Genomic DNA, 54,138 nt, shown 5'->3' with positions numbered 1-54,138 from the left:
ATCCGGCCACCGCGGGTGGGTCCGACAGGGCGGACGGTCTCGCCCGGTGCAGGCCCTTGGACTCTGCGCGCACGCCGGTGCGGCGGCCGAACCTGGAACTCCCAGGACGAGGAGGTTCCATGAGCACCGCCAAGAAGTGGACGGTCGAGATCCGCATCGACGAGCACGAGTCGCGCACGAGGGCGGAGGCACGCCTGCACACCGACGACAGGACCCACCTGGTCGGTGTCGGCCTGGCCCGGCTCAACCCCGCCGACCGCGACGTCCCGGAGATCGGTGACGAGCTCGCCGCGTCCCGCGCGCCGTCCGACCTCGCGCACCTGCTGCTGGACGCCGCCGCCAACGACATCGAGGGCGTCACCCACGTCCCCGCCCAGCTGACCGAGTGAGGAGAACACCGTGATGTACCCGTACTACGGCGGCGGTCCCATGGGCTGGGGCGGCTTCCTCGTCATGATCCTGAGCATGATCGTGTTCTGGGGAGGTCTGCTCACGATCGTCGTCGTGCTGCTGCGCAGGCACGACGGCACCGCGGTGCGCATCCTCGAGGAGCGGCTGGCCAAGGGTGAGATCGACACCGACGAGTTCGATCGCGTGCGAAAGACCTTGCGATCCAGATGATCAGAGTCTTTGGTCCCTGTGTGCGACCATCCGGGTGAGGGATCGTTCAACTCGATGTCGGTGAACGAGAGGTGGTAGCCGTGGCCGCGCGAGTCTTCCTGGTGGACGACCACGAGGTGGTCCGCGTCGGGATCAGAGAGCTGCTCAGCGCCCAGGAGGACCTGGAGGTCGTCGGCGAGGCGTCCTCGGTCACCGAGGCGCTGACCAGGGTGCCCGCGGTGAACCCGGATGTCGCCGTCCTCGACGTGCGGCTGCCCGACGGCAACGGCATCGAGCTGTGCCGCGAGCTGATGTCGCGGCTGCCCGACCTCAAGTGCCTGATGCTGACGTCGTTCACCGACGACGAGGCGTTGTTCGACGCCATCATGGCGGGCGCCTCCGGCTTCGTGCTGAAGCGGATCGTCGGCAGCGACCTCACCAACGCCGTGAAGACCGTCGCCGCGGGTGGCTCACTGCTGGACGCGCGCTCGACGGCCGCGCTGCTCAACCGGATCCGGCGGGAACGCGAGCAGGGCGACCCGGTGCGCATGCTCACCGAGCAGGAGCGCACGGTGCTCGACCTGATCGGCCAGGGCCTCACCAACCGGCAGATCGCGGACCAGATGTTCCTCGCCGAGAAGACGGTGAAGAACTACGTCTCGCACCTGCTCGCCAAGCTCGGGCTGGAGCGCCGCACCCAGGCCGCGGTGCTCGCGTCGAAGCTCTCGAACAAGCCCGCACCGCGCGAGGACGGTTAGGTCCTGTCTCGAAGTGGCCACCGTTCACCCACAAGCACCTCACCCGCACCATTTCGTGACACGCGGGGCGTGCCAACCGTCAGCAGGGTTGTGCCGGCTTCGGCACAGGCGCTAGTCGAGGGGCACCTGCCAGGTCACGCGGGTACCGCCGCGGGGTTCGTCCGCCACGGTGCAGGTGCCGCCGTAGCCGGCCGCCCGCTGCTCCACGTTGCGCAGGCCGCTGCGCGCGACGTGCGGCGGCATGCCGACGCCGTTGTCCACCATGCTGATGACCAGGGCGTCGCCCGCCTCCACGGTGAGCGTCATCTCGGTGGCACGGGCGTGCCGCACCGCGTTGCTGACGAGTTCCCTGACCACGGCCTCCGCGTGCTCGCCGATGTGGTCGGGCACCAGGTTGTCGATGGTGCCGCTCATCCTGACCGCGGGCGACACCGGCGCGTCGTCGGTCAGCTCGGCGACGATGTCGAGCAGCCTGCGGCGCAGGCCGGTGTCGTCGTCGGCGGCCTGCAGGTCGAAGATCGACGTGCGGATCTCCAGCACCGTCTCGTCGAGGCTGTTGACGGCCTTCTGCACCCGCCGCTTGGCCTCGGGGTGGTTCACCCAGGTCAGCGCGCCCTGCAGGCTCATGCCGGTGGCGAACAGCCGCTGGATCACGTGGTCGTGCAGGTCGCGGGCGATGCGGTCGCGGTCCTCCAGCACGTCGACCATGCGCCGCGCGTTCTGGTTCTCGGCGAACTCCAGCGCCACGACCGCCTGGTCCGCCAGCGAGGCGAGCAACGGCATGAGATCCGGCCCGAAGTGCGCGGCGCCCTTCTCCCGCACCGTCACCAGCAGGCCGCTGACGGTCGCGCCCGCACGCATCGGCACGATCACGCAGGCGCCGAGCTCCGGTCCGTCGACGCCGAACAGGGTGTCCACGTCCTCGACCAGGACCGGCGCGCCGGAGTCGAGCACCTCGCCGAGCACGGTGCCCTTCGGGTCCAGCGTGCCCTCGATCAGCCCGACGCCTGCCTGCGCCACCGGGCGCAGCAGCCGCTCCGCGCCGTCGGCGAGCAGCACCACCGAGCTCGACGCGCCGGCCAGCTCGACGGAGCGCTGGGCGATGAGCTGGAGAGCGTCGTCGGCCGACGCCCCGCCCAGCAGCTGCGAGTTGATCTCCGCGGTCGCCTCCAGCCAGCGTTCGCGCAGCCGCGACCGTTCGAACAGGCGGGCGTTCTCGATGGCCACACCCGCGGCGGCCGCGAGCGCCTCCAGCACCACCTCGTCGTCGGGCGTGAAGTCGACGTCGCCCCTCTTCTCGGTCATGTACAGGTTGCCGAACACCTCGTCGCGCACGCGCACGGGCACGCCGAGGAAGCTGTGCATCGGCGGGTGGTTGGGCGGGAAGCCCACGGACGCCGAGTGCTCGGCGAGGTCGTGCAGGCGGATCGCCCTCGGGTCCTTGATCAGCAGTCCGAGCAGGCCCTTGCCCTCCGGCAGGTGGCCCATCTTCGCGCGCGTCTCCGCGTCGATGCCGACGTAGACGAACTGCGAGAGGTTGTCGCGCTGGCCGAGAACACCCAAAGCGCCGTAGCGGGCCCCCACCAGCTCGGTGGCGGCCTGGACGATGCGCTGGAGGGTGGAGTCCAGCTCGAGGCCGGCGCCGACCGCCAGCACGGCGTCGAGCAGGCCCTGCATCTTGTCCCGCGTCGACCCGATCTCGGCCAGTCGCTCGCGCATCTCGTCGAGCAGGTCGTCCAATCTCAACCCGCCCAGCAGACTGCGCGACTGGCTCTCAGCTGAACCCGTCATGGATCAACCCTGTCATGAGGTGCTTGCGACGCCAAGCAGTCCCTGCCAGGTCGGGACCTTCGGCGCTGGGGACCGCCCCGCGAACGGGTGACAGTGGCGGCAACGACACGAACGCACGAGGACAACGGGGTGACGGGGATGGCCGAACTGACCGCAGCACTGGGGCTGACCGCGGACCAGGTGGAGGCCGCCCTCCACGCCGCGTCCCTCGCGCCGTCCGTCCACAACACCCAGCCGTGGCGGTTCCGGGTCCTGGACGACCGCATCGAGCTGCACGCCGACAACGAGCGCACGCTGCCAGCCACCGACCCGGAGGACCGGGAGCTGCGGCTGTCCTGCGGTGCCGCGTTGTTCAACCTCCGGGTGGCACTGCAGGGGTTCGGGATCCGGCCGCTCGTCACCCTCCTGCCCGGCAAGGACGCTCCTGGCGCGCTGGCCACCGTGCGGCGGGGCGGAACGGTCCGGCCCGACGACGAGATGCGCGACCTGCTCAGAGCCGTGCCCGCGCGCCGCACCAACCGGCGCCCGTTCTTCGAGTCCGGTGTGGACGGTCGGCACCGGCACGCGCTGGTCCGCGCGGCCGAGCTGGAACGCTCCTGGCTGCACGTCGTCGACACGCGGCAGGAGGTCGCCAGGATGAAGGAGTTCGTGCTGCGCGCCCACCGGATCCAGCAGCAGGATCCCGGCGTGCTGGCCGAACTGCGGTCCTTCACCGGGCACCGGCCGGACGCGACCGACGGCGTGCCGCCCGCCTCCGCCGGATTCCGGCCGGAGGCCCAGGACGAGTGGATGTTCCGCGACTTCTCCGCCGATGCGCGTCCCGAGGGCAAGGACTACGAGTCCAACCCGCTGGTCGTGGTCGTCTGCTCGTTCTACGACGGACCGCTCGGCGAGCTGCAGGCGGGGCAGGCGATGCAACGCGTCCTGCTGACCGCCACCACCATCGGCCTGTCGGCGTCGTTCATGTCGCAGCCGGTCGAGGTGCGCACCGTGCGCGAGGAGCTGCGCCGGGCGCTGGGCGGGATGCTGGTGCCGCAGGCGGTGCTGCGCGTCGGGTACAGCACACCGGTCCCCGCCACACCGCGGCGACCGGTCACCGAACTGCTGATGGAACCCACGAACTCGGCGAACTGACTCAGACCAGGACCCGTTCGCCGTCCCTGGGCACGACGGCCGTCCAGCCGTGCTCGGTCTCCAGCCGCTCGGCCAGCGTCGCCGCGCTCTCCGGCTCGCCGTGCACGGCGTAGGTCGTGGCCGGGGCGGGTCCGCTGGTGGCCCACTCCAGCAGCTCGTCCGCGTCAGCGTGAGCGCTGAACGCGTCCAGCACCCGCACCTCGGCCCGCACCGGCACGTACCGGCCGTGGATCTTGATCTCCCGTGCGCCGTCGACGAGGTTGCGCGCCCGTGTGCCGACGGCCGCGTACCCGACGATCAGGATCGTGTGCCGGTTGTTCGGCAGCATGGCCTTCAGGTGGTGCAGCACGCGGCCGCCGGTGGCCATGCCGGACGCCGAGATGATGATCGACGGCTGCCTGGGGTCGTTGACCTGCATGGACTGCGCCGCCGAGTGGAGTTCGGCGAGCCGGCCGGGATCGAACGCGTCCTCACCGTGCATGAGCTCGGGACGGATCTCGGGCCAGCTCTTCGCGATCGCCTGGCGGTAGACCCGCAGCGACGCGAGCGCCATGGGGCTGTCGACGAAGACCGGCAGGTCCGGGATCTCCCCCGCGCGCGCCAGCCTGGTCAGCTCGACCAGGATCACCTCGGTCCGGTCGACGGCGAACGCGGGGATCAGCACGCTGCCGCCCCGAGCCGCGGTGCGCCGGATGGTCTCCGCGAACAACGCCGTCGCCGCGGCGTCGTCGTGCGCCCGGTCGCCGTAGGTCGACTCGAGCAACAACGCGTCGCAGGCGGGTCGCGGCTGCGGTGGCAGCAGCACGCGGTGGGCGCGTCTGCCCATGTCACCGCTCACGACGACGCTGCGGTCGCCCATCGTCAGGTGCGCCCACGCGGAGCCGAGGATGTGACCGGCCCTGCCGAACTCGAGCGTCACGCCGTCCGCGATGGACCGCGCGGCCTCGAAGTCGATCGGGCGGAACAGCCGCACGGCCCGGTCGGCGTCGTCGGCGTCGTACAGCGGCAGTGCCGGCTTGTGCTTGGTCCAGCCCGCCTCGTTGGCCTGGCGGGCCTCCTCCATCATCAGGTGCGCGCTGTCGGCCAGCACGATGCCCGCCAGGTCGGCGGTGCCCTCGGTGGTGAACACCGGTCCCCGCCAGCCGTGCCGCACCAGGACCGGCAGGTAGCCGCAGTGGTCCAGATGAGCGTGCGTGAGCACGACCGCGTCGAGCCGGTCCAGGTCGAGCGGCGGCTGACGCCAGTTCCTGCGGCGCAGCGGTGCGAGGCCCTGGAACAGGCCGCAGTCCACCAGCACCTGGGACTTGCCGGTGTCGAACAGGAACTTGCTGCCGGTGACCGTTCCGGTACCACCGAGAAACGTCAGCGTGCTCATCGTCGATCTCCTCGTGCTCGGGAGCTCACGGTCCTTCCCCGCACGCCCGTCCCGCACCGGCACGAGGCCCCGTGGCATCAGGACTTTCGTCCCGGGCGAGTGGCTGCGTTGCGCTCTGGGTGCTGCCGTTTCCGCAGGCCACCGTTGACCCATGGAACCTGTCGTGGTGATCGTGGACGGCTCGCCGTCGACCGAGGAGGCCGCGCGCTGGGCCGCTGCCCACGCCAAGCTCGTCGACGCCGAGGTGGAGGCGCACAGCCTGCACGACGACTTCCGCGCTCAGCTGGTGGTGGTCGGCTACCAGGGTCCGTCCAGCTCGCCGCTCGGGCTCGGCAGCCACGTGCTGCCCGTCGTGTGCTCGCTCGGCTGCGACGCGGTGGTCGTGCGCGGCACCGCTGCCGCGCGGGACGGGCTGCACGGCCGGGTCACCGCGCTGGTCAGCGGCGGCCACGACGACGCGGCGGTGCTGGCGCGCGCCGCCGGCCTCGCCCGGCGCCGCGGTGCGGCCTTGCGCGTGCTGCACGCCGCGCCGCCGCCCGTGCTGCGCCAGGACCTCGACTTCGACCACAGCTGGGTCCTGGAGCGCTCAGCGGAACTCCTCCGCGGCTATCTGCACACGGCCGTGCTCGTGCGCCGGCAGCCGCACGAGGCCATCAGCCGCTGCCTGGACAGCGACCTCATCATCGTCGGCGCCGGAGAGACCCGCGAGTGCGGCGCGGTGACCAGGGCCGCGCTGCACCACGCCCCCTGCCCCGTGCTCGTCGTGCACCGACCCGTCCAGGAGGAACGCCATGGCGCCCCTTCCATCCCCGCTCCTCGCCGACCAGTTCGCACCGCGGTGTGAGTTCGGCCGCACCGACCACGTCGTCGTGGACGCCGACCCGGTGTCCACGTATCAGGCGGTGCACGACCTCGACCTGTCCGACCTGCACGGCTTCCTCGTCAACGCCGCCGTGGGCCTGCGGGAACTGCCGGAGCGGTGGCGTTCGCGGGGCACCCGGCGGCAGCGGACCCGGCTGACGATCAACGACCTCGCCGCGGGGTCGGACTGGGTCGTGCTGGGCGAGCAGCCGGGCCAGGAGCTGGTGTTCGGCGCCATCGGCAAGGTGTGGCAGCCGATCGTCAAGTGGGTGCCGATCGAGGCCCGCGACTTCTCCGACTTCTCCGAACCCGGCTACGCCAAGGTCGTCTGCTCGATCTCGGCCCTGCCCTACGGACAGCGCAGGACGATCGTCACCGCCGAGATGCGCGTCGTGCTCACCGATCCGCACGCGTGGCTGAGCTTCCGCCGCTACTGGCGGATCAGCACGCCGTTCGTCGGCATCATCGGCCGCGCGATCCTGCGCACCGTCAAGAACTCGGCGGAGAAGGGCGGTGTGCGATGAACGTCATCAGCACCCGTCAGCTCACCAAGCGGTACGGCAGGACAGTCGCCCTGCGGAACCTGAACCTCGAAGTGCACGCCGGTGAGGTCTACGGGCTGCTCGGCCCCAACGGCGCGGGGAAGACGACGACGTTGCGGTTGCTGATCGACGTCATCAGGCCGACAAGCGGCAGCATCACGTTGTTCGGCGAGCCGATGTCACCGCGGTTGCGCGGCCGGATCGGGTACCTGCCCGGCGATCTCGTGCTCTACGACCGCCTGACCGGCGCCGACTACCTGCGCTTCTGCGGGGCCATGCGCTCGCACACCGACCTCGGCGAGGCGGTGCGGCTCGCCAAGCGGCTCGACCTGGACCTCGACCGCGAGGCCGGTGAGCTCTCGAAGGGCAACCGGCAGAAGCTCGGGATCGTGCAGGCGTTCGGTCATCGTCCGGACCTCGTCGTCCTCGACGAACCGGCGAGCGGCCTCGACCCGTTGGCACAGCGGGAGTTCCACGCGTATCTGCGCGAGTACGTCGACGGCGGCGGCACCGTGCTGTTCTCGTCGCACGTGCTGTCCGAGGTCGAGCAGGTGGCCGACCGGGTCGGGATCCTGCTGGCGGGCAGCCTGGTCGTGCAGGACACGGTGGCGTCGTTGAAGGCCAACGCGGTGCGGGAGCTCACCTTCACCTTCGCCGAGGACGTCTCGGCCGCGTCGTTCAGCGGAATCCCCGGTGTGCGGGACGCGGTGCAGGCGAGCGGCACGGAGGTGCGGTGCCGGGTCTCGGGCGCGGTGGGCGAGCTGGTGCGCGCCGCGGCCCGGTTCCCGCTGGTCAACGTGACGAGTCACGAGCCGGACCTCGAGGACATCTTCGTGCACTACACCGAGGAGCGCGGCGATGACGACTGAGCTGGTGACGAAGTCGGTGCGGGACAACAGGGGCAGCACCCTCGGCTGGGGCATCGCCCTGGTGGCGAGCGTGGCGCTGCAGCTCGCCGTGTTCCCGGCGGTGCGCGACGCGGCCGGCGAGTTCGAGAAGCTCCTCGAGTCCTATCCCGAGTCCTTCAAGGCGTTGTTCAACGTCCGCCAGTCCCTCGCGAGCGGCGTCGGGTACCTGCAGGGCGAGGTGTTCGGGTTCCTCGCGCCGTTGGTGCTGCTCGGCATCGCCATCGGTCAGGCGTCCAGGGCGACCGCGGGCGAGGAGAAGGCGCACACGCTGGACCTGTTGCTGGCCAACCCGGTCTCCCGCACCCGCGTGCTGCTCGACAAGGCGCTCGCGGTGCTCGCGTCGGTCGCGGTCGTCACCGTCGTGTTCGCCCTGGTGTTGTTGGTGGGCAACGGTGTCGTGGGGCTCGGGGTGCCGTGGCCGGACATGGTCATGGCGGTCGTCGCGAGTGCCGTGGTGGCCTTGCCGTTCGGCGCGCTGGCGCTGCTGACCGGCGCGCTGACCGGCAGGCCGGGGCTGGCCGTCGCCGTCCCGGTCGGGCTGGGGCTGCTGACCTATCTGCTGGACGCCCTGTCCTCGCTGTCCGACGGGTTGCGGCCGTGGCGGGTGCTTTCGCCGTTCCACCACGCCGCGGTGAACGACGCGCTGACCGGCTCGCCGAACTGGCTGGGGCTGGTCGGCTTGGTCGTGCTCACCGCGGCTGGCGTGGCGGGCGCGGCGGTGGCGTTCGAGCGGCGGGAGGTCAGGGCCTGACCCGAGTGCCGTCGTTCGCCTTCCCCGCCAGTGACCAACGTCCCTATCCCCCGCAGGCCGGCCGGCACACGATCGGGCCATGCGCTTCGCCGATCGAGCCGAGGCAGGGCGGCTGCTCGCCGAACGGTTGACGCACCTGCGTGGCCAGGACGTGGTGGTGCTGGGCCTGGCCCGCGGCGGTGTTCCCGTCGCTCACGAGGTGGCGAGATCGCTCGGCGCTCCGCTCGACGTCGTGGTGGTGCACGAGCTGGGCGTGCCGCACCGGCCGGAACTGGTGATGGGGGCCATCGGCGAGGGCGGTGTGTACGTCGTCGATCTGCCGGTGCTGATGACCTGCCGGGTCACGTTGATGGACCTGGAACGCGCGGAGGCACGGGAGCGGGCCGCGCTCGGCAGGCGTGCGCGCCGCTACCGGGAGGCGCGCACCGCGCTCCCGCTCGCCGGCCGGACCGCCGTCGTGGTGGACGGCGGCACCGTGACGGGAGCCGTCGCGCGCACCGCGTGCCGCGTGGCCCGCGCACGGGGAGCCGGCCGAGTGGTCTTCGCGGCGCCGGTCGTCGCGGCCGGCCTCCTCGGCGTGCTTCACGAGGAGGCCGATGACGTGGTGTGCCTGGAGAGTTCGTGACCCGTCAGTCCAGGCTGCCACTCAGCTGATCGGACTGCTCAGCCGAGTGGCTTGCCTGCTCGGGAACCTGCTCCGCGGCCTCGAGTTCCGCGGCGAGCGCATCGAAGATCGGTGTACTCGTCATGCCAGCCACTCTGTGGCATTGGCCGTCACGGCGTAAGGGGCCGATCCCGCCGCCGCAGTCCGCGCATCAGGACCGCTTTCGCCGCGGCGTCCGCCAGCACCACGACCGGGACCGCGGCGAGAGCCAGCACCCAGCCGAGCGCGGACGGCGCGTGCCCGCCGAGCAGGTCCGGCAATGGTGGGACGAACAGGAAAACGCCGAGCACCGCCAGTTCGAACACCACGGCCCACAGCAGCAACCTGTTGCCGCGCAGGCCGATCCGCGGCACCGGGCGGGTCGCGCTGCGGCACGCGTACGCGTTGGCCAGCTGGCCGAGCACGATCGCCGTGAACGCGGTGCCGGACGCGACCGCGAGCAACCCGGCGTCCGGCGCCTGGCCGAGCCGCCAGCCACCCACGTGGAGCACCACCAGGAACGCCAGCATCGACATCACGGCCTCCGCCGGTCCGAGCACGAGGAAGACCCGGCGCAGCACGCCGCCGTCGATCAGCGATCCGGTGCGCAGACGTCCGCGCATCGTGCGCTTGTTCGGCGGCTCCGCGCCCAGGGCGAGCGCGGGCAGCAGGTCGGTGCCGATGTCCAGGGCCAGCACCTGCAGCACGGTGATGGCCAGCGGGATCGAGCCTCCCGACAAGGCCCACACGACGAACGGGGTGAGCTCGGCGACGTTGTCGGTGAGGTGGTAGGTGAGGAAGCGGCGGATGTTCGCGAACGTCGCCCGGCCCAGCTCGACGGCCGCGACGATGGTGCCGAAGTGGTCGTCCAGCAGCACGAGGTCGGCGGCCTCCCGGGCCACGTCGGTGCCGGACGCGCCCATCGCGACGCCGATGTCGGCCGCGCGCAACGCCGGGCCGTCGTTCACGCCGTCGCCCGTCATCGCGACCACGTGTCCTCTGCGCTGCAAGGCCTTCGCGATGCGCAGCTTGTCCTCCGGCGTGACGCGGGCGACCACGACACCGTCGCGGTCGAGCAGCTCGCCGAGCTCGTCGGGGTCGGCGGGCAGGGCCGATCCCTCGACGACGAGGCGGTCGTGGCCGAGCAGGCCCACCTGTTCGGCGATGGCCTGCGCGGTGGCCGGGTGGTCGCCGGTGATCATGGCGATGCGGATGCCCGCGGACCGGCACGAGGCGATGGCCTCCGCCACGTCGTCGCGCGGCGGGTCCTGCAGGCCGACCAGTCCCAGCAGCTCCAGGTCGCGTTCGGCGCGCTGCCAGGTGTCGTCGTCCGGCCGGGCCGGCCTGCGGGCCACCGCGAGCACCCGCAGTCCTCGCCTGGCCAGCGCGGCGATCGCGTCCTGAGCACCGCGGGTGTCCACGCAGAGCGGCAACACCGAGTCAGGAGCGCCGGTCACGTGCACGCCGTCGGAGTCCACAACGGACGATCGGCGCCGCCTCGGGTCGAACGGGAACCGCACGGCGTCCGCCGACGGCCCGTCCACCCCCACGCGTGCGGCGAGGACGTGCAGGGCGACCTCCATCGGATCACCGACCGGCAGCCACCTGTCGTCGTGATGCCGGGCGTGGGCGCCGGGCGAGCACCGCTTGGCGGTGGACGCGAGGTCGCGCACCTGCTTGACCGCCGCGAGAGAGCCCTCCACCGAACCGGTCGGCTCATAACCGTTGCCGCGCACGGAGACATCGCCGAGCGGCGTCCACACGTGCACGACGGACATCTCGTTGCGGGTCAGCGTGCCGGTCTTGTCGGTGCAGATGAACGTCGTCGCACCGAGCGTCTCGACCGAGTCGAGCCTGCGCACCAACGCGTTCTTCGCCGCCATGCTCTGCGCCGCTCTGGCCAGCGAGAGGGTGACGGTCGGCAGCAACCCTTCCGGCACGAGCGCCACCGTGACACCGATGGCGAACAGGAAGCCCTCGGCGAGCGGCAGCCCCAGCAGCACGGCGACTCCGAAGAACACCGCACCGATCGCGATCGCCATCACCGCGACCACGACGACGACCTTGTGCAGCTGAGCCGCGAGCGGGCTGCGCGGCGGCTTCGCCTCCAGCGTCAGCGCCGCGATGCCGGCGAGCCGCGTGTGCCCGCCGGTCCCGGTGACCGAGACCGATGCCTCGCCTTCCGCGACGTACGTGCCCGCGTAGACCTGCTGCCCCACAACAGGCCTCGTCGGCACGCTCTCCCCGGTGAGCATCGACTCGTCGACGGCGAGCCCCGCCGCGGTCAGCACCTCGCCGTCGGCGCAGACCCGTGCGCCCGCCTCCAGCACCAGCTCGTCCCCGACGACCAGCTCGGAGGCGTCGACCTGACGGAGATGCCCGTCCCTGCGCACCGTGGCCCGCACCGGCATCAGGTCGCGCAGCCGCTGGGCCGCGCGATCGGCCCGGTACTCCTGGGCGAACGCGAACACCCCGTTCAGCACCACCACGACGACGATGGCCACCGCCAGCGCGGGCATCCCGGCGACCGCCGCCAGCACCGCCGCACCCCACAGCATGAGCGCGAAGAAGTGCACCAGCTGTTCCACCAGCAGCAGCAACGGATGCCGCCGCCGCGCCTGGGGCAGCGCGTTCGGCCCGTCGTCCCGCAGTCGTCTCGCCGCCTCGGCCGAGGAAAGTCCCGTTGTCGCGACAGTCATGACTGCATCACAACGAGATCGGCGGGTGACTCCCAGGGCGTGACGTCCCAGCGATCAGGGACCTCTGGCCCCCGTCAGCGCGCCGCGAACGGGTCGGCCGGCTGCCACGCCACCGGCAGCACCACCTCGACGTCGTCGCGCCTCGCCAGCGCGGACAGGCGCCGCACGGTGAGGTCCAGGTCGTCGGCCAGGTAGGGCAAGGGGCGCAACGGCTTGTCCAGCGCGACGAAGAAGTCGTCCCAGTGCACCAGCACCACCCGGTGCGCGCCGGTCGCCCGCACCACCTCGTCCCAGTACGCCTCGACGTACCCGAGCGGCTGCCTGCCGAGCGTGCCGACGCCGAGGTACACGACGTCCGCCCGCCGGCCGTGCAACGCCCCAGGCCGGAAACCCGCGCTCGCATGCAGCAGAACCGTTCCCCGTGCGTGCGAGACGAACACCGAGTAGACGGCACCGGTCCGCCACTCCCGGCTCCGGCGCGGCGGGATCAGCGGTGCGTCCACCGTGCCGGGGTAGTGATCGCCGGGGCTGTGCACGGACTCCACGAACGTCAGCCCGAACCCGCCGTACGAGAGCGTGTCACCGTCGCCGACGACCCGCAGGCTCCGCTCCGGCACGCCGAGGCCGCGGCCGACGTTCGCGGTGGACTCCGAGCCGACCAGCTCCGCCCCGGTCAGCGACGCCCACACGGGAGCATCCAACGCGTGGTCGTAATGCGAATGCACGCACACGACGGCGGCGATCGGCGGTGTGCCCAGCCGCCGCCGCGCCTGCTCGACGACACGCCGGTCGGGCGCGATCCGGCCGAGCGCGACCCGCGCGAGCCCTGGCCGGGTGACGAAGCCGTCGCTCAGCACGGCGGTGTGCCCGTCGCTCAGCAACACCGAGCTGGTGCCCAGAAAACGGGCCGTGACCTCGGCTTCAGCCGTGCTCGCCTGGAAAGCCGCAGGCAGGCGGCGCACGTCAGGACGGCTCAACCAGAACTTCACCGGCGCATCATCCCGCCCGTGGGCGAAAGGCCCGTGGCAGGGGCGACCCAGGTCCCTGGCCCGATGCCCGCGCCGCCTCGACGCTCAATGCATGGACACCGACAGCTACATCGCCTTTCTGGTCGTCAGCACGCTCCTGGTGATCGTCGACGCCGTGATCATCACGATCAGCGGCCGCAAGTACCTCAACGACGACGCCCACCCCGGCATCAGCCTCGCCGCCAGCTGGCTCACGACGACCTTGTTCTCGCTCATCGTGCTCGGCCTGGTCGCGCTGATCTCGACGATCGACCTCCCGATCGAGGGTCAGCTGCAGAAGATCGTGACCAAGCTCGGCATCGTGCTGCTCCTGCTGGCCGTCGCCCACGCGATCACCATGACGGTGCTGGCCAGGTACCGGGGAGAGGAACGCCAGGAACACCTCGCAGAGGAACTGGCGCAACGCCGCGAACAGGCCAGGAAGCCGGAGGTCACGCGGTCGATCGAACGCGACGAGCCGTACTCGACGGTGTAGGGGGTTGTGATGACGCGATTATCCGGACTGACGGCCGGGTTCCTGACGGTCGTGCTGTGCCTCGGGATGTCCGCCGGACCGGTGCTGGCGGATCCCGAGACCTCAGTGGCGCAGGGGCCCGCGGAGACGTCCCCGGTGCCGGTTGTCACCGAACCCGCCGCGCCGGAACCGACCGCGCCGGAACCGACTGCGACCGAACCCGCCACACCTGAAGCCACCAAGCCTCAGCCCACCTCGACCGAGCCCACCTCGACCGAGCCCGCCACGTCGGCCCCGTCGGCCGAAGCGGCCGCACAGGAGCTGGCGGACCTGCGCCTGCGGGTCTGGTTCGACAAGCCCTCGTACCGCTCCGACGAGGTGATCCTCGTCCACGCCGCCGTCACCAACGCGGGCACCGCGACCGCCAACCAGGTCGTGCTGAGCTGGACCGGAAACCTGGACAACCACTGGTGGCCGCCGTTCGACATCTACGGTGTACCGATCGAGCCGGGACAAACCGTCGAAGGAACCACCTCCGGCCGGATCTCCACGGACGAGGAGACACTGCACCTCGTCGTGACCGCGCGGCAGTTCGGCGGTGAACAGGACGCCAACCCGGAAGACAACGCGGTGACCGCGTCGGTGCCTGTCGAAATCCCGCGCGGCAGCTTCCGCGCCACCGTCTACGGCGACCGCGAGGGCGACCACGTGATGGATCCTGGTGAGGCACTGGCCGGTGTCCCGGTGCACATCTCCGGCGGATTCCCCCACACCGAGCGCAGCGCGACGACCGCGGCCGACGGCGTGATCGAGTTCCGGGATCTGCCCGCCGGGGCCTACAACGTCTTCCCGACCTGGTACCGCTCCGGCTGGTGGGTGCCCGGCTGGAGCGGAACGGTGGACGGCGTGGACGATCCCGATCTCCTCCTCCGGGCGACACCGGAGGTCACGGACAGGCTCACGGCGTCCCTGGCTTTCACCCGGGTCGAGTACCGGGCAGGTGACGTGCCCCGCGCGACTCTCACGTTGCACAACACGGGCACTGTGCTGCTCACCGATCTGAGCGCCCACTGCGGCAGCGCGGACGTGGGAGAGCTGGATCCGGGTGGCCCCGGTGCCGTCCTGCACCCCGGCGAGACCCGCGTGTTCCCCGTGACGATGTCGCCGATCACCGACGACCGGGCGCGGTGGGGCTACCTGTCCGCGATGTGCCAGGTCGGCGCACCGGTCCTGCACAACGACATCCCGTACGTCACGGCACTGGCCCGCGTCCTCGGTCCCGTGGCGCCACGGGTGACCGGCCGGCTCGGCGTCCAGACGTACAAGCCGATGCAGGGGCCGCCCACCGGCTACGCGTTGCCAGGCGTCAAGATCTACCTGCGGGACCGGATCGACAACGCGGTCGTCGCCCGTGACACCTCGAACGCCAACGGCGAGTTCACGTTCTACAACGTGAGGCCGGGCCTGTACCAGGTGGGTGTGGTCGGTCCGTGGCGTGTCGTCTACGGCTCGGAGATGGTCGTGGAGGCCGGCGAGAACGGCTCTTCGCGTCACCTGGTGTTCGTCCTGCCCGGTCCGGACCAGCCCGATCCGGATCCGGCACCGCCTGCCGGCGGATCGGCTCCCCCGCCGCCGGTCGTCCAGGAGCCGCAGCTCGCGGCGACCGGTGCCAACGTGGCGTGGCTCGCCCTCAGCGGCCTGCTGAGCCTGCTCACGGGCGCCGCCCTGGTGCTGCGCACACGTCCTGGCCGCCGGTAGACGTGGAACTGCCCCGGATCCGCGGATCCGGGGCAGTTGCCGCGGTCAGTCCTGCTGGACGTCGATCTGCACCTTGCGCTCCTCTGGCGGCGTGGCGATCGGCACGCGAACTCGGACCTGTGTTGCTACCTCGATGTGCGAGGGATGCCTCGTCGGGCAGGAGGCTGCCGGCCGGACGACGACCGAGCGACAGCATTTCGTCTCCTTCCTGTTGCCGGGCAACGAATCCAGCCCACGACCGCGACCAGGGACCGAAGCGCCGCGCGGGCAGGGCCCTTCGTCACTGGGAGCGCAATCCGCGGGTGGCCACGATGGGAGGACGACCAGCGAGGAGGACGGCATGACGAACCGGGTGCTCGACCTCGGCGGCCTCGACGCGCTCATCGGAGTGCTCCGCGAGGACGGCCGCGTCGTCGTCGGTCCCGTCCTGCGCGACAACGCGATCACGCTGGCCGAGCTGGAGTCCGCGGCGGACCTGCCGGGCGGGTGGGGCGTCGAGACCGGTCCCGGCCACTACCGGGTGCGCCGGCGCGCCGACACGGCGGTCTTCGGCCATTCGGCGGGCCCGCAGTCGTGGAAGAGGTTCCTGCACCCGCCGCGGCGCACGCTGGTCACCAGTGACGGCAACGGGTTCCGTGCAGCACCGGACCCCGCGCCGGACTACGCGTTCCTCGGCGTGCGGCCCTGCGATCTCGCCGCGATCGCCAAGCTGCGCCAGGTCATCGGCGGGCGCAAGCCGTTCGTGGTCGCCGCTCAGTGCACCGAACCCGGCGAGGTGTGCTTCTGCGCGTCGATGGGGTGCGGGCCGGCCGCCGGTCCCGGGTACGACATCGCGCTCACCGAACGGATCGACGAGCAGGGGCAACGGTTCCTCGCCACCGGCGGCACCGACGAAGGGGCCGCGGTGCTCGACCGCGTACCGGCACGCCGGGCAACCCCCGAGGACACAGCGCTCGCCGAGCAGGACGTCCAGGCGGCCGCACGGACCATGGGACGGGCGATGCCCGAGCTCGACCTGCGCGACCTCCTCGCCGCGAACCGGGACTCCGCGCACTGGGAAGCCGTCGCGGAACGATGTCTCACCTGCGGCAACTGCACGATGGTCTGCCCGACCTGCTTCTGCGTGTCCGTCGAGGACCACACCGACCTCGACGGCACCGCGGAACGCGCGCAGCGGTGGGCCTCCTGCTTCGAGATCGACTTCTCGTACCTCCACGGCGGTGCGGTGCGCACGTCCCCAGCGGCGCGCTACCGGCAGTGGATGACGCACAAGCTCGGCACGTGGCACGACCAGTTCGGCACGTCCGGCTGTGTCGGTTGTGGACGGTGCATCGCCTGGTGCCCCGCCGGGATCGACATCACCGAGGAAGCTGCAGCACTCACGAGGGAACACGGCGGTGAGCAACGATGACCATCCCGATGACCGACCTCGACGCCCTCCCGTTGCTCATGAACCTGTCGCACACCCAGCGTGCGGCGCTCGCGGGAGTGAGCCGGATCGAGACCTACGAGCCGGGCACCCGGTTGTTCGACGAGGGCGGGCTCGCCGACCAGTGCTGGGTGGTGCTGTCCGGCTGCGTCATGATCGACGCGGCCGTGCCGCCGCGGGGCCGGGTGACGCTGCAGAGCATCGGGCCGGGCGAGCTGCTCGGCTGGTCGTGGCTCGTGCCGCCGTACCGGTGGCACTTCGGTGCGACGGTCGTGTCGCCGACGCGGGCGGCGGTGGTGGACACCGGGGCGTTGCGGCAGCTCGCCGACGACGACCCGGCGCTCGGCTACCAGCTGTCGCTGATCCTGATCGACGCGTTGCTGAACCGGTTGCAGGCGACCAGGATCCGGTTGCTCGACCTCTACCGGAACCCCTCATGACGTGGACACCCACGCCCTACCGCGTGGCGACGCGCACCGTCGAGACGCACGACACGGTGACCCTGGCGTTGCGGCCGGTCGCCGAGTCGTTGCCCGCCTTCCTGCCCGGCCAGTTCGCGATGATCTACGCGCACGGTGTCGGCGAGATCCCCATCTCCATCAGCGCCATCCCCGGTGACGGCACGCTCGTGCACACGATCCGTGCGGTCGGCGCGGTGAGCAAGGCGCTGCACGACGCCGAACCGGGCACCGTGCTCGGCGTGCGCGGACCGTTCGGCACGGCGTGGCGGCTCGACGGCGTCGAGGACCTGCTCGTGGTCGCCGGAGGGATCGGGCTCGCCCCGTTGCGGCCCGTGCTCGGCCACCCGAGCAAGCACACGCTGCTGATCGCGGGTGCCAGAACGCCGCAGGACCTGTTGTACCAGGCCGAACTCACACAACTGTCCGATGTGGACACCGTGTTGACGGTCGACCACGGCGACGACGACTGGCAGGGCCGCGTCGGCTTCGTCACCGAACCCCTCGCGTCGGTCCCGCTCGATCCGGAGCGCACCACGGCGCTGTTGTGCGGCCCGGAGCCGATGATGCGGTTCTGCGCCAGGACGTTGCTCGGCCGGGGCGTGCCCGCCGAACGGATCCAGGTGTCGCTGGAACGCAACATGCAGTGCGGCGCCGGGCTCTGCGGCCACTGCCAGCTCGGCCCGTTGCTGCTGTGCCGCGAGGGCCCGGTCACCGGCTATCCGGTGGCGGAACCGCTGCTGCTGGCGAAGGAGCTGTGATGCCGAGCATCGCCGTGTGGAAGTTCACCTCGTGCGACGGCTGCCAGCTCACGTTGCTGGACTGCGAGGACGAGCTGCTGCCGTTGACCGAGCACGTGCGGATCGCGCACTTCCTCGAAGTGACGAGCGTCAGCGAGCCGGGTCCGTACGACATCTCGATCGTCGAGGGATCGGTGAGCACACCGGAGGAAGCCGAACGGATCCGCTGGATCAGGGAGCAGTCCGCGGTGCTGGTCGTCGTCGGCGCGTGCGCGACGTCGGGCGGCATCCAGGCGTTGCGGAACTTCGCCGACGTCGACGAGTTCCGCTCCATCGTCTACGCCCGACCCGAACACATCGCGACCCTTGGTACCTCGACGCCGATCTCCGCGCATGTCCGCGTGGATCTCGAACTGCGCGGATGTCCCATCGACAAAGGACAGTTGCTGGAGGTGCTGACGGCGTTGCTCGCGGGACGCAAGCCCGACCTGCCGGACACCAGCGTGTGCACCGACTGCAAGCGCCGAGGTCTCACGTGTGTACTCGTCGCGCACGGGACTGCGTGCCTCGGCCCGGTGACGCACGCGGGATGCGGCGCGTTGTGCCCGGCGGTCGATCGCGGCTGCTACGGCTGCTTCGGACCGATGAACCAGCCGAACGTGCCCGCGCTCGTGCCGCTGCTCAAGCGCACGGGCATGGGTGACGACGAGCTGCAACTGGTGTTCCGCACCTTCAACGCGAACGCGGAGTGGTCATGACGCATCGTTCGAACCGCACGTTGCGGGTGGCGGGCCTCGCGCGGGTCGAGGGCGAGGGCGCGCTGCACGTGCGCACGGTCGACGGCGAGGTGGACCGCGTCGAGCTGAACATCTACGAACCGCCGCGGTTCTTCGAAGCGTTCCTGCGCGGCCGCGACTTCCGCGAACCGCCGGACATCACCGCCCGGATCTGCGGCATCTGCCCGGTGGCGTACCAGATGAGCGCGTGCCTCGCGATCGAGGACGCGTGCGGGATCACCGTGGACGGGCCGCTGCGGGACCTGCGCCGGTTGCTCTACTGCGGCGAGTGGATCTCCAGCCACGCACTGCACATCTACCTGCTGCACGCGCCGGACTTCCTCGGGTTCCCCGACGGCATCGCGATGGCGCGCGACCACCGCGCCCTGGTCGAGCGGGGGCTCGCGCTCAAGAAGGCCGGCAACCAGATCATGGACCTGATCGGCGGACGGGCCATCCACCCGGTGAACGTGCGCGTCGGCGGCTTCTACCGCGTGCCGACGGCCGACGAGTTGCGGCCCCTCGCGGAAACCCTGCGACGGGCGCTGGACGAGGCCCTCGCCACCGTCGAGTGGACGGCCGGGTTCGGCTTCCCGGACGTCGAGATACCGCACGACCTGATGTCGTTGCGCGACACCGAAGGCTACCCGATCGATGGCGGCACACCGCACGTCAGCACCGGGCTTTCCTTCGACGTCACCGAGTTCGGCAGCCACGTCGTCGAACACCAGGTGCCGCACTCGACGGCACTGCACGCGCGGCTGGACGACCGGACCTACCTGGTCGGTCCACTCGCCAGATACAGCCTCAACCGCGACCGCCTCTCCCCCACCGCACGGCAGGCCGCAGACGCCGCAGGGCTGGGTGCGGTGTGCCGCAACCCGTTCCGCAGTGTCGTGGTGCGGGCGGTCGAGGTGGTGTACGCGGTCGAGGAGGCGTTGCGGATCATCGGCTCGTACCGGCGCCCGGACCGTCCGAGCGTGGAGGTGACACCCCGCGCCGGCAGCGGACACGGCGCCACCGAAGCACCACGCGGCCTGCTCTACCACCGCTACGAGCTCGACGCGTCCGGACGGATCCTCGGTGCGGACATCGTGCCGCCCACTTCGCAGAACCAGACGGCGATCGAGGCGGACGTGACGCAGGTCGTGCGGTCGCACCAGCACCTGGACGACCACGCGCTGCAGTCGTTGTGCGAGCAGACGATCCGCAACTACGACCCGTGCATCTCCTGCTCCGCGCACTTCCTCGACTTCACCAGGGAACGCGCGTGACCACCGTCGTCATCGGGGTGGGCAACGAGTTCCGCCGCGACGACGGCGTCGGGCCCGCCGTGGCGCGCGCGGTGGCCGCGGCCGGGGTCCGGGCGGAGATCAGCGACGGTGACCCGGTCCGGCTGATGGAGGCGTGGGACGGCGCCGACGTCGTGGTGATCGTGGACGCGGTGCGCTGCACGCCCTCGGTGCCGGGGCGTTGGCACCGCACGACGTTGCCGCACACGATTCCGGTGGCGAGTTCGCACGGGTTCGGTGTGCCGGAGGCGGTGGAGCTGGCCGAGGCGCTCGACCGCCGGCCGGAGAACCTGGTGATCTACGCCGTCGAGGTGGCGGACTCCGGTTTCGGCACCGGGCTGAGCCCTGCCGTGGCGGCCGCGGTTCCCCGGCTGGCCGCCGCGGTGCTCACCGGGTTTCCGGACCTCACGAATCAGGCCGCAGTACCGTGACGCACCTATCAAAAGCATTGACAGCCGACGTCGAAACAAATCGGGACAGATGTGTCCAGCAACCAGCGAAATCGGACATATGCGCTGGTCAGCGGCCAGGACAGCGGGTCACAAATGGGAGTTTTGCAGTCGTTGCCAGAACGTTAGTATCGCCATCTCGCTTTCGCTTCAATTCGCCTCTGACCGATCTGGGAGAGTGATCCCGCTGAGACAGTCAGCGCAACCGCACTTCCTGCACCAGGGCTGCATCTACGGCAGTGACGCGGAGTTCCTGGCAATGGCCGTGCCCTTCGTGCTGGACGGTCTGCACCGAGAGGAACCCGTTCTCGTCGCCACGACTCCGGCGAACCTGGAGCTCCTGCGCGACGAGATCGGCCCGGACGCCGCAGGAGCCGAGTACGCCGAACCGGAGCGGCTCGGGCTTCGCCCACCACAGCGAGCCACGGCCATCCACCGCTACTGGACCCGGCACCAGCCCGACGAGCCCGCCCGCGCCGTGCGCATCCTCGCCGAACCGGAGTGGACCGGCAGGTCCGGCCGCGAGGTGTCGGCGTGGCAGCGCATGGAGGCGGCCCTCAACGTCGTGCTGGCCGACACCAGGATCTGGATGATCTGCCCGTACGACACCAGAACCGTGAGTCCCGGCATCGTCGAGGACGCCCGGCGGACGCATCCCGAGTGCGTCGTGGGCCCCCGTGTCGAGCGGTCCGCGCAGTTCGTGCGGCCGGAGGACTTCCCGCGGTCGCAGGCGGAACCGTTGCCCGGTCCCGCCGAGGAGCTGTTCCGGTTCGAGGGCGACATGACGACCGTGCGGCGCTACGTGCTGAGGTCGGCGGCCAAGCTGCTGAAGTCCGATGAGGACGCCCAGGGCATGTTCGGCATCGCCGTGGGCGAGGCGATCGCCTACCTGATGGCGCAAGGCATCGAGCACGCGGCGGTGTGGGTGCGGCCCGCCGCGGGACGGCTGGTGTGCACGCTGCACAGCGACCAGCCGCTCGGGCACGTGCCCGCCTTCGTCGGCTATCGGCAGCCAGGTCAGGAGCAGGAGCCCGGTGACGGCCTGTGGCTCACCAACCAGATCTGCGAATGGCTCGACGTCGGCTCCGACGCGTCGGGGTGCACTATCGAACTGGCCGTGCCCGCCGGCGCCTGAACGCCTGGCCAGAACTCCTGTCCGAAACCTCGGACCTCGCAGCCCGGCTCGCGTGCTCGCTCGTCGTGGATGAACGGAAACCGGGCAAGAGCAGGAGTGGTCCTGCCCGGCGAGTTGCGGACACGACTTCCGACAACCCGCTCAGGCATCAGCTGGTCCAGTCACGCAGCTGCGCGGTCCACTCGCCGGTGCCGGCACCGGCGGTGGCCGACAGCGGGAGGAGCCGCGCGCGGTCGTTCACCCGGTGCAGGTGCCGCACGAAGGCGCCGACCTCGAAGTCCAGGTGCGGCAACAGGTCGATCTTGTTCAGCACCACGACGTCCGCGCTCGCGAACATGTGCGGGTACTTCAGCGGTTTGTCCTCGCCCTCGGTGACCGAGGTGACGACGACCCGGTGCCGCTCGCCGAGGTCGAAGAGCGCGGGGCACACCAGGTTGCCGACGTTCTCCACGAACACCACCGAGCGCGCCGGCGGATCCAGCTCCCGCAACGCCTTCGCCACCATCGCCGCGTCGAGGTGGCACCCGGAGCCGGTGTTGACCTGCACCACGCGGCACCCGGTCGCGCGGATCCGCTCGGCGTCGCGCGCGGTCTCCTGATCGCCCTCGACCACCGACACGACCGGGCTGCCGCCGAGGTCGTGGATCGTGCGCTCCAGCAGCGTCGTCTTGCCGGATCCCGGTGAGCTCATCAGGTTCACCGCCAGGACGTCCCGTGCGGCGAGCCAGTCGCGGTTGTGCCGCGCGAGCTCGTCGTTGCGGGCCAGGACGCGGTGCTCGAGCGGGATCGTCACCGTGTCCGCAGAGCATCCGCAGGTGCCGCACACTCGCGACTCACCTCCACCGATGTGATGCGCAGTTCGTTGCCGGACAACACTTCCGCGGCCGCGCTGCCGCACTCCGGGCACAGCACGACCAGCCACTCGGCCTCGTACTCGTGCACGCACGCACGACATCGGGCCCGGCCGGCGGGTTCCTCGATCACCAGCGCCGCGCCCTCGACCGCGGTGCCCTCGGTGACCAGGTCGAAGCAGAACCGCACCGAGTCGGCCACCACGCCGGAGAGCTTGCCGATCTCCAGTCGCACCACGGTGATCCTGGTGTCCGGCAGGCGTGCGGTGATCGCCGCCACGACCTCCTGGGTGATCGACAGCTCGTGCATTCAGCAGATCCTCGGCAACGGGTCGCCGACCAGCACGTCGCAGATCCTGGTGCCGCCGAAGCCCGTCTTCAGCAGCACGAGACCGGCCGGGTCCGCGGCGACCCGGCCGATCACCGCCGCGTGGGCGCCGAGCGGGTGGTCGCGCAGCACGTCGATCGCGCGGTCCGCCTCGGCCGCGTCGACGACCGCGACGAACCGGCCCTCGCAGGCCACGTACAGCGGGTCGATGCCGAGCAGCTCGGCGGCGCCGCGGACCTCCTGCCGCACCGGAACGGCGTCCTCGTCGACGACGACGGCCACGTTGGCCGCCCTGGCGATCTCGTTGAGCACGGTCGCCACACCGCCGCGGGTGGCGTCGCGCATGATCCGCACGCCCGGTGTCGCCAGCAGCAACGCGTCCACGACGTCGTGCAGCGGTGCGGTGTCGGAGACGAGGTTCTCCGCCTCGATGCCGAGGTCGCCGCGCGCCAGCATGATCGTCACGCCGTGGTCGCCGATCGGGCCGGACACGATGACCGCGTCACCTGGCCGCACGCCGTCCATCCCGAGCCGCCAGGCGTGCTCCACCACCCCGATCCCGGCGGTGTTGACGTAGCAGCCGTCGCCCTTGCCGCGCTGCACGACCTTCGTGTCGCCCGTGACGATCGTGATCCCGGCGGCGTCGGCGGCCGCCCTCATCGACTCGGTGATCCGCACGAGGTCGGCGACCGGCAGACCCTCTTCCAGGATGAACCCGGCGGTCAGGTAGAGCGGCCGGGCACCGGACACGGCGAGGTCGTTCACCGTGCCGTTGACGGCGAGGTGGCCGATGTCGCCGCCGGGGAAGAACAACGGCGTCACCACGAACGAGTCGGTGGTCAGCGCGAGGCGGGAGCAGCCGATCTCCAGCTCGGCCGCGTCGCCGAGCGGTTCGAGCCGCGGGTTGCGGAACGCCTCCAGGAACAGCGCGTCGACCAGCGTCCTCGTGGCCTTGCCGCCAGCGCCGTGGGCGAGGGTGATCCGTTCCTCCTTGACCTCGGCCCGGCGCCGCCGGGCGCGCTCGATGCGGTCGAGCACCTGCTGTTCCCGATCGGACGGAGTCATCGAGCGCTCGCCTCCCGCACGCGTTCCCGCGTGAACCGGCCGAAGTTGTAGTAGGCCGCGCAGGCGCCCTCCGGCGACACCATGCACGTGCCGATCGGCGTCTCCGGGGTGCAGGCGGTGCCGAACACCTTGCACTCCCACGGTTTCAGCACGCCCTTGAGCACCTCACCGCACTGGCAGGCCTTCGGGTCGGCCACCCGCACGCCCGGCAGGTCGAAGATCCGCTCGGCGTCGAAGCGGGCGAACGCCTCCTTCACGCGCAGCGCCGAGTGCGAGATGAACCCGAGCCCGCGCCACTCGAAGTGCTGCCGCGGCTCCATCACCTCGGTGATCACCCTGAGCGCGGTCGGATTCCCCTGCCACGCGACGACCCTGGCGTACTGGTTCTCCACCTCCGCCCTGCCCTCGCGGACCTGCAGCATCAGCCGGTAGATCGACTGCAGGACGTCGAGCGGCTCGAATCCCGCCACCACGAGCGGTTTCCCGTAGTCCCGCGCGATGAACCGGTACGGCTCGCAGCCGATCACCGTGGAGACGTGGCCGGGGCCGAGGAACCCGTCGATCCGCTGGTCCGGCGAGTCCAGGATCGCCTTGATCGCCGGGAGGATCGTGACGTGGTTGCAGAACACGGAGAAGTTGGTGATCCCTTCCTCCGCCGCTCGCAGCACGGTCATCGCGGTGGACGGCGCCGTCGTCTCGAACCCGATGGCCATGAAGACCACGTGCCGGTCGGTCTGCCTGGCGAGCTTCAGCGCGTCGAGCGGCGAGTAGACCATCCGGATGTTCGTGCCCTCGGCGTTGGAGTCGAAGAAGTTCCCGCCGCTGCCGGGCACGCGCATCATGTCGCCGAACGACGTCATCAGCACGCCCGGTGTGCGCGCGATGTGGATCGCGTCGTCGACCCGTCCCATCGGGATCACGCACACCGGGCAGCCGGGACCGTGCACCAGCGTGATGTTCTCAGGCAGGTAGTCCTCGATGCCGTGCTTGTAGATGGTGTGCGTGTGCCCGCCGCAGACCTCCATGAACCTGTACTCGCGGCCGGGCTCGCACAGCGCGGCGATCTCCGCCGCCAACGCCCTGGCCTTGGCCGCGTCGCGGAACTCGTCGACGAACCTCATCAGCCGCATCCCCTAGTCGATTTCGCTGTCCAGCAACGCGTCCATCTCGTCCTGGTAGGCCTTGCCGAGCGTCTCGAGGAACTCGAGCGTCGCCCTGGCCTCCTCCTCGTCGATCTTCGACAGCGCGAACCCGACGTGGATGAGCACCCAGTCGCCGCGGCGGACCCCTTCGTCGGCCAGCAGCCCGACGTTGATCGTCCGCCGGACGCCGCTCACGTCCACTTTCACGAGATCCGGGTGCTCGTCGAGGATCTCGACGACCTCTCCCGGTATGGCCAGACACATGCGCGTTCACCTGCCGTGGTTCTCGACGAGGGCGACGACCGCACCGGTCGCGGTGGCGACCGCGCGCTCCACCACCGGGCTCAGGCCCATCCGGTGGTCGAGCACCTCCGGTTCGCAGCCGACCAGCACGACCCTGGACGGGGTGGCTTCGAGCCACGCGAGCAGGTTCAGCACGACGTCGGGCTGCATGCCGTGCGCGTCGAGGCACGGCGGGGTGGTCAGGGCCGTGTCGAGCTCGACGACGTGGACGGTTCCCGCCTCGTCGCCGCGTCTGGTGGCGTCGACGAGGATCGTGAGCTCGTAGTCCGCTCCGGCCAGGTCGTAGGCGAGGTGCAGGCCGCGGATGCCGTAGTCCGCGACCTTCACCCAGTCCGGCAGCGGGACGTGCGCGAGCCTGCGGACGACCTCGACGCCGAAGCCGTCGTCCGCGAGGAAGACGTTGCCGACGCCCGCCACCAGGACCCGCGCGGTCACAGGGGTTCGACCTCCTCGGGGCCGAAGTAGCGGTACAGGCCGCACTCGGCGAGGAGGTCCGCGGCGGGGTCGTCCTCCAGGGTGACGGCGAGGTGCCAGACACCGTCCACATCGGACATGACGGCACGGACCCGTGCGGTGCGTCCGGTGAGGAACATGTCCTGGGCGTCGGCGGCCCGGCGGGGGCGCAGGCGGACCCGCGAGCCCTTGGACACCTGGACCCCGGCGATCACGACCGTGCCGGTGGGGTCCGGGCCCTGCCGATCGGTGCGGCGCATGGTCCCGTGCAGTGCTTCGATCGACTCGCCCGGCAACGCCTCCACCCGGTCCAGCAGCTCCGCCGCCCTCGCGTCCGTCGCCCGCACCTGCCGCTTCTCCTCCTGCGTCAACGTCAGCGTGCGCAACGTCAGCAGCTCGTCGATCTCCGTCCCGTCGAACAGGTCGCCGTGGCTCTCCTCCGCGACCGCGGGGTGGTCGTAGAGGATGATCGGCGCGCACAGCACGGTGTCCGCCCGTCCTGGCTCGCCCATCAGCACCGGCCACGTCCGCTCGTTGCGGCACCCGGCCGTCGCGGACGCCGCCCACTCCGGCGGATCCACCAGCGACAGGAACTGCCCTTCCGACACCGAGAGCAACGTGTGCGCGGCGATCAGCGCGTGCCGCAGCGCCGCAGGCCGGTCGGCGCCGGTGTCCTCCCACGAGGAGGCGTTCCGCACACCGACGTGCAGCCGCAGCAGCCCGGGCGGCACCGGATCGGCCCGCACGGTCACCACACCGCTCAGCTCCTGCCGCCGCCGCACCAGCCGCACGTCGTCCGCGACCTCCTCGACGTCCTCGCCACCGTCCACTGTGAACGGAACGCACGTGTCCATGCCGATCAGGTCGGACACCAGCAGCACGACGTCGACCTCGCGGTCCACCGCCTCGTCCCACGTCGTGCACTCGCGGCCGCCCGCCGTCACCGACCGCACGGCGCGGCCACCCACCTCGGCCACTCGTTGCTGCAGCTGCAGGAACCGCAACCGCACGGTCAGCGTCGACAGCGGGCTCGGGACCAGGAGAAGTTCGGCCGTCGAGTTCGGGTGCTCGCCGCCGAGCGTGAACGACGGCGGCATCAGCACGCCCCACTGCCAGCGCAGCTGGTTCTTCGTCGCGGACGCGCGGTACGGGTAGAGCAGGTAGCCCTCGTACAGCACGGCGTCGGCGATCGCCCGTGCCAGCTCCATCGGGTCGGTCATCGGCTCTCCAGCGCGGCCGCGGTGAGCTCCCACAGCACGTGGTAGAGCGTTGTCTGGGTCTCCTGGATCCGGTGCACGGACGAGGAGGGCACCACGAAGAGGTGGTCGATGTCGGGGGAGGAGGCCATCGCGCCGCCGTCGCCGCCCGCGAGGCCGACCGTGAGCAGGCCGCGCCGGCGGGCCTGCGCGAAGGCCGGGAGCAGGTTGGTGGAGCTGCCGCTGGTCGACAGGCCGACGGCGATGTCCCCCGCCCGGCCGAAGGTCGCTATCTGGCGGGAGAACACCACGTCGAAGCCGACGTCGTTGGACAACGCCGTGATCACCGCGATGTCGTTGGTGAGACCGAACGCGGGCAGCTGCGACGAGCTGACGAAGAGGCTCGCCAGGTCCTGCGCGTCGGTGGAGCTGCCGCCGTTGCCGAACGCCAGCAGCCGGCCACCGGCGGCGAACCGGGAGGCCATGGCCTCCGCGCACGCCTCCAGCAGCTCCGCGTCGAAGTCGAACACCTGCTGGCGCAACGCGATCGCGTCGGCGATCTTCGCCCTGGTGGAGGCCGCCACCTCGGCGAGGTCCACAGCGGACTGGCCGGTGCACAGGAACGGGTAGAGCGACTCGGTCATCCGGCGTCACCGGGCAGCAGGGCGATCGCCTCGCCCGCGTGCAGCAGCACCACGTCGCCGACCGCGGCGGTCACGAGCGCGATGCTCACCTCCTGGGTGTGGCCGTCGTCGCCGCGCACGACAGCCATGTCGTCGGGGAGCAGGTACACGACCTTGCCGGGCACCGCGAGGTCGGCGCACGTCACGCAGATGTCCTCCCGGCACACCTCCTTGTCGTCGTTCACGCCGCACCCTCCAGGAACACGTGCGTCAGCTCCCACAGCAGGTGGTAGGCGGTGACGTGGATTTCCTTGACCACCAACGGATCCGCGGAACGCGCGACGAGCACGTGGTCCGCGACGATCGGCCCGCCGTCGCCGCCGGTCAGCGCGACGGTGAGCATGCCGAGCTCGGCTGCCGCGGCCAGGCCGCGCGCGACGTTCTCGCACGAACCGTCCGCGGACAGCCCCAGCGCGATGTCGGACGGTTCGCCGAGGCAGCGGATCTGGTGCGCGAACGTCTCGGCGAACCCGGCGCGTGCCGCGACGCCGGTCAGCGTGGCGACGTCCGAGGTGAGGGAGACGGCGGGCAGGGCGCGCTTGCCGACGATCACCGGGTGGACGAACTCCACCGCGACGTGCTGGGCGTCGGTGCTCGGGCCGCCGTTGCCGAAGACGACGAGCTTGCCTCCCGCACGGAACCGTTCGGCCATTCGGTGACAGATGCGCGCGATGTCGTCGGCGTGGCCGGCGAGATCGGTCAAAGGGATGGCGCGCCGTTGTGACAATTCGTTGAATCGGTCGGCACGATCAGTAGTCGGAGCTTTTGACACGAGCCCTTCTTCACGTCGGAAGACATTTCGGTGAGCCAGGGGTGGTTGTTTACTTCACGGTCGGCACGACACGCAAGACCACTCCATTCCTCCTCACCGAGAAAGCTGATGGCTTCAATTCGACCCTCAGCGAAACGGCATGTGCCCGAACCTGTCCTGCACCCGGCGCAGCTCGCGCAGGCGCGGTTCGGTCTCCCCTCCCGCCCACCGGCTGACCGTCTTGACCGACACCCCGAGCTGCCTCGCCGCGGCCTCGCGGGTGATCCCCTCCCTGCGCAGCACCGCCGTGATCCACTCGGCGAAGGTCGCCGGCTCCTCGTCGCCGATCACCGGATCAGAAGCCTCTGAACTGGGCGAAGACAACTCGTTCGGGTGCCGACCACTTGGGTGAAGGAACTCGGTCACCGAGGGCAGCACGTCGAACTCGACCCGGTCGGGATAGGTGCGGCACGACACCTGGACCCGCCCGCCGGGGCCGGCCGCCGCCAGCAGCACCTCCATGATCGTCTTGTTCAGCTCCCTGTTGTCGGACTCCGACCACGCCACCCCGCCGGAGCAGCGGCGGATGAAGTCACGCATTTCCGGCACCGAGGACGGCCTCGCGGCGAACACTCTGGTCAGCACAACGACGGGAAAGATCTCGATCGACTCGGGCACGCACACCTTCCCTTCCCGTGACCGCGGATCCTAACCCTTCCGGCCGTTTTTCCGATCCGGACACCATTGTCCAGGCCAATGACAGATCAGTCTTGCGAGAGCGACGAGAAAAGGTCTAGCGTTGCGCCTCCCGGACATCCGGGGAATTCTTCACCGGAGGTGTTCCAGCGATGACCAAGGGCGAGCCGCCCGCGGTGCACGTCCTCTGGATGAACGGCGGTCTCGGCTGCGACGGCGATTCGGTGGCGCTCACCGCGGCGACCCAGCCGAGCATCGAGGAGATCGTGCTCGGCGGCCTGCCGGGCCTGCCGAAGATCGCCATGCACTGGCCGTTGCTCGACTTCGAGTGCGGCCCCGCCGGCGGCGTGGACAGCTTCATCGACTGGTGGTACCGGGCCGACCGCGGCGAGCTCGATCCCTTCGTGCTCGTGGTCGAGGGTTCCGTGCCGGACGAGAGCACCAACTCCGCCGGCTGCTGGGCGGGTTTCGGCACGGACCCCGCCACCGGCCAGCCCATCTCCACCACCGAGTGGCTGGACCGGCTGGCGCCCAAGGCCACGGCGGTGCTCGCCGCCGGCACCTGCGCCGGGTACGGCGGCATCCACGCCATGGCCGGCAACCCGACCGGTGCCATGGGCGTGCCCGATCACCTCGGCTGGGACTGGAAGTCCAAGGACGGGATTCCCGTCGTGGTCGTGCCGGGGTGCCCGGTGCAGCCCGACAACCTGTCCGAGACCATCCTGCACCTGCTGTACCAGGTGGCGGGCAACGCGCCGATGATCGACCTGGACGAGGCGCTGCGGCCGAGGTGGTTGTTCGAGACCACCGTGCACGAGGGCTGCGACCGCGCCGGCTACTACGAACAGGACGACTTCGCCCGGCAGTTCGGCTCGCCCAAGTGCCTGGTGAAGCTCGGCTGCTGGGGCCAGGTCGTCCGGTGCAACGTCCCCAAGCGGGGCTGGATCAACGGCATCGGAGGCTGCCCGAACGTCGGGGGCATCTGCATCGCCTGCACCATGCCCGGCTTCCCCGACAAGTTCATGCCGTTCATGGAACACCCGCTCGGCGGCACCACGCCCGCACCGGCGAAGACCCTGAACGGCACCGCCATCCGCGTCCTGCGGGACGTCAGATCGAAAGCCGCGGATCCGATAATCCAATGACTGCCAAGGACACCGGACTCGTCGAGATGACCTGGGATCCGATCACCCGGATCGTGGGCAGCCTCGGCATCCACACCAGGATCGACTGGGCAGCGCGGCGGGTGGTCGAGTGCTACAGCACCTCCTCGATCTTCCGCGGCTACAGCGTCTTCATGAAGGGCAAGGACCCGCGCGACGCCCACTTCATCACCAGCCGGATCTGCGGCATCTGCGGCGACAACCACGCCACGTGCTCGGTCTACGCGCAGAACATGGCCTACGGGGCCCGGCCTCCGCAGCTCGCCGAGTGGATCATCAACCTCGGCGAGAGCGCCGAGTACCTCTTCGATCACAACATCTTCCAGGAGAACCTGGTCGGCGTGGACTACTGCGAGAAGATGGTCCGCGAGACGAACCCCGGCGTGCTCGACCTCGCCAACCGCACCGAGGCGCCGAACGCGGCCGCGCACGGCTGCCGCACCATCGGCGACATCATGCGCTCGCTCAACCCGCTCGAGGGCGAGTTCTACCGCGAGGCGCTGCAGGTCTCCCGGCACGCCAGGGAGATGTTCTGCCTGATGGAGGGCAGGCACGTGCATCCATCCACTTTGTACCCCGGCGGGGTGGGCACGGTGGCGACGCTGCAGCTGTTCACCGACTACCTCACGCGCCTGATGCGGTACGTGGAGTTCATGAAGAAGGTCGTGCCGATGCACGACGACCTGTTCGACTTCGTCTACGCCGCGCTGCCCGGCTACGAGGAGGTCGGCAGGCGCCGGATCCTGCTGGGCTGCTGGGGCGGCCTCAACGACCCCGAGCACTGCGACTTCCGCTATCGCACCATGTCGTCGTGGGGCCGCAAGATGTTCATCACGCCGGGCATCGTCGTCGACGGCAAGCTCGTGACGACCGATCTGGTGGACATCAACCTGGGAATGCGGATCCTGCTCGGTTCGTCGTTCTACGACGACTGGGAGGGCATGGACAAGTTCGTGACGCACGACGAGCTGGGCAACCCGGTCGACGCGCGCCATCCGTGGAACCAGCACACCCTCCCCCGGCCCGGCAAGCGCGACTTCGGCGACAAGTACTCCTGGACCATGTCTCCCCGCTGGTTCGACGGCGAGCACCACCTGCCGCTGGACACCGGCGGCGGACCACTCGCCCGGCTGTGGACGACCGCGCTCGCCGGCCTGGTGCGCACCGACCACGTGGAGGCGACCGGCCACAGCGTGCGGATCACGTTGCCGCGCACCATGACCAAGCCCGAGGTCACGTTCGAGTGGCGGATCCCCCGGTGGAGCAACGCCGTCGAACGCAACCGCGCCCGCACGTACTTCCAGGCCTACATCGCCGCGCTGGCGCTGCACTTCTGCGACAGGGCGCTCGCGGAGGTCCGCGGCGGGCGCACCGACACGTGGTCGGAGTTCACCGTGCCGGACGACGCGTTCAGCTGCGGGTTCACCGAGGCGGTGCGCGGCGGCCTGTCGCACCACATGGTCATCCGCGACGGCCGCATCGCCAACTACCAGCCGTATCCACCGACACCGTGGAACGCGAGCGTGCGGGACACCTTCGGCACACCCGGCCCGTTCGAGGACGCCGTGCAGAACACGCCGATCTTCGAGGAGAACACCAAGGAGAACTTCAAGGGAATCGACATCATGCGCGCGATACGCAGCTTCGACCCGTGCATGCCCTGTGGTGTTCACATGTCCATCGGCGCGGGCAAGACGCTCACCAAGATCCACACGCCGCACGCGTTCACCGGTGCGCCGTGACGAACGACGTGGAGAACACCAGCGACAGGGTCGAGGAGCTCCTCGCCACCCTGCGGTCGGGGCAGGACCGCGCGGCCGCGGAGGACCTCGTGCGGGTGCTGATGGACCTGTACGGCAACGGTCTCGCGCGCATCGTCGCGATGCTGGCCGAGCACGACGCGGCGTTGCTCGGCGCGATCGCCGCCGACGACCTCGTGGCGAGCCTGCTCCTGCTGCACGACCTGCACCCGGACGACACGGCCACCCGGATCCGCCGCGCGCTGGCAGGGCTCGGCGGCCGGTTCGGTGACGTCGACCACCTGGGCACCGACGAGGACGGCGTGGTGCGGTTGCGGCTCACCACCAGCGGCGGGTGTGGCGGTGGAGCGGCGGCGAAGGTCGTGGAACGAACCGTGCTCGACGCCGCTCCCGAGGTCACGGCCGTGGACATCACGACGGCCGCGGCGCTGTTCCAGATCACGGTCGGGCCGCCGCCGGGCCGGAGCGTGGTGTCATGAGCCCCCACCGCCTTCGCCGTTATGCCGGGACACCGCGTTACCTGCGCGAGCAACGGGCGGCGCGGATGGAACAGGTCGAGCGGTGCGAGATGTGCGGAACGCCGGTCGCGGCGCGGCACGGCCACGTGGTCGACGTCCAGCGGCGGGCGCTGATGTGCTCCTGCCGCGCGTGTTTTCTGCTGTTCACCAGGCACAGGGCGCACCGGAGCAGGTACCGGGCCGTGCCGGACCGCTACCTGTGGGATCCGGAACGCCCCGTCAGCGCGGCGGAGTGGGACGCGCTCGGCCTTCCCGTGGACGCGGCCTTCCTGCTGCGCTCCGGCACCGGCATCACCGTGTTCCACCCGAGCCCCGCCGGCGCCACCGAACGCCCGCTCGACGGCGACGTGTGGAACGGGCTGGCCGCCGAGCACCCGCTGCTGACCGTCGCCGAACGCGACGTCGAGGCGATCCTCTTCCGCCGCACCGGCAACGGTGTCGACTGCTTCCTCGTCCCGATCGACGTCTGCTACCGGCTGGTCGGCACGGTCCGGCTGCACTGGACCGGCGTCGACGGCGGCAGCCACCTGCACGAGCACATCGACGAGCTGTTCGCCGAGATCACGGACAAGGCACTGGCACTATGACCCCGCTGCACTTCGAATGCGTTGGCGCACAGGCCAACCCCTGCGCCGCCGTCCCGTCCATCACGCTGCACCTGCGGCTCACCCAGGACCACGGCGACCCGGTCGACGCGGTGGCGCTGCGCTGCCAGATCCGCATCGAGCCGCACCGCAGGCGGTACTCGGCGGACGAGGCCCGGCGGCTGGTCGACCTCTTCGGCGACACCGGCCGGTGGACGCGGACGCTCAAGCCGGTGTCGTTCGCGACGGTGTCGACGATGGTGCCCGGCTTCACCGGCAGCACCGTCGTCGACCTCGACGTGCCGTGCACGTACGACCTCGAAGTCGCGTCCACCAAGTACTTCAACGCACTCGACCGGGGCACGATCCCGTTGCTGTTGCTGTTCAGCGGCACGGTGTTCGGCAGCCACGACGGCAGGTTGCGGGTCCAGCAGGTGCCGTGGAGCAACGAGGAGGCGTTCTCGCTGCCGGTCAGCGTGTGGCGTCAGGCGGTCGACCTGCACTTCCCCGGCAGCGCGTGGCTGCGGGTGCGGCAGGACACGATGGATTCCTTGCAGCGCTTCAGATCCGAGCACGCCTTCGCCACCTGGGACGACACCGTGGCCGCGCTGCTCGCCACCCGCCCGTGACCCGGCTGGTCGGGCGGGACCTCCGCGTCGCCGGGGTCGTGCAGGGCGTCGGCTTCCGCCCGTACGTGCACCGGCTCGCGTCCCGGCTGCGGTTGTCCGGCCTGGTGGGCAACGACGTCGGCGGGGTGTTCATCGAGATAGAGGGCGAACCGGAGCTGGTCGCGGAGTTCCTGAGCGCGCTGCCCCGCGACGCTCCCGCGCGGGCGCGGATCGACCGCGTCCAGGTGACCGAACGACCCCCGCGCGGCCTGCTCGGCTTCCGGATCACGACCAGCAGGACCGGTGGGCCGCGGGCCACGCTGGTCCCCGCGGACATCGGCACGTGCGCGGACTGCCTGCGGGAGCTGTTCCACCCCGCCGACCGGCGCTACCGGTACCCGTTCGTCAACTGCGCCCACTGCGGGCCGAGGTACACCATCGTGCGCGGTGTGCCGTACGACCGGGCCCGCACGACCATGGCGAGGTTCCCGATGTGCGCGGCGTGCGCGGCCGAGTACTCCGATCCCGCGAACCGGCGTTTCCACGCCGAACCCACCTGTTGTGCCGACTGCGGGCCGCGTCTTCTCCTCGGAGCCGCCGTCAACCCCCTCCGCGAGGCCGTGGCGCGCTTGCACGACGGCCAGGTGGTGGCGATCAAGGGGCTCGGCGGGTTCCACCTCGCGGTGCTCGCGGCGCATCCCTCGGCGGCCGCGACCCTGCGGAACCGCAAACACCGGCCCGACAAGCCGTTCGCCGTGATGGCCGCCGACCTGCGCCAGGCGTCGACGCTGTGCTCGGTGGACGAACTGGGGGCGCGCAGCCTCACCGATGCCCGGCGTCCGATCGTGCTGCTGCCTCGGCTTGCGGACGCACCGGTCGCGGACGCCGTGGCGCCCAACACCAACGAACTCGGCGTGATGCTGCCGTACACCCCGTTGCACCACCTGTTGTTGCACGAGGTCGGCGAGCCGATCGTGCTCACCAGCGGCAACCTGTCCGACGAGCCGATCGCCCACCGGCACGCGCGCTCGCTGGCGGGCGTGGCCGACGCCGTGCTCACCCACGACCGGCCGATCCGCGCCCCCGTCGACGACTCGGTCGTACGCGCGGGCCAGGTGCTGCGCCGGGCCAGGGGGTACGCGCCGGAACCGCTCGTGCTGCCCGTGCGCAGCGCGCGGCCGGTACTGGCGTGCGGTGCGGAACTGAAGAACACGTTCTGCCTGGTGCGGGACGAGCACGCGTTCCTCTCGCCGCACATCGGCGATCTCACCGACCACGAGACGTACACGTCGTTCACCAAGTGCGTCGAACGCTTCCGCCGCCTGTTCGGCATCACCCCTCGGGTCGTTGCCCACGACCTGCACCCGGACTACCGCTCCACCCGGTACGCGGCCGAGCTTCCCGGTGTCGAGCTGGTCGGCGTGCAGCACCACCATGCGCACGTGGCGTCCTGTCTGGCCGAGAACGGCGAGACGGGGCCGGTCATCGGGGTCGTGTTCGACGGCACCGGGTACGGGCCGGACGGCACGATCTGGGGTGGTGAGTTCCTGGTCGCCGACCTCACGGGCTACCGGCGGATCGGGCACCTGCGGCAGGTGCCGCTGCCCGGCGGCGCGGCGGCGATCCGGCAGCCGTGGCGCATGGCGGCGGCGTACCTTCCCGACGTCGACCTCCCGGTGGTGCACCGCAACGCGTGGAATCCGGTCGTCGCGTTGGCGCGCAACGGCGTCAACGCGCCGCTGACGTCCAGTGCGGGCAGGCTCTTCGACGCCGCGGCCGCGCTGCTGGACGTGCGAGACGTGATCACCTACGAGGGGCAGGCCGCGATCGAGCTGGAACAGCGTGCGGATCCGTCCACTTCGGACTCCTACTCCGCCGGGACCGACGGTCTGGTGCTGCACGGGGAGGACCTGCTGCGGGCCCTGGTGGCCGACCGGCAGGCCGGGGTCGACGTCGCCGTGATCGCCGCGCGGTTCCACAACGGGCTCGCCGCCGCGGTCGTGGCCTGCTGTGCGGCCGCGCGGGAGGAGACCGGGCTGGCCGCGGTCGCGTTGTCCGGTGGCGTGTTCCAGAACGCGTTGTTGCTGCGCCGCACGGCGGAGGGACTGCGGCGCGGCGGGTTCCGGGTGCTCACCCACCGCCTGGTGCCCCCGAACGACGGCGGCATCAGCCTCGGCCAAGCCGCCGTCGCCGCCTCGCGCAACCGATGAACGGCGCCGTCAGTTGTGCAGCTTGAGCAAGCGGCTGTGCAGCTGGTCGTGCACCGCGTCCACGGCCTCTTCGAACGTGGCTGCTTCCGCCTTCGCCACGACCGACGTGCCGTCGACGTCGAGGTTCGCGTGCACGGCGATCGTGCGCGGCCCGGTCGTGGTGAGCCGCACGTGAGCGAACCGGGTGGGTTTCGGCGCGTAGCGGGCCAGCGGGGTGATCTTGTCGCGGGCGTACTGCTTCGCCCGGTGAGCGATCGGGCCGTCGAGCTCGACCACGACGTTGCCGATCTCCGTCGCGCCTGCGTGCTTCATCTGAACCTCCGTACGAAGTGAACAACCGCACTGTCGCTCGCGCCGATCCGCCGGGACAGGTCCGAAAGAGCCGGCCACACCGGGACCTGAGTCCCTGGTCCTGGATCCGTTCAGTCAGCACCGTGGAAGGCACATCGAGCAGAGGAGTGCGTCATGTCCCACGCCGACCTGTCGCTGGTCGACGCGTACTGGCGAGCCGCCAACTACCTGTCGGCTGGCCAGATCTACCTGATGGACAACCCGCTGCTGACCGAGCCGCTCGCGCCCGAGCACATCAAGCCCCGGTTGCTCGGGCACTGGGGAACGACGCCGGGCTTGAACTTCGTCTACGCCCACCTCAACCGGGTCATCCGCGAACGCGATCTGGAGGTGCTGTTCGTGACCGGACTGGGCCACGGCGGTCCCGCGCTGCTCGCGAACACGTGGCTGGAGGGCACCTACAGCGAGACCTACCCGGACGTGCCGCGCGACGGCGAGGGCATGCGCAGGCTGTTCCGGCAGTTCTCCTTCCCCGGCGGCGTGCCGAGCCACGTGGCGCCCGAGGTGCCCGGCTCCATCCACGAGGGCGGTGAGCTGGGCTACTCGCTGGCCCACGCGTTCGGTGCGGCGTTCGACAACCCGAACCTGATCGTGGCGTGCGTGGTCGGTGACGGTGAGGCCGAGACCGGGCCGCTCGCGACCAGCTGGCACGCCACCAAGTTCCTGAACCCGGTGCGCGACGGCGCGGTGCTGCCGATCCTGCACCTCAACGGCTACAAGATCGCGAACCCGAGCCTGCTCGCCCGCATCCCCCGCGACGAGCTCGACTCGTTGCTGCGCGGGTACGGCTACACGCCCTACTACGTCGAGGGCGACGAGCCGGACGCCATGCACGCCCGCATGGCCGAGGTGCTCGACCAGGTCGTGGACGAGATCGCGCGGATCAAGGTGCGCACCGACCGGCCGCGCTGGCCGATGATCGTGCTGCGCAGCCCCAAGGGCTGGACCGGTCCGTCCGAAGTGGACGGTGTGCCGGTCGAGAACACCTGGCGCTCCCACCAGGTCCCGCTCGCCGGGGTGCGGGACAACCCCGACCACCTGAGGCAGCTGGAGGCGTGGCTGCGCAGCTACCTGCCGGAGGAGCTGTTCGACGCGAACGGAGCACCGCGTCCGGAGCTCTCCGAACTGGTGCCGGACGGCACGCGCCGGATGGGTGCCACCCCGCACGCCAACGGTGGTCTGCTGGTGCGCGAGCTGAAGATGCCGCCGATCCGGGAGCACGCGGTCGACGTCGTCAAGCACGGCACCACGCTGTCTGAGCCGACCAGGGTGCTCGGCCGGATGCTGCGCGACGTCATCACGCTCAACGCCGGCGCCGCCGACTTCCGCGTGTTCGGCCCGGACGAGACGGCCTCCAACCGGCTCGGTGCGGTGTTCGAGGTGACCGGCAAGCAGTGGCAGGCCGAGACGCTGCCCGTGGACGAGAACCTGGCGCACGAGGGCCGGGTCGTCGAGGTGCTGTCCGAGCACCTGTGCCAGGGCATGCTGGAGGGTTATCTGCTGACCGGCAGGCACGGGCTGTTCAACTGCTACGAGGCGTTCATCCACATCGTCGACTCGATGTTCAACCAGCACGCCAAGTGGCTCAAGACGCACCAGAAGCTGAACTGGCGGCGGCCGATCGCGTCGCTCAACTACCTGCTCAGCTCGCACGTGTGGCGGCAGGACCACAACGGCTTCTCCCACCAGGACCCCGGCTTCATCGACCACGTGATGAACAAGAAGGCCGAGGTCGTCCGCGTCTACCTGCCGCCGGACACCAACACGTTGCTCCAGGTCGCCGACCACTGCCTGCGCAGCCGCGACTACGTCAACGTGATCGTGGCGGGCAAGAACGACACCCCGGACTGGCTCTCCGCCGACGAAGCCGCGCTGCACTGCGCGCGTGGCGCCGGCATTTGGGAGTGGGCGAGCAACGACGAGGACGAGCCGGACGTGGTGCTGGCGTGCGCGGGCGACGCGCCCACCGTCGAGGTGCTGGCCGCGACATCGTTGCTGCGTCAGCACTTGCCGTCGTTGCGCGTCCGCGTGGTCAACGTGGTGGACCTGATGCGCCTGCAACCCGACACCGAGCACCCGCACGGCATGCCGGACCGCGAGTTCGACGCGCTGTTCACGACGGACCGTCCGGTGATCTTCGCCTACCACGGCTATCCGTGGCTGATCCACCGGCTGACCTATCGGCGCACCAACCACCGCAACCTCCACGTGCGCGGCTACAAGGAGGAGGGCACGACCACCACGCCGTTCGACATGCTGGTGCTCAACGACATGGACCGCTACCGGCTCGTCATCGACGTCGTCGACCGCGTGCCGGGACTCGGACCGAAGGCGGCCCGGCTGCGGCAGCTCATGCAGGACCAGCGCACCCGCCACCACGCCTGGATCCGCGAGCACGGCGAGGACCTGCCCGAGGTGCGCGACTGGACCTGGCAGTGACACCCTCCGGGAACGTCCTCGTGGTGAACGCGGGCTCGTCGAGCCTGAAGCTGAGCGTGCTCGCCGAGGACGACACCGTTCTCGCGTCGCGGCACGTCGAACGCTGGGACGCGGACACCGGGCCGCTGCGGGACTTCCTCGCCGCGGCCGGTGTGATCGACGCCGTCGGGCACCGCGTGGTGCACGGCGGCGCCGCCACGTCGGCTCACCTGATCGACGACCGGCTGCGGACCGGCCTCGAACGGCTCACCGCGCTCGCCCCGCTGCACCAGCCCCGTGCGCTGGCGGGCATCGACGCGGTGCGCGAGCTGCTGCCTCGCGTTCCACAGGTGGCGTGCTTCGACACGGCGTTCCACGCCACGATGCCGTCGCACGCCACCACCTACGCGCTGCCTGCGCAGTGGCGGCAGAAGTGGGACCTGCGCCGGTACGGGTTCCACGGTCTCTCCCACGCCTACGCGTCGCGCAGGGCGGTCGAGCTGGCCGGGGCGCCGGACGCTCGCGTGGTCAGCTGTCACCTGGGCGCCGGGGCGTCGCTCGCGGCCGTCCACAGAGGACGGTCCGTCGACACGACGATGGGCTTCACTCCCCTGGCCGGCCTGGTGATGGCGACCCGCGGCGGTGACGTCGATCCCGGCCTGCTGGTGTGGTTGCTGCGTGCCGGGCTCTCGCTCGACGAGCTGGAGGACGGCCTGGAACACCACTCGGGGCTCGCCGGTCTGAGCGGGACCGGTGACATGCGGGACGTGCGCCGTGCCGCGGACGCCGGTGACGAGCGCGCGGTGCTGGCGTTGCGCGTGTACGTGCATCGGCTGTGTCAGGCGATCGCCGCCATGACCGCGTCTCTCGGTGGTATCGATGTCCTGGTGTTCACCGGAGGCGTGGGTGAACACGATGCAGAGCTGCGCACCGAGGTCCGCGCCGAGGTCGCGTTCCTCGGTGCGATGGACGTGTTCGTGGTGGAGGCGCGTGAAGACCTGGAGATTGCGGGTCAGACACGCGCCGTTCCCGACTTCGAGGAGTCTCAATGAAGGTGGACGAACTGATCGCGAAGACCAAGGACTCGCTGGAGGCGAAGAAGGTCTACGCCGAGCCGTACGAGAAGGACGGGATCACGGTGATCGCCGCCGCGACGCTCTCCGGTGGCGCGGGCGGCGGCACCGGGAAGGACGAGAAGGGCCAGCAGGGCGAGGGCGGCGGCTTCGGCCTCACCGCGAAGCCCACGGGGGCCTACGTCATCAAGGACGGCAAGGTGCGCTGGGAACCTGCCGTCGACGTGAACCGCCTGGTCGCCACGGTCGGGGCGGTCGCCATCGCCGCTCTCTTCGTGGCGCTGCGGATCGTCAAGGCCCGGCGCGGGTGAGTCAGCGCGTGGTCCAGTCGCGGGAGACCTGCCGCCACTCCAGGTCCCACCGCCGCGCGCGCAGCCGGGTGTGCACGAACCGGATCACGAGGTAGAGCAACGCGAACGCCGCCGTCACCGCGCTCCACACCAGCAGGGCCACGCCGATCGCGGTGATCACGGCACCCTCGGCGGACAACGGCGGCGGCGTCAGGCCACCGTGCCGGTCGATCCAGATCGGCACGGTGGTGCCGGCGATCGCGCCGTAGTGCGCCTGCACCTCGCCCTGCCGTTCCTGCCCGTCCGGCCCGTGCCAGGTGGCACGCACGGGCGCCGTCTCCAGGACGGTGCCGCGGTCGTCCACGCGCACGACCGGCGGAGCGTTCTCCAGCAGCACGGCTTCGGCGCGCTGACGGGTCTGCTGGTCGGCCGACACCTGCGTCTGCTGCCTCGCGTGGAGTTCGGAACCGACGGCGCCCGCGACGGGCACCGCGAGCAGCGCGACCGCCAGAGCCGCCGCCAGCACCGCGCCTTCCAGCCGATCGCCCGCGGTCGCGAGCTCGTTGCGGCCGGGGAAGGCCTGCCGGACGACTCGCGAGAGCAGCTTCGATCCCATGGTCCACCTCCGCGAGCAAGGTTTCTCCCGACCAGGATCGCACCCCCAGGGTCCTTGGTCACCTCGGGGAAGGACAGTTTCCGCACTTCCCTGGCAGGACGAAAGCCCCTGCGCCACGCCAGGGTCGCGCGGGCACGCTGAAGACACGTCCATCCGAGGAGCCGATCATGAACTCCCAGTCCCGCATCGTCGTCGGCGTCGACGGATCACCCGCCGCGAAGGCCGCGCTGGCGTGGGCCGTCGGGGAAGCCAAGCGCACCAGCGCGTCCGTGCTCGCCCTGTCGGTCTGTCAGCTCGACGTCACGTCCAGCGCCGGTCCGTTCACCCAGACCCACCGCCACGAGCTCGCCGCCGCGATCGAGGCGCTCGGCACGGCGGCGGAGGGCGTGCGCATCGATCAGGAGGTGCCGCACGGCCTGCCCGGTCCCGTGCTCGTCGAACGGTCGGCCGACGCGGGCCTCCTCGTGGTCGGCGGGCACGGCTACCGCAAGGCCGGCGTGCTGGTAATGAGCTCGGTCACGAGCTACTGCCTGCGGCACGCGCGTTGTCCGGTCGTCGTCGTTCCGCTGGAAGGAGCGCGCAATGACGGTCCTCTCATGCTCCGGCCTGAGACGTCGGTTCGGTGACGTTCTCGCCGTGGACGACGTGTCGTTCACGATCGCCGAGGGAGAGACCTACGGCCTGCTCGGTCCCAACGGCGCGGGGAAGACGACCACGATCTCGATGATCACGGGCGTGCTCGAACGCGACGCGGGCGAGGTGGTCGTCGACGGGGTGCCGATGTCACCGGACGCCGTCGCCGCCAAACGTCTCGTCGGCTACGTGCCGCAGGAGCTCGCGCTCTACCCGGACCTGACCGGGCGGGAGAACCTGCGGTTCTTCGCGAGCCTGTACGGCGCCGGCCGCCGGCGGGTCGACGAGGTGCTCGAGGTGGTCGGCCTGGCCGACCGCGCGGGCGACCTCGCCCGCGAGTACTCGGGCGGCATGAAACGGCGGCTGAACGTGGCGATCGGGCTGCTGCACGAGCCGCGGCTGCTGGTGCTCGACGAGCCCACCGCCGGGGTCGACCCGCAGAGCCGCAACCAGATCATGGAGAACGTGCGGGCGCTCGCCGCCGAGGGCATGGCGATTCTCTACACGACGCATTACATGGAGGAGGCCGAGCGGTTGTGCGACCGGGTCGGCGTGATCGACTCCGGCCGGTTGATCGCCGAGGGCACCCGCCGCGAGCTCGTCGAGCGGCTCGGTGAGCGGGACCGGATCTCGTTGCAGCTGGACGGGGATCTCAGCCACGCCGCCACCGTGCTCGGGGCGATTCCTGCGGTGCGCGGGCTGGCCCCGCACGGGCACGGGCTGGAGCTCGTGGTGGACGACGCGCGGGAGTGCCTGCCGGTCGTGTTGTCGGCGATCTCGACCAACGGCGCCGTGGTGCGCTCGGTCGAGGTGACCGAGCCCAACCTGGAAACCGTCTTCCTGCACCTCACCGGCAAAGCGCTGCGGGAGTGACGATGCGCCACGCTCTGCTGATCGCCGCACGCGACCTGCGCGAGCGGGCCCGTGACCGGACGGCGTACCTGCTGGCCGTCGTGCTGCCGCTGGGGCTCGCCGGCATCTTCACGCTGATCCTCGGCAACCTGGGCGGGGACGGGGAGATCTTCCGCTACGTCGTCGCCGACGCCGACCGCGGCCAGGTCGCCAGGACGTTCACCGACGACGTGCTGCGCGGTGCGGCCGCGTCCGGCGTGATCGAGGTGCGATCCGTCGCCTCCGCGCGGGAAGCCCGCGGCGAGGTGGAGAAAGGTGCTGCCACCGCGGCGTTCCTGCTGCCCGCCGGTTTCACCGAGGACGTCCTCGCGGGCCGTGCCGCGCGGATCGAGGTCGTCGGCGACGTCGACGCTCCGACCGGCACCCAGATCGCCAGGTCGCTCGCACAGACCTACACCGACCGGCTCGCGGCCGTGCGCCTCGCCGTCGCCGCGACCGTCCACTCCGGAGTGACGACGGCACCGGCCGAACTCGCCGCGGAGGCCGCTGCCGGGCTGCCGGAGGTCGTCGTGGCCGAGGACACCGCCGCGCGCAAGGAACTCGACATGAAGACCCAGTACGCGGCGGGGATGGCGGTCTTCTTCCTGTTCTTCGCGGTGCAGTCCGGCGTGACGGGACTGCTGGACGAGCGCCGCACCGCGACGCTCGCCCGTCTGCTCGCCGCACCGGTGCGGCGGTCGTCGATCCTCGCGGGCAAGCTGATCACCAGCGTGGTCGTCGGCGTGCTGAGCATGACCGTGCTGATCGTGGCGAGCTCGCTGCTGATGAACGCGCACTGGGGCCATCCCGCCGGTGTGGCGTTGCTCGTCCTGTCCGGTGTTCTGGCCGCCACGGGCGCCATGTCCGTGGTGGCGGCGATCGCGAAGACCGCCGACCAGGCGGGCGGATGGCAGGCTGTCGTGGCGATCGTGCTCGGTGCGCTGGGCGGGGCGTTCTTCCCGGTGGCGCAGGCGGGTGGCCTGCTCGAGAAGCTCACTCTGCTGGCGCCGCACCACTGGTTCCTGCGCGGGCTCGCGGACCTCGCGGGCGGTGACGTCACCGCCGTGCTGCCGTCCGTCGCCGCCATGACCGCGTTCGCGGTCGTCACCGGTGCTGTCGCCGTGGTGTTGTTCCGGAAGGTGGTGCGGCCGTGAAGGTCCTGTCGATCGCGTGGATCAACGTGCACCGCGCGCTGCGCGACCGCACCGGGCTGTTCTTCCTGGTGGCGCTCCCGCTGCTGCTGGTGTTCATCATCGGTGCCGCGTTCGGCGGCTCGATGAAGCCCGTGGTCGGGGTGGTGGGCGACGCGGGAGCGCTCCGTTCGGACGCTTCGGTGCAGGTGCGGGACTTCGCGGACGAACCGGCGTTGCGCGCGGCGGTGGAACACGGCGAGATCAGCGCGGGGCTCGTGCGCGCAGGCACGCCGGTGCTCCTCACCCGCTCGGACCGGTCGGGGCAGCAGGTGCGGATGCTCGTGACGTCGGCGCTGACCAGAGAGGCGAACCGGCTCTCCGCCGGTGAGTTCGTCGCCTCGCACGCCGGCATCGACCGGGACACCGCACTGTCCGTTGTGGACTCGATGCGGGTGGAACCGGTCGAGGTGCGCGCCACCACCACCGGCGAGGCGTTGTTCCCGGAAGGCTTTTCCGGTTTCGACCTCGGCGCGTCGAACCAGCTGATCGTGTTCACGTTCCTCAACGCGCTCACCACGGCGGCCGCTCTCGTCGAGACGAGGTCGTTCGGCGTCACCCGGCGCATGTTCGCCACGCCCACCCCGGCGAGGGTGATCGTCGCGGGTGAGGCGCTCGGCCGGATCGCGATCGCGTTGCTGCAGGGCCTGATCGTGGTCGCCGGCTCGGCGCTGCTGTTCGGCGTGCGGTGGGGCGACCCGCTCGGCGCGGCGGCGTTGCTGGTCGCGTTCGCGCTCGTCTCCGGCGGCGCGGGTCTGCTGCTCGGTGCCCTGTGCCGCACCCAGCAGCAGACCGGCGGCTTCGGCATCCTGCTCGGGCTCGGGCTCGCCGCGTTCGGCGGGTGCATGGTGCCACTCGAGTTCTTCAGCCCGGCGCTGCGCACGGTCGCCTTCGCGACGCCGCACGGCTGGGCCAACGACGGGTTCGCGGCCCTCACCCGGCGCGGTGGGGATCTGCTCTCCGTCGCGCCGCACCTCGGTGTGCTGCTCGGGTTCGCGGCCGTGCTGTTCAGTCTCGGCGCGTGGCGGCTACGTCTCGCCGTGACGCGGTGACGAGTTCGGCGATCGCCTTGCGCAGGGCCGACGACAGGACGTCCACGTCGGGCGTGCTGTCGCGGTCCGCGGTGATCCCGATCGCCAGCCGGTCGGCGTAGGACAGCACGGCGATGCCGGTCCTGATCCGGATGGCGATGGGGACGTACGGCAGGATCTCGACGATCCGGCGGCCGAGCACCTTCAGCGGTTCGCGTGGTCCCGGCACGTTCGTGGTGACGGTGACGATGCTGCGCTGCGGCATCATCCCGCCCAGCCGGATGGTCCAGGCGAGCGGGGCGAACGGCTCGTGCTTCGCCAGCTGGGCGACCGCGTTGCCGGACTCGCTCTGGTGTCCCGCCTTGAGCGCCGTGAACTGTCCGTGCACCAGCGAGAGCGCCTCGACCGGGGTCTGGGCGCCGACGGGCAGGAACGCGAGCCGCAGGCTGATCTGGTTGTCCACCTTGCGGTCGCCGCGCACCGACACCGGCACCATGGTCCGGACGCTGTGCGGCGTGGGCCGTTCGCCCCGCTGCAGCAGCACCTCGCGGTACGCGCACGTGACGGCCGCCAGCACGACGTCGTTCACCGTGACCCCGAACGCGCGGGCGACCTGTTTCACCTCGGGCAGCGAGGCCCGCACCACCCGGTAGAGCCGGGGCGTCCCGATGCGCCCCAGCAGGGACGTCGCGTTCACGGGCAACAACGACCAGGCGAGCGACACCAGACCTCCGGCGATGGCCCACGGCGCCTTCAAAACGCCGCCCAGCAACGAGAGCAGGCTCTCGCCGCGGTCGTCCGCCGGTTCGTCAGGCGCGGGCGCGTCGCCGTACATCACGTCGTAGAGCATGGTGCCGCTGACACCGTCGGCCATGCAGTGGTGCACCTTCGCCAGCACGGCCCAGCGTCCGCCGGCCAAGCCCTCCACGACCCAGTACTCCCACAGCGGCCGGTCGCGGTCGAGGCGTTGTCCCATGATCCGCGCGACCAGCGCGCACAGCTCGGCGTCGCCGCCCGGCGCGGGCAGGGCGGTGCGGCGCACGTGGTAGGTGAGGTCGAACTCGGGGTCGTCCTGCCACGCGGGTGAGCTCAGGTCCAGCGGGGCGCGCACGAGTCTCTGCCGCGCCCGTGGCAGCAGCGGCAGCTTCGACCGCATCAGCGCGAGGAACTCGTCGTGGCTCGGCGCCGGTCCTTCGACGACCGCCACCGAGGCGATCGCGAGCGACACGTGCGGGTCGGCGTCCTCGATCTCCAGGAAGGCGGCGTCCAGGGGGCTGAGGTGCTCCATGCATCGAGTGCAGCACCGGAAAGCCCCTGTGCACACGGCCTGGCGGCCCGCACCGGCCGAGTCCTTCGGCCCTGCTCGCGCGGCGAACACCGCACCGACGGCGGCGTTCTGCGTCAACGCGGGTGAGGGAGGGTCCTCGCCGCGGCGATGCCGGCGCGTGATCTCCTCCACGACGTCCACAACGGACTGCGTGTCACGTCAGGCCGTCGCGAACGAACTCAGCACCTGAACTCCGCTCGTGGTCAGCACGGCCGGCGCCGACGCCCCGAAAACCGCCTCCCGCGCGGGCCGGAACAGTCCACCCGCGAACAACTCGTTGGTGGCGGTGAAGTCACACCACCGGCCGTCGACGGTCAGGCTGGGGATCCGACCCCACACCAGCTCGCCGCGTCCGTCCGCGATGGCCTGCAGCATGGCCCGGTGCCGCGCTGTGTAGCCGTTGGTGGTCATGTCACTCCCCTTCCTGTTCGGCGACTGAGGAAAGCCTGCTCTGTGTGACCGGCGTCACGCAGATGCCGAAGGCGGCAACGCTCAGGGACCATTGCCGCGTCCGGAGCGGACCTCGGTCTCTGCTCGGGCACGGCCCCCTGTCGCGACGCTGGAACCATGAACACGGGTGTGCGTTCCATTCCGCTCGGGCGCGTGTGCGGGATTCCCGTCGGCGCCCACTGGTCGACGCTCGTCGCGGTGATCGTGATCGGGCAGGTCGTCGCGGTGTCCGTGCTGCCGCGGGAGGCGCCGGGGCAGTCGTCGGCCGTCTACTGGACGGCGGGCGTGCTCGCCGCGCTCGCGTTCATGGCGTCGTTGCTGTGCCACGAGCTGGCGCACGCGCTGACCGCGAACCGGCTCGGTGTCGGTGTGCGGCGCATCGACCTGTGGCTGCTGGGCGGGGTGTCGCAGCTGTCGTCGTCGCCCGCCACGCCGAGGATCGAGTTCCTGATCTCCGTCGCGGGTCCCGGTACCAGCGCGCTGATCGGGGCTCTCGCCTTCGGCACCGGCACCGCCCTCGCGGCGTGGGGCGCGCCCGCGGTCGTGGTGTCGCCCGTGGTGTGGCTCGCGGTCGCCAACGGGGTGCTGGCGGTGTTCAACCTGGTGCCTGCGGCACCGCTGGACGGCGGCAGGGTGCTCGCGGCGGCGGTGTGGTGGCGGACCGGGGACGAGCGGCGCGGCGCGAAGGCCGCCGCCTTCGCGGGCAGGGCGTTCGGGACGCTCCTCGTCGCGTTCGGGCTGATGCAGGTCTTCGCCGGGCTGCTGACCGGTCTCTGGCTGGTGCTGATGGGCGTGTACCTCACCGTCAGCAGCAGCGCCGAGCAGTCCGCCGGCGAGACTCGGCACCGGCTGGGCACCTTGCTCGTGCGGGACGTCATGGTGCCCGATCCGCAGATCGCGCCGGGGTGGTGGACGGTGCAGGCGTTCCTGCACGACCTCGCGTCCGGGCCGCACAGCAGGGTGTTCCCGGTGGTGGCGTTCGACGGCGCCGCGGTGGGGGTGGTGAGCCTCGCCGAGCTCGTCGGAGTTCGCGAGCCGCTCAACACGAGGATCGCCGACGCGTGCCGGGCGCTGCCCGACGTGCCGACGGCCGCACCGGACGAACCTCTGCTCGACGTGCTCGGCAGGACACCGCTCGGTCAGCGCCGCGGCGTGGTGCTGGTGGTGCGGGACGGGCACGTCGAGGGCCTCGTCGGGCCGCAGGACGTGGCCTGGGCGCTCGAACTGGCGCGGGCCGTTCCCCTCGGCCGGCACGAGGTGACGTCATGAGGTTCAGCGACCGCACGCAGGCGGGACGTCTGCTCGCCGGGAGGCTCGGCGAGCTGCGCGGTCAGGACGTGGTCGTGCTGGCGGTGCCGCGCGGTGGTGTGCCGGTCGCCGCCGAGGTGGCCGACGCGCTGGGCGCTCCGCTGGACATCGTGGTCGTGCGCAAGCTCGGGCTGCCGTTCCAGCCGGAGGTGGCGACCGGCGCCGTCGGTGAGGGCGGTGTGCGGGTGCTCGACCGGCGCGTGCAGCGGCTGTCCGGCGTCACCAAGGCGGAACTGGCGACCGCCGAGCACGAGCAGCGCCGCGAGGTCCTGCGCCGGTTGCGCCGCTACCGCACCTCTCCTCCGATTCCGCTCAAGGGCCGCACCGCGGTCGTCGTGGACGACGGCGTGGCCACCGGCGCCACGGCGCGGGCCGCGTGTCAGGTCGCCCGCGCCCGTGGTGCCGCGCGCGTCCTCTTCGCGACGCCGGTCTGCTCACCGGAGGCCGTGAGCCTGCTGCGGCTCGACGCCGACCAGGTGGTGACGGTGACGGCACCACCGGAACCGGACGCGGTCGGCCGCTACTACGACGATTTCCGCCAGGTCAGCGATGCCGAGGTCATCCGGCTGCTCAGCCGCCGGGCCGGACCGCCGCCCTCAGGACGTCTGGCGGTGCGGCAACGCTCGATCGAGGTGCCCGTGGGCAGGGTGCGGCTGGCGGGCGACCTCGCCGTGCCGGAGCACCCGGTCGCGAGCGTCGTGTTCGCGCAGGCCGGTGCGAGCGCCGGGCACAGTTCGCGCACCCGGCACGTGGCGGCGGAGCTCAACCGCGCGGGCGTCGCCACCGTGATCACCGGGCTGCTCACCCGCGAGGAGGAGCTCGACCGCGTCACGGTCGTCGACGTCAACCTGCTGGGCCACCGGCTGACCGCCGTCACGAGGTGGGCCCGCGGTGAGGCCAACCACCGGGCGCTGCCCGTCGGGTGCTTCGGCGTCGGCCACGGCGCCGCCGCCGCGCTCAGGTCCGCCGCCGATCCGCGCAGCGGCTTCTGCGCCGTGGTGAGCCTCACCGGGCGGCTCGACCTCGCCGAGCCGTGGCTGGGCCGGGTGCGGCCTCTCCGACGTTGCTCGTGGTGGGCAGCGCCGACGACGACGGCGTGGCGCTGCACGAGCGGCTGGTTCCGCGGCTGCGGTGCGAGCACAGGCTCGTGGTGGTGAACGGCGCGAACGGGCGGTTCGAACACCCGGACGTGCTCGACACCGTCGCGAGGATGGCGCGCTACTGGTTCACCGGTCACCTCACCTCGTCCGCCAGGCCCAGCGCATGATCGCCGCCCTGTCGATGGGCGTCGAGGAGGAGTACCTCGTCGCCGACGCCGTGACCAGGCAGCCGCTGGCGGCAGGCGCCGCCATCGTCGAGCAGCTGTCCGATGTGGACTTCCACCGCGAGTTCGCCGCCACGCAGGCGGAGTTCGCGACACCGGTGTGCTCGGACCTCGCGTCGCTGCACCGGGAGCTCGACCGCGGCCGCACCGCGCTGGCCGGGGCGGCGCGCGGGCACGGAGCCCTGCTCGTCGCGTCCGGCACGCCGCCGTTGGGCAGGGCGGGTCCTCCCCCGGTCACGGCGAAGCCGCGCTACCAGAACATGGCGGCGGTGTACGGCGCGCTCGCCGAGGACCAAGGCGTGTGCGGCTGTCATGTGCACATCGGCGTGCCCGACGCCGACCACGCCATCCGCGCGAGCAACCACGTCCGCCTGTGGCTGCCCGCCCTGCTGGTGCTGGGCGCGAACTCGCCGTTCTTCGACGGCCGCGACACCGGGCACGCGAGCTGGCGGACCGCGATCTGGTCGCGGTGGCCGGTCTGCGGCGTGCCGCCGCGGTTCCACGGCGCCGCCGCCTACGACGACCTCGTCGCACGGCTGATCTCCGCGGAGGTCATCACCGATCCCGGAATGGTCTACTTCTACGTCCGCCCGTCGCGGCACGCGCCGACGGTCGAGGTGCGGGTGGCCGACGTCGCGGCGACCGTCGAGGAGGCACTGCTGCAGGCCGCGCTCACCAGAGCGCTCGTCAGCACCGCGCTGGTGATCACGCCGAGGGACGGGCCTCCGGACGTCGTGCTGCGCATCGCCTGCGCCCGCGCCGCCGCGGCGGGACTGGACGGCCGGTGTCTCGACGCCGCGTCCGGCCGTCCGTGCACGGGCTGGGAACTGGTCGAGGACCTGGTGGCGCACGTGCGTCCCGCGTTGCGCGACGTGGGCGATCTCGCGTTCGTCGAGCACTGCCTCGCGTGGCTGCGCAAGAGCGGAGGCGGTGCGGCGCGGCAACGCCAGGTGCTCGGCGAGACGGGCGATCTCCGCGCTGTCGTCGACCGGTTCAGCGTCCCCGTCCCCGGCAGTGGCTGACGGCCCGGCAGGCAAGACCGAAGGTCACTGCCCCACGTGCGGCGACAGCGACATCGTTGAGGTGGAAGGGAGACGACACCATGACCGTAGAACAGGAAAACAGGATCCGTGTCCGCGGCGAGGAGTTCGCGGAGAAGGTCAAGCAGCTGATCCACGAGGGCAACGTCCGGCGTCTGATCATCAGGAACGACAAGGGGCACACCGTCATGGAGATCCCGGTGACCGCCGGGGTCGTGGCCGCGATCGCCGCGCCCGTCGTGACGGCCATCGGTGCCATCGCGGCGCTCGCGAGCGACTGGTCGATCGAGGTCGAGCGCCAGGAGCACACGGGCGGCCGGCCGTGAAACCCGTCCGGTTGTGGGTGGGGCTCGTGCTGCTCGCGCTCGGCCTGTTCGGCATCCTCGACGCGACCGGCGTGCTCGACGCGGGTCCCGTCATCGCGGACTGGTGGCCGGCGGCCGTGGTGGTGCTCGGGCTCATCGCGATGGCCGCGCAGCGCCGGATCTCGCTCGGGCCCGCCGTCATCGTCGTGCTCGGGCTCGTGCTGCTCGCCGGCACCCTCGACTGGACGAGCGGGGACCTGCTGCTGCCGACCGTGCTCGCCGGTGTCGGGATCGCCGTGCTCGTCGGGCTGCGCAGGCATCACAACTCCCGCACGCCCGTCGCCGTGTTCGGCGGTGCGACGACGCGGGAGCGCTCCCAGCACCTGCGGCACGCCGATGTCTCGGCCATCTTCGGCGGCGCGACGCTCGACCTGCGCGAGGCGCACATCGACACCGACGCGGACATCGACGCCTTCGCGTTGTTCGGCGGCGTCGACGTGCTCGTGCCGGAGGGGTGGCGGGTGTCGGTCGGCGGTCTGCCGTTCATGGGCGGCATCGAGGACAAGACCGGCAACGGCGGCCACGAGCTGCCGGACGACGCGCCGGTGCTGACGGTCAACGGCACCGCGTTGTTCGGCGCGGTGGTGGTGGCGAACCAGCCGCACCCGTGACGACGCGATCAGTGTCGCCGTCCTGGTCCTGCCGGGCCACAATGGAAACGCGGGCGAAGGGGTGACGACCATGGCGATGACCGCGAGGCAGGACCAGGCGCTGCACGACCTCACCACGCGGGGCGTGCTGTCGGCCGACCAGGAGAGCGCGGTCCGCCAGGCACTCGAGGACACCGGTGCGCCGAGGCGCGTGGCCGATCTCATCACCGAGCTGGCCGCGTACGTCGGCGGCGGTCTCGTCCTCGGCGGGGCCGCGTTGCTGCTGGGACTGTCCTGGGAGGACATGTCCCGGCTCACCAGGGTCGCGGTGCTCGCGGCCGCGACGGTCCTGCTGGTCGTCGCGGCCGTCGTCGTGGCGGGCGGGCCGGTGCGCGCGGTCGCGGGCCTGCGCAGGCGGGTGGTCAGCACGTTGTTCTCGCTCGCCGTGGTGACGTCGGCGTTCACGGCGGGAACGGCGGTGTCGTCTCGCGAGTTCGTCGTGGGTGCGACCACGGGTCTCGTCGTCGCGGTTGTGGCGTACCTGCTGGTGCCCACGGCACTGGCGTACCTGGCGCTGGCGGCAGCGGCGTTCGCCACGGTCATCGCGTGGTCCACCGAGTTCGCCGCCGACATCCCGCTCGTGGTGGGTGTGGCGCTGTTCGTGCTCGGGCTGATCGGCGCACTTCTGTCCCTTGTGGACGTTCTGCGGCCGGCTCCGCTCGCGCTGGCCGTCGGCGCCGCGGTGGCGTTGTTCGGTGCCCAGCAACCGTTGGGCAGCAACGCCTGGGTGACCTACTCGCTGACCGCGGGGCTCGCCGTCGCCTGTTTCGCCGTCTACCTGACCGTGCGTTCGACGGTGTTGCTCGTGGCGGGTGTGGTCGCCACGACCGTCGTGGTGCCCGAAGTGGTGTGGGATCTGACCGATGGTGCCGTGGGCGGAGGCGTGCTGCTCCTCGTGGCGGGTGCCGTGCTGCTCGCCACGAGTCTCGTGAGCACCTGGCTGCGCCGCACCCGTTGAGCCGCCGGGATTTGGCCACTTATGCGGCTGCCGCGACGGCAAGAAACTGCTGACATGAGTGACTATCGAAGATCAGTGGTACCCGTGCTCCTGCTGTCCGCGGGAATGGTGCTGTGGCCCACGGCCACGGCGTCCGCGCAACCGCAGGTCTGCAACGGCCTTCCGGCCACGCAGGTCGGGACCAACGGCAACGACGTCCTGTTCGGCACCGGCGGACGGGACGTCATCGTCGCGCTCGGCGGCGACGACGTGGTGTTCGGCATGGCCGGCGACGACACCGTCTGCCTGGGGCCCGGCAACGACGAGTTCTTCGGCGGCGCGGGCAACGACTGGGCGGACGGTGATGGCGGCGCCGACTCCCTCAACGGCGAGACGGGCAACGACACCCTGCTGGGTGGCGAGGGCCCGGACCGTCTCGACGGCGGCGCGGGCAACGACCTCCTGGCCGGCGGTGCGGGCAACGACATCATCGAGGGCGGCGCCGGTGACGACACGGTCAACGCCGGACCGGGCGCGGACTCGGTGAGCGGCGGCGATGGCGCCGACACCCTCAACGGCCAGAACGGCGCCGACCGGATCGACGGAAACAACGGCAACGACCGCATCACCGGCGGCCCCGGCGTCGACGACCTCAACGGCGGCGCCGGCAACGACATCGTCAGCGGCGACGCGGGCAACGACACGCTGACCGACCCGTCCGGCCTGGACGTGGGCGACGGCGGCGCGGGCGGAGCGGACCGCTGCGACTCGCGCTTCGAGTCGCTGTCCGACTGCGAGATCATCTTCTGATCGCACACCGACACCGGACCCGGCCCTCCCGGGAAGCTGACGATGAACGGCGCATTTGTTCACCTCACGTGGACAAATGCGCCGTTCATCCTCCGCAGGTCGTCAGACGGGCCGCGCACACGCCTGCACCACAACGGAACGCACGCCCGGCACCGACATCGCCAACGCCTCCGCGGAAACCTCCTCGTCATGGCTGTCGAACGGCCCCAGCACGGACGCCATCCTGCCCAGCACCACCACGTCCCACGGCCGCGCACCGAGGTGGTCGCACAACGACTTGCTCACCCGAGCCGCGGTCACCTCGTCCCGTGGCGTGAGCGCACGGAGCAGGTCGCCCCGGCTCACCACACCGACGAGCTCACCGTCGCTCACCACGGGCAGCGAGCGGTAGTGGTGGCCCAGCAGCTGCCTCGCGACCTCGCCCACCGGCATGTCGGCCTCCACGGCCACCACATCCGGGTTCATCGCGTCGATGACACGCACCGCCGTGCGGCGGGCGCGCAGCTGTTCGCGCAACAGGTCCTCACCGGAGACCACGCCCACCAGCTCCCCGTCGCACACCACCGGCAGGGCCGCGAAACCCCGCCCGGCGACGACTGCCGCCGCTTCCTCGATCGGCGTCCACGGCGTCACGGTGACCGCGGGTGCGGACATCACGTCGAAAGCACGCATCTTCAGTCATCTCCTGATTTCCCCGTCACCACGAGCCGTTGGACTCTGCCCCGCACCCCGTCCACTGCGGATCCTCAGGCACATGACCTACGACGTGACCCTCACCGAGTTCCCCTCCACCGTCACCTGCCACCAGCGGGTGCACACAACGGCGGCCCGCATCGCCAGCGCCGTCGGGGAAGGGCTGCAGAACCTCTACGACTTCGCCTCGCGCTCCGCCGTGACACCCACCGGACCGCCGCAGCTGTCCTGCCCGGCTCCCGGCGAGGAGGTCGACCTCGACCTGTACCTGCCGATCTCCGGCAGACCCGCCGGCACCGACGTGATCGACATCGTCGTGCTGCCGGAGGGGCCGGTCGCGACGACGTTCCACCGCGGCCGCTACGACGAGATCGGCGCCGCCTACGAGGCCGTGTTCGCGTGGATTCGCGAACACGGCCACCAGCAGGCGGGGCCGCCGCGAGAGCTGTACCTCACGGGACCGGACACCGCGGCGACGCCCGGCGACTACCTCACCGAGGTGGTCGTGCCGTTGCGCCGGGACTGACCGGCCGTCACGGCGGCGACGAGCATCATCGCGAGGCCCAGCAACGCCATCAGGCTGCCGCCGATGAGCAGGCCCGTCGACAACGGCCGCAGCGCGGGCACCTCGGCCTGCGCGGAGATCCTGGCGTCGACGCCCCGTGCGCCGGTCGCGTTGAACACCACCGCGGTCCAGCTGCCGGGCTCGGCCCGCCAGGTCACCTCACCGGTGCCAGAGGCCGCCCAGAACGTCTGGCCCGCGGGGTTGGCGGGCGCGCCGCCGTCGCGGTGTCGTGTCTCGGGTGATCTGTCGCAGGTTTGTCTCGGTTGTTGTGACACAAGGTTAGG

The 54,138-nt window shown here is 71.1% G+C and carries 59 protein-coding genes and 1 pseudogene; 39 read left to right on the top strand and 21 right to left on the bottom strand.

The features are described from left to right. Positions 1 to 119 precede the first annotated feature (119 nt). The 3 genes from IEZ09_RS24280 (at position 120) to IEZ09_RS24270 (ending at position 1,358) form a co-directional block, all read left to right on the top strand. Complete coding sequence (locus IEZ09_RS24280) at positions 120 to 389, top strand: DUF1876 domain-containing protein (protein WP_189256049.1); 270 nt, start codon at positions 120 to 122, stop codon at positions 387 to 389. 13 nt (positions 390 to 402) lie between these two features. Further along, a complete protein-coding gene (locus IEZ09_RS24275) occupies positions 403 to 621 on the top strand; it encodes an SHOCT domain-containing protein (RefSeq protein ID WP_189256108.1) in 219 nt (72 codons plus the stop codon). Positions 622 to 701: 80 nt separating this feature from the next. Beyond that, entirely contained in the window at positions 702 to 1,358 is a 657-nt protein-coding gene (locus IEZ09_RS24270) for a response regulator (protein ID WP_189256048.1), read from the top strand. 111 nt (positions 1,359 to 1,469) lie between these two features. Here IEZ09_RS24270 and IEZ09_RS24265 read toward each other — a convergent pair whose 3' ends face one another. Next, complete coding sequence (locus tag IEZ09_RS24265) at positions 1,470 to 3,149, bottom strand: GAF domain-containing sensor histidine kinase (RefSeq protein ID WP_189256047.1); 1,680 nt, start codon at positions 3,147 to 3,149, stop codon at positions 1,470 to 1,472. A 138-nt stretch (positions 3,150 to 3,287) separates the two neighbouring features. Between IEZ09_RS24265 and IEZ09_RS24260 the strand changes: the two genes are divergently transcribed. Continuing rightward, positions 3,288 to 4,283, top strand: a complete 996-nt coding sequence (locus tag IEZ09_RS24260; protein WP_189256046.1) for an Acg family FMN-binding oxidoreductase — start codon at positions 3,288 to 3,290, stop codon at positions 4,281 to 4,283. A gap of 1 nt (position 4,284) precedes the next feature. Here the strand turns inward: IEZ09_RS24260 and IEZ09_RS24255 are convergent, their stop codons facing one another. Continuing rightward, the gene (locus tag IEZ09_RS24255; protein WP_189256045.1) at positions 4,285 to 5,658 is read right to left on the bottom strand and encodes an MBL fold metallo-hydrolase RNA specificity domain-containing protein; all 1,374 of its coding nucleotides are present in this window, start codon (positions 5,656 to 5,658) and stop codon (positions 4,285 to 4,287) included. Positions 5,659 to 5,809: 151 nt separating this feature from the next. Here IEZ09_RS24255 and IEZ09_RS24250 point away from each other — a divergent pair, with 151 nt between their 5' ends. The 5 genes from IEZ09_RS24250 (at position 5,810) to IEZ09_RS24230 (ending at position 9,345) form a co-directional block, all read left to right on the top strand. Next, positions 5,810 to 6,502 carry a universal stress protein gene (locus tag IEZ09_RS24250; protein ID WP_189256044.1) on the top strand — a complete coding sequence of 231 codons (693 nt, stop codon included), beginning with the start codon at positions 5,810 to 5,812 and terminating at the stop codon, positions 6,500 to 6,502. Next, positions 6,450 to 7,043, top strand: a complete 594-nt coding sequence (locus IEZ09_RS24245) for a hypothetical protein (protein ID WP_189256043.1) — start codon at positions 6,450 to 6,452, stop codon at positions 7,041 to 7,043. The genes IEZ09_RS24250 and IEZ09_RS24245 overlap by 53 nt, the downstream gene beginning before the upstream one ends. Then, positions 7,040 to 7,930 (top strand): ABC transporter ATP-binding protein, encoded by an 891-nt coding sequence (locus IEZ09_RS24240; RefSeq protein ID WP_189256042.1) that lies wholly within the window; start codon positions 7,040 to 7,042, stop codon positions 7,928 to 7,930. The genes IEZ09_RS24245 and IEZ09_RS24240 overlap by 4 nt, the downstream gene beginning before the upstream one ends. After that, complete coding sequence (locus IEZ09_RS24235; protein WP_189256041.1) at positions 7,920 to 8,720, top strand: ABC transporter permease subunit; 801 nt, start codon at positions 7,920 to 7,922, stop codon at positions 8,718 to 8,720. The genes IEZ09_RS24240 and IEZ09_RS24235 overlap by 11 nt, the downstream gene beginning before the upstream one ends. 79 nt (positions 8,721 to 8,799) lie before the next feature. Beyond that, on the top strand, positions 8,800 to 9,345 hold the full coding sequence (locus tag IEZ09_RS24230; RefSeq protein ID WP_189256040.1) for a phosphoribosyltransferase: 546 nt from the start codon (positions 8,800 to 8,802) through the stop codon (positions 9,343 to 9,345). Between the two features lie 149 nt (positions 9,346 to 9,494). Here IEZ09_RS24230 and IEZ09_RS24225 read toward each other — a convergent pair whose 3' ends face one another. Together IEZ09_RS24225 and IEZ09_RS24220 are read right to left on the bottom strand one after the other, a co-directional pair. After that, positions 9,495 to 12,062 (bottom strand): cation-translocating P-type ATPase, encoded by a 2,568-nt coding sequence (locus tag IEZ09_RS24225; RefSeq protein ID WP_189256039.1) that lies wholly within the window; start codon positions 12,060 to 12,062, stop codon positions 9,495 to 9,497. 74 nt (positions 12,063 to 12,136) lie between these two features. Continuing rightward, complete coding sequence (locus tag IEZ09_RS24220) at positions 12,137 to 13,051, bottom strand: MBL fold metallo-hydrolase (RefSeq protein WP_189256038.1); 915 nt, start codon at positions 13,049 to 13,051, stop codon at positions 12,137 to 12,139. A gap of 91 nt (positions 13,052 to 13,142) precedes the next feature. Here IEZ09_RS24220 and IEZ09_RS24215 point away from each other — a divergent pair, with 91 nt between their 5' ends. From IEZ09_RS24215 to IEZ09_RS24175, 9 genes are all read left to right on the top strand, one after another. Beyond that, the gene (locus tag IEZ09_RS24215; RefSeq protein WP_189256037.1) at positions 13,143 to 13,565 is read left to right on the top strand and encodes a hypothetical protein; all 423 of its coding nucleotides are present in this window, start codon (positions 13,143 to 13,145) and stop codon (positions 13,563 to 13,565) included. 9 nt (positions 13,566 to 13,574) lie between these two features. Beyond that, the gene (locus IEZ09_RS24210) at positions 13,575 to 15,302 is read left to right on the top strand and encodes a hypothetical protein (protein WP_189256036.1); all 1,728 of its coding nucleotides are present in this window, start codon (positions 13,575 to 13,577) and stop codon (positions 15,300 to 15,302) included. A gap of 340 nt (positions 15,303 to 15,642) precedes the next feature. Next, a complete protein-coding gene (locus tag IEZ09_RS24205) occupies positions 15,643 to 16,713 on the top strand; it encodes a 4Fe-4S dicluster domain-containing protein (protein ID WP_189256035.1) in 1,071 nt (356 codons plus the stop codon). After that, positions 16,710 to 17,171: a Crp/Fnr family transcriptional regulator gene (locus IEZ09_RS24200; protein ID WP_189256034.1), complete on the top strand. Its 462-nt coding sequence runs from the start codon at positions 16,710 to 16,712 to the stop codon at positions 17,169 to 17,171. The genes IEZ09_RS24205 and IEZ09_RS24200 overlap by 4 nt, the downstream gene beginning before the upstream one ends. Beyond that, positions 17,168 to 17,950 (top strand): FAD/NAD(P)-binding protein, encoded by a 783-nt coding sequence (locus IEZ09_RS24195; protein WP_189256033.1) that lies wholly within the window; start codon positions 17,168 to 17,170, stop codon positions 17,948 to 17,950. The genes IEZ09_RS24200 and IEZ09_RS24195 overlap by 4 nt, the downstream gene beginning before the upstream one ends. Continuing rightward, on the top strand, positions 17,950 to 18,687 hold the full coding sequence (locus IEZ09_RS24190) for an NADH-quinone oxidoreductase subunit B family protein (RefSeq protein ID WP_189256032.1): 738 nt from the start codon (positions 17,950 to 17,952) through the stop codon (positions 18,685 to 18,687). Before IEZ09_RS24195 ends, IEZ09_RS24190 begins: the two co-directional genes overlap by 1 nt. After that, complete coding sequence (locus IEZ09_RS24185) at positions 18,684 to 19,979, top strand: Ni/Fe hydrogenase subunit alpha (RefSeq protein WP_189256031.1); 1,296 nt, start codon at positions 18,684 to 18,686, stop codon at positions 19,977 to 19,979. The genes IEZ09_RS24190 and IEZ09_RS24185 overlap by 4 nt, the downstream gene beginning before the upstream one ends. Further along, a complete protein-coding gene (locus IEZ09_RS24180; protein ID WP_189256030.1) occupies positions 19,976 to 20,428 on the top strand; it encodes a hydrogenase maturation protease in 453 nt (150 codons plus the stop codon). The genes IEZ09_RS24185 and IEZ09_RS24180 overlap by 4 nt, the downstream gene beginning before the upstream one ends. Positions 20,429 to 20,624: 196 nt before the next feature. Further along, on the top strand, positions 20,625 to 21,581 hold the full coding sequence (locus tag IEZ09_RS24175; protein WP_229812900.1) for an MEDS domain-containing protein: 957 nt from the start codon (positions 20,625 to 20,627) through the stop codon (positions 21,579 to 21,581). 148 nt (positions 21,582 to 21,729) lie between these two features. Here the strand turns inward: IEZ09_RS24175 and hypB are convergent, their stop codons facing one another. From hypB to IEZ09_RS24120, 11 genes are all read right to left on the bottom strand, one after another. Next, positions 21,730 to 22,407, bottom strand: coding sequence for a hydrogenase nickel incorporation protein HypB (gene hypB, locus IEZ09_RS24170; protein WP_229812899.1), 678 nt, complete (start codon positions 22,405 to 22,407; stop codon positions 21,730 to 21,732). After that, positions 22,371 to 22,742, bottom strand: coding sequence for a hydrogenase maturation nickel metallochaperone HypA (hypA, locus tag IEZ09_RS24165; RefSeq protein WP_229812898.1), 372 nt, complete (start codon positions 22,740 to 22,742; stop codon positions 22,371 to 22,373). Before hypA ends, hypB begins: the two co-directional genes overlap by 37 nt. Beyond that, positions 22,743 to 23,825 (bottom strand): hydrogenase expression/formation protein HypE, encoded by a 1,083-nt coding sequence (hypE, locus tag IEZ09_RS24160; protein WP_189256027.1) that lies wholly within the window; start codon positions 23,823 to 23,825, stop codon positions 22,743 to 22,745. Beyond that, positions 23,822 to 24,946 carry a hydrogenase formation protein HypD gene (gene hypD / locus IEZ09_RS24155; RefSeq protein WP_189256026.1) on the bottom strand — a complete coding sequence of 375 codons (1,125 nt, stop codon included), beginning with the start codon at positions 24,944 to 24,946 and terminating at the stop codon, positions 23,822 to 23,824. The genes hypE and hypD overlap by 4 nt, the downstream gene beginning before the upstream one ends. A 12-nt stretch (positions 24,947 to 24,958) precedes the next feature. After that, a complete protein-coding gene (locus IEZ09_RS24150; RefSeq protein ID WP_189256025.1) occupies positions 24,959 to 25,231 on the bottom strand; it encodes a HypC/HybG/HupF family hydrogenase formation chaperone in 273 nt (90 codons plus the stop codon). Between the two features lie 6 nt (positions 25,232 to 25,237). Then, positions 25,238 to 25,705, bottom strand: a complete 468-nt coding sequence (locus tag IEZ09_RS24145; RefSeq protein ID WP_229812897.1) for a hydrogenase maturation protease — start codon at positions 25,703 to 25,705, stop codon at positions 25,238 to 25,240. Beyond that, the gene (locus tag IEZ09_RS24140; RefSeq protein WP_189256024.1) at positions 25,702 to 26,943 is read right to left on the bottom strand and encodes a hypothetical protein; all 1,242 of its coding nucleotides are present in this window, start codon (positions 26,941 to 26,943) and stop codon (positions 25,702 to 25,704) included. The genes IEZ09_RS24145 and IEZ09_RS24140 overlap by 4 nt, the downstream gene beginning before the upstream one ends. After that, positions 26,940 to 27,563 (bottom strand): D-sedoheptulose-7-phosphate isomerase, encoded by a 624-nt coding sequence (locus tag IEZ09_RS24135; RefSeq protein ID WP_189256023.1) that lies wholly within the window; start codon positions 27,561 to 27,563, stop codon positions 26,940 to 26,942. Before IEZ09_RS24135 ends, IEZ09_RS24140 begins: the two co-directional genes overlap by 4 nt. Beyond that, the gene (locus IEZ09_RS24130; RefSeq protein ID WP_229812896.1) at positions 27,560 to 27,787 is read right to left on the bottom strand and encodes a HypC/HybG/HupF family hydrogenase formation chaperone; all 228 of its coding nucleotides are present in this window, start codon (positions 27,785 to 27,787) and stop codon (positions 27,560 to 27,562) included. The genes IEZ09_RS24135 and IEZ09_RS24130 overlap by 4 nt, the downstream gene beginning before the upstream one ends. Continuing rightward, positions 27,784 to 28,374, bottom strand: a complete 591-nt coding sequence (locus IEZ09_RS24125; RefSeq protein WP_189256022.1) for a D-sedoheptulose-7-phosphate isomerase — start codon at positions 28,372 to 28,374, stop codon at positions 27,784 to 27,786. The genes IEZ09_RS24130 and IEZ09_RS24125 overlap by 4 nt, the downstream gene beginning before the upstream one ends. Before the next feature lie 126 nt (positions 28,375 to 28,500). After that, complete coding sequence (locus IEZ09_RS24120; protein WP_229812894.1) at positions 28,501 to 29,031, bottom strand: helix-turn-helix domain-containing protein; 531 nt, start codon at positions 29,029 to 29,031, stop codon at positions 28,501 to 28,503. A 170-nt stretch (positions 29,032 to 29,201) separates the two neighbouring features. Here IEZ09_RS24120 and IEZ09_RS24115 point away from each other — a divergent pair, with 170 nt between their 5' ends. From IEZ09_RS24115 to hypF, 6 genes are read left to right on the top strand one after another with little or no spacing between them, the layout of a single operon-like run. Then, entirely contained in the window at positions 29,202 to 30,194 is a 993-nt protein-coding gene (locus IEZ09_RS24115) for an NADH-quinone oxidoreductase subunit B family protein (RefSeq protein WP_189256021.1), read from the top strand. Continuing rightward, positions 30,191 to 31,954 carry a nickel-dependent hydrogenase large subunit gene (locus tag IEZ09_RS24110; protein WP_189256020.1) on the top strand — a complete coding sequence of 588 codons (1,764 nt, stop codon included), beginning with the start codon at positions 30,191 to 30,193 and terminating at the stop codon, positions 31,952 to 31,954. The genes IEZ09_RS24115 and IEZ09_RS24110 overlap by 4 nt, the downstream gene beginning before the upstream one ends. After that, positions 31,951 to 32,451, top strand: coding sequence for a NifU-related iron-sulfur-binding protein (locus IEZ09_RS24105; RefSeq protein ID WP_189256019.1), 501 nt, complete (start codon positions 31,951 to 31,953; stop codon positions 32,449 to 32,451). Before IEZ09_RS24110 ends, IEZ09_RS24105 begins: the two co-directional genes overlap by 4 nt. Continuing rightward, on the top strand, positions 32,448 to 33,077 hold the full coding sequence (locus IEZ09_RS24100; protein WP_229812893.1) for a DUF5947 family protein: 630 nt from the start codon (positions 32,448 to 32,450) through the stop codon (positions 33,075 to 33,077). Before IEZ09_RS24105 ends, IEZ09_RS24100 begins: the two co-directional genes overlap by 4 nt. Then, positions 33,074 to 33,703, top strand: coding sequence for a DUF6084 family protein (locus IEZ09_RS46690; protein ID WP_229812892.1), 630 nt, complete (start codon positions 33,074 to 33,076; stop codon positions 33,701 to 33,703). Before IEZ09_RS24100 ends, IEZ09_RS46690 begins: the two co-directional genes overlap by 4 nt. Further along, positions 33,700 to 35,892, top strand: a complete 2,193-nt coding sequence (gene hypF / locus IEZ09_RS24095; protein ID WP_229812891.1) for a carbamoyltransferase HypF — start codon at positions 33,700 to 33,702, stop codon at positions 35,890 to 35,892. Before IEZ09_RS46690 ends, hypF begins: the two co-directional genes overlap by 4 nt. A 9-nt stretch (positions 35,893 to 35,901) precedes the next feature. Here the strand turns inward: hypF and IEZ09_RS24090 are convergent, their stop codons facing one another. Beyond that, complete coding sequence (locus IEZ09_RS24090; RefSeq protein WP_189256017.1) at positions 35,902 to 36,204, bottom strand: HPF/RaiA family ribosome-associated protein; 303 nt, start codon at positions 36,202 to 36,204, stop codon at positions 35,902 to 35,904. Between the two features lie 153 nt (positions 36,205 to 36,357). Between IEZ09_RS24090 and IEZ09_RS24085 the strand changes: the two genes are divergently transcribed. Genes IEZ09_RS24085 through IEZ09_RS24075 form a run of 3 tightly spaced genes read left to right on the top strand, consistent with a single transcriptional unit; the run spans position 36,358 to position 40,045 of the window. Further along, a complete protein-coding gene (locus tag IEZ09_RS24085) occupies positions 36,358 to 38,682 on the top strand; it encodes a phosphoketolase family protein (protein WP_189256016.1) in 2,325 nt (774 codons plus the stop codon). Beyond that, entirely contained in the window at positions 38,679 to 39,713 is a 1,035-nt protein-coding gene (locus IEZ09_RS24080) for an acetate/propionate family kinase (RefSeq protein WP_229812890.1), read from the top strand. The genes IEZ09_RS24085 and IEZ09_RS24080 overlap by 4 nt, the downstream gene beginning before the upstream one ends. Next, a complete protein-coding gene (locus IEZ09_RS24075) occupies positions 39,710 to 40,045 on the top strand; it encodes a spore germination protein GerW family protein (protein WP_189256015.1) in 336 nt (111 codons plus the stop codon). The genes IEZ09_RS24080 and IEZ09_RS24075 overlap by 4 nt, the downstream gene beginning before the upstream one ends. 1 nt (position 40,046) lies before the next feature. On the opposite strand, the gene IEZ09_RS24070 is transcribed toward IEZ09_RS24075, so the two are convergent. After that, positions 40,047 to 40,640, bottom strand: a complete 594-nt coding sequence (locus IEZ09_RS24070) for an Rv1733c family protein (RefSeq protein WP_189256014.1) — start codon at positions 40,638 to 40,640, stop codon at positions 40,047 to 40,049. A 167-nt stretch (positions 40,641 to 40,807) separates the two neighbouring features. On the opposite strand from IEZ09_RS24070, the gene IEZ09_RS24065 reads away from it, so the two are divergent. The 4 genes from IEZ09_RS24065 to IEZ09_RS24050 are packed head-to-tail and all read left to right on the top strand — an operon-like array spanning position 40,808 to position 44,406. Beyond that, positions 40,808 to 41,266 carry a universal stress protein gene (locus tag IEZ09_RS24065; protein WP_189256013.1) on the top strand — a complete coding sequence of 153 codons (459 nt, stop codon included), beginning with the start codon at positions 40,808 to 40,810 and terminating at the stop codon, positions 41,264 to 41,266. Next, complete coding sequence (locus IEZ09_RS24060; protein WP_189256012.1) at positions 41,223 to 42,146, top strand: ABC transporter ATP-binding protein; 924 nt, start codon at positions 41,223 to 41,225, stop codon at positions 42,144 to 42,146. Before IEZ09_RS24065 ends, IEZ09_RS24060 begins: the two co-directional genes overlap by 44 nt. A gap of 2 nt (positions 42,147 to 42,148) precedes the next feature. Continuing rightward, on the top strand, positions 42,149 to 43,318 hold the full coding sequence (locus IEZ09_RS24055) for an ABC transporter permease (protein WP_189256011.1): 1,170 nt from the start codon (positions 42,149 to 42,151) through the stop codon (positions 43,316 to 43,318). After that, on the top strand, positions 43,315 to 44,406 hold the full coding sequence (locus IEZ09_RS24050; protein ID WP_189256010.1) for an ABC transporter permease: 1,092 nt from the start codon (positions 43,315 to 43,317) through the stop codon (positions 44,404 to 44,406). Before IEZ09_RS24055 ends, IEZ09_RS24050 begins: the two co-directional genes overlap by 4 nt. Here IEZ09_RS24050 and IEZ09_RS24045 read toward each other — a convergent pair. Together IEZ09_RS24045 and IEZ09_RS24040 are read right to left on the bottom strand one after the other, a co-directional pair. Further along, positions 44,363 to 45,853 carry a wax ester/triacylglycerol synthase family O-acyltransferase gene (locus tag IEZ09_RS24045; RefSeq protein WP_229812889.1) on the bottom strand — a complete coding sequence of 497 codons (1,491 nt, stop codon included), beginning with the start codon at positions 45,851 to 45,853 and terminating at the stop codon, positions 44,363 to 44,365. The genes IEZ09_RS24050 and IEZ09_RS24045 overlap by 44 nt on opposite strands. Positions 45,854 to 45,871: 18 nt before the next feature. Further along, on the bottom strand, positions 45,872 to 46,123 hold the full coding sequence (locus IEZ09_RS24040; RefSeq protein ID WP_189256009.1) for a hypothetical protein: 252 nt from the start codon (positions 46,121 to 46,123) through the stop codon (positions 45,872 to 45,874). Between the two features lie 156 nt (positions 46,124 to 46,279). On the opposite strand from IEZ09_RS24040, the gene IEZ09_RS24035 reads away from it, so the two are divergent. From IEZ09_RS24035 to IEZ09_RS24005, 7 genes are all read left to right on the top strand, one after another. Continuing rightward, the gene (locus tag IEZ09_RS24035) at positions 46,280 to 47,431 is read left to right on the top strand and encodes a site-2 protease family protein (protein WP_189256008.1); all 1,152 of its coding nucleotides are present in this window, start codon (positions 46,280 to 46,282) and stop codon (positions 47,429 to 47,431) included. Beyond that, on the top strand, positions 47,428 to 48,627 hold the full coding sequence (locus tag IEZ09_RS24030; protein WP_229812888.1) for a phosphoribosyltransferase family protein: 1,200 nt from the start codon (positions 47,428 to 47,430) through the stop codon (positions 48,625 to 48,627). The genes IEZ09_RS24035 and IEZ09_RS24030 overlap by 4 nt, the downstream gene beginning before the upstream one ends. A 106-nt stretch (positions 48,628 to 48,733) precedes the next feature. Beyond that, positions 48,734 to 49,816, top strand: a complete 1,083-nt coding sequence (locus tag IEZ09_RS24025; RefSeq protein WP_189256007.1) for a carboxylate-amine ligase — start codon at positions 48,734 to 48,736, stop codon at positions 49,814 to 49,816. An 80-nt stretch (positions 49,817 to 49,896) separates the two neighbouring features. Further along, entirely contained in the window at positions 49,897 to 50,160 is a 264-nt protein-coding gene (locus tag IEZ09_RS24020) for a DUF4342 domain-containing protein (RefSeq protein ID WP_189256006.1), read from the top strand. Then, positions 50,157 to 50,810, top strand: coding sequence for a LiaF transmembrane domain-containing protein (locus IEZ09_RS24015; protein WP_189256005.1), 654 nt, complete (start codon positions 50,157 to 50,159; stop codon positions 50,808 to 50,810). The genes IEZ09_RS24020 and IEZ09_RS24015 overlap by 4 nt, the downstream gene beginning before the upstream one ends. 70 nt (positions 50,811 to 50,880) lie before the next feature. Beyond that, positions 50,881 to 51,807: a DUF2157 domain-containing protein gene (locus IEZ09_RS24010; RefSeq protein WP_189256004.1), complete on the top strand. Its 927-nt coding sequence runs from the start codon at positions 50,881 to 50,883 to the stop codon at positions 51,805 to 51,807. Between the two features lie 54 nt (positions 51,808 to 51,861). Continuing rightward, positions 51,862 to 52,596 (top strand): calcium-binding protein, encoded by a 735-nt coding sequence (locus IEZ09_RS24005; RefSeq protein WP_189256003.1) that lies wholly within the window; start codon positions 51,862 to 51,864, stop codon positions 52,594 to 52,596. A gap of 102 nt (positions 52,597 to 52,698) precedes the next feature. On the opposite strand, the gene IEZ09_RS24000 is transcribed toward IEZ09_RS24005, so the two are convergent. Beyond that, positions 52,699 to 53,268, bottom strand: a complete 570-nt coding sequence (locus IEZ09_RS24000; protein WP_189256002.1) for a CBS domain-containing protein — start codon at positions 53,266 to 53,268, stop codon at positions 52,699 to 52,701. Between the two features lie 82 nt (positions 53,269 to 53,350). Between IEZ09_RS24000 and IEZ09_RS23995 the strand changes: the two genes are divergently transcribed. Next, positions 53,351 to 53,815 (top strand): GyrI-like domain-containing protein, encoded by a 465-nt coding sequence (locus IEZ09_RS23995; protein WP_189256001.1) that lies wholly within the window; start codon positions 53,351 to 53,353, stop codon positions 53,813 to 53,815. On the opposite strand, the pseudogene IEZ09_RS23990 reads toward IEZ09_RS23995, so the two are convergent. Next, a pseudogene (locus tag IEZ09_RS23990) lies at positions 53,776 to 54,138 on the bottom strand (hypothetical protein); the annotation flags it as partial. The gene IEZ09_RS23995 and the pseudogene IEZ09_RS23990 overlap by 40 nt on opposite strands.

The sequence above is a fragment of the Lentzea flava genome, assembly GCF_014648475.1.
GTDB lineage: Bacteria > Actinomycetota > Actinomycetes > Mycobacteriales > Pseudonocardiaceae > Lentzea > Lentzea flava.
The sequence above is the reverse complement of the archived record's forward strand: the minus strand, read 5'-3'. Positions and strand labels throughout refer to the sequence as shown.

What these genes read in the sequence shown, in the direction of transcription:
- IEZ09_RS24280 (WP_189256049.1), top strand. Translation starts at nt 120, where the DNA reads ATGAGCACCGCCAAGAAGTGGACGGTCGAGATCCGCATCGACGAGCAC.
- IEZ09_RS24275 (WP_189256108.1), top strand. Translation starts at nt 403, where the DNA reads ATGTACCCGTACTACGGCGGCGGTCCCATGGGCTGGGGCGGCTTCCTC.
- IEZ09_RS24265 (WP_189256047.1), bottom strand. Translation starts at nt 3,149, where the DNA reads ATGACGGGTTCAGCTGAGAGCCAGTCGCGCAGTCTGCTGGGCGGGTTG.
- IEZ09_RS24260 (WP_189256046.1), top strand. Translation starts at nt 3,288, where the DNA reads ATGGCCGAACTGACCGCAGCACTGGGGCTGACCGCGGACCAGGTGGAG.
- IEZ09_RS24255 (WP_189256045.1), bottom strand. Translation starts at nt 5,658, where the DNA reads ATGAGCACGCTGACGTTTCTCGGTGGTACCGGAACGGTCACCGGCAGC.
- IEZ09_RS24250 (WP_189256044.1), top strand. Translation starts at nt 5,810, where the DNA reads ATGGAACCTGTCGTGGTGATCGTGGACGGCTCGCCGTCGACCGAGGAG.
- IEZ09_RS24245 (WP_189256043.1), top strand. Translation starts at nt 6,450, where the DNA reads ATGGCGCCCCTTCCATCCCCGCTCCTCGCCGACCAGTTCGCACCGCGG.
- IEZ09_RS24240 (WP_189256042.1), top strand. Translation starts at nt 7,040, where the DNA reads ATGAACGTCATCAGCACCCGTCAGCTCACCAAGCGGTACGGCAGGACA.
- IEZ09_RS24235 (WP_189256041.1), top strand. Translation starts at nt 7,920, where the DNA reads ATGACGACTGAGCTGGTGACGAAGTCGGTGCGGGACAACAGGGGCAGC.
- IEZ09_RS24230 (WP_189256040.1), top strand. Translation starts at nt 8,800, where the DNA reads ATGCGCTTCGCCGATCGAGCCGAGGCAGGGCGGCTGCTCGCCGAACGG.
- IEZ09_RS24225 (WP_189256039.1), bottom strand. Translation starts at nt 12,062, where the DNA reads ATGACTGTCGCGACAACGGGACTTTCCTCGGCCGAGGCGGCGAGACGA.
- IEZ09_RS24215 (WP_189256037.1), top strand. Translation starts at nt 13,143, where the DNA reads ATGGACACCGACAGCTACATCGCCTTTCTGGTCGTCAGCACGCTCCTG.
- IEZ09_RS24210 (WP_189256036.1), top strand. Translation starts at nt 13,575, where the DNA reads ATGACGCGATTATCCGGACTGACGGCCGGGTTCCTGACGGTCGTGCTG.
- IEZ09_RS24205 (WP_189256035.1), top strand. Translation starts at nt 15,643, where the DNA reads ATGACGAACCGGGTGCTCGACCTCGGCGGCCTCGACGCGCTCATCGGA.
- IEZ09_RS24200 (WP_189256034.1), top strand. Translation starts at nt 16,710, where the DNA reads ATGACCATCCCGATGACCGACCTCGACGCCCTCCCGTTGCTCATGAAC.
- IEZ09_RS24195 (WP_189256033.1), top strand. Translation starts at nt 17,168, where the DNA reads ATGACGTGGACACCCACGCCCTACCGCGTGGCGACGCGCACCGTCGAG.
- IEZ09_RS24190 (WP_189256032.1), top strand. Translation starts at nt 17,950, where the DNA reads ATGCCGAGCATCGCCGTGTGGAAGTTCACCTCGTGCGACGGCTGCCAG.
- IEZ09_RS24185 (WP_189256031.1), top strand. Translation starts at nt 18,684, where the DNA reads ATGACGCATCGTTCGAACCGCACGTTGCGGGTGGCGGGCCTCGCGCGG.
- hypA (WP_229812898.1), bottom strand. Translation starts at nt 22,742, where the DNA reads ATGCACGAGCTGTCGATCACCCAGGAGGTCGTGGCGGCGATCACCGCA.
- hypE (WP_189256027.1), bottom strand. Translation starts at nt 23,825, where the DNA reads ATGACTCCGTCCGATCGGGAACAGCAGGTGCTCGACCGCATCGAGCGC.
- hypD (WP_189256026.1), bottom strand. Translation starts at nt 24,946, where the DNA reads ATGAGGTTCGTCGACGAGTTCCGCGACGCGGCCAAGGCCAGGGCGTTG.
- IEZ09_RS24150 (WP_189256025.1), bottom strand. Translation starts at nt 25,231, where the DNA reads ATGTGTCTGGCCATACCGGGAGAGGTCGTCGAGATCCTCGACGAGCAC.
- IEZ09_RS24140 (WP_189256024.1), bottom strand. Translation starts at nt 26,943, where the DNA reads ATGACCGACCCGATGGAGCTGGCACGGGCGATCGCCGACGCCGTGCTG.
- IEZ09_RS24135 (WP_189256023.1), bottom strand. Translation starts at nt 27,563, where the DNA reads ATGACCGAGTCGCTCTACCCGTTCCTGTGCACCGGCCAGTCCGCTGTG.
- IEZ09_RS24115 (WP_189256021.1), top strand. Translation starts at nt 29,202, where the DNA reads ATGACCAAGGGCGAGCCGCCCGCGGTGCACGTCCTCTGGATGAACGGC.
- IEZ09_RS24110 (WP_189256020.1), top strand. Translation starts at nt 30,191, where the DNA reads ATGACTGCCAAGGACACCGGACTCGTCGAGATGACCTGGGATCCGATC.
- IEZ09_RS24100 (WP_229812893.1), top strand. Translation starts at nt 32,448, where the DNA reads ATGAGCCCCCACCGCCTTCGCCGTTATGCCGGGACACCGCGTTACCTG.
- IEZ09_RS46690 (WP_229812892.1), top strand. Translation starts at nt 33,074, where the DNA reads ATGACCCCGCTGCACTTCGAATGCGTTGGCGCACAGGCCAACCCCTGC.
- IEZ09_RS24090 (WP_189256017.1), bottom strand. Translation starts at nt 36,204, where the DNA reads ATGAAGCACGCAGGCGCGACGGAGATCGGCAACGTCGTGGTCGAGCTC.
- IEZ09_RS24085 (WP_189256016.1), top strand. Translation starts at nt 36,358, where the DNA reads ATGTCCCACGCCGACCTGTCGCTGGTCGACGCGTACTGGCGAGCCGCC.
- IEZ09_RS24075 (WP_189256015.1), top strand. Translation starts at nt 39,710, where the DNA reads ATGAAGGTGGACGAACTGATCGCGAAGACCAAGGACTCGCTGGAGGCG.
- IEZ09_RS24070 (WP_189256014.1), bottom strand. Translation starts at nt 40,640, where the DNA reads ATGGGATCGAAGCTGCTCTCGCGAGTCGTCCGGCAGGCCTTCCCCGGC.
- IEZ09_RS24065 (WP_189256013.1), top strand. Translation starts at nt 40,808, where the DNA reads ATGAACTCCCAGTCCCGCATCGTCGTCGGCGTCGACGGATCACCCGCC.
- IEZ09_RS24060 (WP_189256012.1), top strand. Translation starts at nt 41,223, where the DNA reads ATGACGGTCCTCTCATGCTCCGGCCTGAGACGTCGGTTCGGTGACGTT.
- IEZ09_RS24055 (WP_189256011.1), top strand. Translation starts at nt 42,149, where the DNA reads ATGCGCCACGCTCTGCTGATCGCCGCACGCGACCTGCGCGAGCGGGCC.
- IEZ09_RS24040 (WP_189256009.1), bottom strand. Translation starts at nt 46,123, where the DNA reads ATGACCACCAACGGCTACACAGCGCGGCACCGGGCCATGCTGCAGGCC.
- IEZ09_RS24035 (WP_189256008.1), top strand. Translation starts at nt 46,280, where the DNA reads ATGAACACGGGTGTGCGTTCCATTCCGCTCGGGCGCGTGTGCGGGATT.
- IEZ09_RS24030 (WP_229812888.1), top strand. Translation starts at nt 47,428, where the DNA reads ATGAGGTTCAGCGACCGCACGCAGGCGGGACGTCTGCTCGCCGGGAGG.
- IEZ09_RS24025 (WP_189256007.1), top strand. Translation starts at nt 48,734, where the DNA reads ATGATCGCCGCCCTGTCGATGGGCGTCGAGGAGGAGTACCTCGTCGCC.
- IEZ09_RS24020 (WP_189256006.1), top strand. Translation starts at nt 49,897, where the DNA reads ATGACCGTAGAACAGGAAAACAGGATCCGTGTCCGCGGCGAGGAGTTC.
- IEZ09_RS24010 (WP_189256004.1), top strand. Translation starts at nt 50,881, where the DNA reads ATGGCGATGACCGCGAGGCAGGACCAGGCGCTGCACGACCTCACCACG.
- IEZ09_RS24005 (WP_189256003.1), top strand. Translation starts at nt 51,862, where the DNA reads ATGAGTGACTATCGAAGATCAGTGGTACCCGTGCTCCTGCTGTCCGCG.
- IEZ09_RS24000 (WP_189256002.1), bottom strand. Translation starts at nt 53,268, where the DNA reads ATGCGTGCTTTCGACGTGATGTCCGCACCCGCGGTCACCGTGACGCCG.
- IEZ09_RS23995 (WP_189256001.1), top strand. Translation starts at nt 53,351, where the DNA reads ATGACCTACGACGTGACCCTCACCGAGTTCCCCTCCACCGTCACCTGC.